This is a genomic window from Micromonospora sp. NPDC049175 (assembly GCF_043197345.1).
GTDB lineage: Bacteria > Actinomycetota > Actinomycetes > Mycobacteriales > Micromonosporaceae > Micromonospora.
The window spans coordinates 57164-112993 of the sequence record NZ_JBICSY010000010.1; the positions used below are offsets into that span (position 1 = coordinate 57164).

54 protein-coding genes, 1 tRNA gene and 2 pseudogenes (1 of these 57 running past the window's edge) are annotated in these 55830 nt (G+C 72.1%); 22 read left to right on the forward strand and 35 right to left on the reverse strand.

The features are described 5' to 3' along the window. Positions 1 to 51: 51 nt before the first annotated feature. From ACGFH8_RS30045 to ACGFH8_RS30095, 11 genes are all read right to left on the reverse strand, one after another. Positions 52 to 1053, reverse strand: coding sequence for an amidohydrolase family protein (locus tag ACGFH8_RS30045; RefSeq protein ID WP_393373713.1), 1002 nt, complete (start codon positions 1051 to 1053; stop codon positions 52 to 54). Further along, on the reverse strand, positions 1053 to 1577 hold the full coding sequence (locus ACGFH8_RS30050) for a 3-hydroxyanthranilate 3,4-dioxygenase (protein ID WP_393373716.1): 525 nt from the start codon (positions 1575 to 1577) through the stop codon (positions 1053 to 1055). The genes ACGFH8_RS30045 and ACGFH8_RS30050 overlap by 1 nt, the downstream gene beginning before the upstream one ends. Next, positions 1574 to 2005: a RidA family protein gene (locus ACGFH8_RS30055; RefSeq protein WP_393373718.1), complete on the reverse strand. Its 432-nt coding sequence runs from the start codon at positions 2003 to 2005 to the stop codon at positions 1574 to 1576. Before ACGFH8_RS30055 ends, ACGFH8_RS30050 begins: the two co-directional genes overlap by 4 nt. A 151-nt stretch (positions 2006 to 2156) precedes the next feature. Beyond that, the gene (locus ACGFH8_RS30060; protein ID WP_393373721.1) at positions 2157 to 2930 is read right to left on the reverse strand and encodes a 2-keto-4-pentenoate hydratase; all 774 of its coding nucleotides are present in this window, start codon (positions 2928 to 2930) and stop codon (positions 2157 to 2159) included. Continuing rightward, positions 2927 to 3988, reverse strand: a complete 1062-nt coding sequence (gene dmpG, locus ACGFH8_RS30065) for a 4-hydroxy-2-oxovalerate aldolase (protein WP_393373723.1) — start codon at positions 3986 to 3988, stop codon at positions 2927 to 2929. Before dmpG ends, ACGFH8_RS30060 begins: the two co-directional genes overlap by 4 nt. Next, positions 3985 to 4920 (reverse strand): acetaldehyde dehydrogenase (acetylating), encoded by a 936-nt coding sequence (locus tag ACGFH8_RS30070; RefSeq protein ID WP_393373726.1) that lies wholly within the window; start codon positions 4918 to 4920, stop codon positions 3985 to 3987. The genes dmpG and ACGFH8_RS30070 overlap by 4 nt, the downstream gene beginning before the upstream one ends. Next, positions 4917 to 5714, reverse strand: a complete 798-nt coding sequence (locus ACGFH8_RS30075) for a 2-keto-4-pentenoate hydratase (RefSeq protein WP_393373729.1) — start codon at positions 5712 to 5714, stop codon at positions 4917 to 4919. The genes ACGFH8_RS30070 and ACGFH8_RS30075 overlap by 4 nt, the downstream gene beginning before the upstream one ends. A gap of 20 nt (positions 5715 to 5734) precedes the next feature. Further along, positions 5735 to 7216, reverse strand: a complete 1482-nt coding sequence (locus ACGFH8_RS30080) for a 2-hydroxymuconic semialdehyde dehydrogenase (protein WP_393374010.1) — start codon at positions 7214 to 7216, stop codon at positions 5735 to 5737. A 23-nt stretch (positions 7217 to 7239) separates the two neighbouring features. Beyond that, entirely contained in the window at positions 7240 to 8568 is a 1329-nt protein-coding gene (locus ACGFH8_RS30085; RefSeq protein ID WP_393373731.1) for an FAD-dependent oxidoreductase, read from the reverse strand. Next, on the reverse strand, positions 8565 to 9839 hold the full coding sequence (gene kynU / locus ACGFH8_RS30090; protein WP_393373733.1) for a kynureninase: 1275 nt from the start codon (positions 9837 to 9839) through the stop codon (positions 8565 to 8567). Before kynU ends, ACGFH8_RS30085 begins: the two co-directional genes overlap by 4 nt. Positions 9840 to 9853: 14 nt before the next feature. Next, a complete protein-coding gene (locus ACGFH8_RS30095) occupies positions 9854 to 10756 on the reverse strand; it encodes a tryptophan 2,3-dioxygenase (RefSeq protein ID WP_393374013.1) in 903 nt (300 codons plus the stop codon). Between the two features lie 148 nt (positions 10757 to 10904). Here ACGFH8_RS30095 and ACGFH8_RS30100 point away from each other — a divergent pair, with 148 nt between their 5' ends. The 3 genes from ACGFH8_RS30100 to ACGFH8_RS30110 all read left to right on the forward strand — a co-directional run bounded on the left by ACGFH8_RS30100 (position 10905) and on the right by ACGFH8_RS30110 (position 12862). Next, entirely contained in the window at positions 10905 to 11357 is a 453-nt protein-coding gene (locus ACGFH8_RS30100; RefSeq protein WP_393373736.1) for an Lrp/AsnC family transcriptional regulator, read from the forward strand. A 134-nt stretch (positions 11358 to 11491) separates the two neighbouring features. Beyond that, positions 11492 to 12016 carry a hypothetical protein gene (locus ACGFH8_RS30105; protein ID WP_393373738.1) on the forward strand — a complete coding sequence of 175 codons (525 nt, stop codon included), beginning with the start codon at positions 11492 to 11494 and terminating at the stop codon, positions 12014 to 12016. Between the two features lie 75 nt (positions 12017 to 12091). Beyond that, positions 12092 to 12862, forward strand: coding sequence for a class F sortase (locus ACGFH8_RS30110; RefSeq protein ID WP_393374015.1), 771 nt, complete (start codon positions 12092 to 12094; stop codon positions 12860 to 12862). A 24-nt stretch (positions 12863 to 12886) separates the two neighbouring features. On the opposite strand, the gene ACGFH8_RS30115 is transcribed toward ACGFH8_RS30110, so the two are convergent. Together ACGFH8_RS30115 and ACGFH8_RS30120 are read right to left on the reverse strand one after the other, a co-directional pair. Beyond that, the gene (locus ACGFH8_RS30115; protein ID WP_393373741.1) at positions 12887 to 13297 is read right to left on the reverse strand and encodes a type II toxin-antitoxin system VapC family toxin; all 411 of its coding nucleotides are present in this window, start codon (positions 13295 to 13297) and stop codon (positions 12887 to 12889) included. Further along, a complete protein-coding gene (locus ACGFH8_RS30120; protein WP_393373743.1) occupies positions 13294 to 13572 on the reverse strand; it encodes a type II toxin-antitoxin system Phd/YefM family antitoxin in 279 nt (92 codons plus the stop codon). The genes ACGFH8_RS30115 and ACGFH8_RS30120 overlap by 4 nt, the downstream gene beginning before the upstream one ends. Before the next feature lie 64 nt (positions 13573 to 13636). On the opposite strand from ACGFH8_RS30120, the pseudogene ACGFH8_RS30125 reads away from it, so the two are divergent. Further along, positions 13637 to 13720, forward strand: a pseudogene (locus ACGFH8_RS30125) (class F sortase); the annotation flags it as partial. A gap of 8 nt (positions 13721 to 13728) precedes the next feature. Here the strand turns inward: ACGFH8_RS30125 and ACGFH8_RS30130 are convergent. After that, positions 13729 to 14436: pseudogene (locus tag ACGFH8_RS30130) on the reverse strand (TioE family transcriptional regulator); the annotation flags it as partial. Between the two features lie 55 nt (positions 14437 to 14491). On the opposite strand from ACGFH8_RS30130, the gene ACGFH8_RS30135 reads away from it, so the two are divergent. Further along, complete coding sequence (locus ACGFH8_RS30135; RefSeq protein WP_393373746.1) at positions 14492 to 16081, forward strand: DUF6194 family protein; 1590 nt, start codon at positions 14492 to 14494, stop codon at positions 16079 to 16081. A 30-nt stretch (positions 16082 to 16111) separates the two neighbouring features. On the opposite strand, the gene ACGFH8_RS30140 is transcribed toward ACGFH8_RS30135, so the two are convergent. From ACGFH8_RS30140 to ACGFH8_RS30150, 3 genes are all read right to left on the reverse strand, one after another. Continuing rightward, positions 16112 to 16690 (reverse strand): nitroreductase family protein, encoded by a 579-nt coding sequence (locus ACGFH8_RS30140; protein WP_393373749.1) that lies wholly within the window; start codon positions 16688 to 16690, stop codon positions 16112 to 16114. A gap of 130 nt (positions 16691 to 16820) precedes the next feature. Continuing rightward, the gene (locus ACGFH8_RS30145; protein ID WP_030333470.1) at positions 16821 to 17357 is read right to left on the reverse strand and encodes an HNH endonuclease; all 537 of its coding nucleotides are present in this window, start codon (positions 17355 to 17357) and stop codon (positions 16821 to 16823) included. Between the two features lie 255 nt (positions 17358 to 17612). Continuing rightward, a complete protein-coding gene (locus tag ACGFH8_RS30150) occupies positions 17613 to 18059 on the reverse strand; it encodes an ArsI/CadI family heavy metal resistance metalloenzyme (protein WP_393373752.1) in 447 nt (148 codons plus the stop codon). Positions 18060 to 18217: 158 nt separating this feature from the next. On the opposite strand from ACGFH8_RS30150, the gene ACGFH8_RS30155 reads away from it, so the two are divergent. From ACGFH8_RS30155 to ACGFH8_RS30180, 6 genes are all read left to right on the forward strand, one after another. After that, positions 18218 to 18589 (forward strand): ArsR/SmtB family transcription factor, encoded by a 372-nt coding sequence (locus ACGFH8_RS30155; RefSeq protein WP_393373755.1) that lies wholly within the window; start codon positions 18218 to 18220, stop codon positions 18587 to 18589. Beyond that, the gene (locus ACGFH8_RS30160; RefSeq protein ID WP_393373757.1) at positions 18586 to 19320 is read left to right on the forward strand and encodes an aquaporin; all 735 of its coding nucleotides are present in this window, start codon (positions 18586 to 18588) and stop codon (positions 19318 to 19320) included. Before ACGFH8_RS30155 ends, ACGFH8_RS30160 begins: the two co-directional genes overlap by 4 nt. Beyond that, entirely contained in the window at positions 19317 to 19724 is a 408-nt protein-coding gene (locus ACGFH8_RS30165) for an arsenate reductase ArsC (RefSeq protein ID WP_393373758.1), read from the forward strand. The genes ACGFH8_RS30160 and ACGFH8_RS30165 overlap by 4 nt, the downstream gene beginning before the upstream one ends. Before the next feature lie 86 nt (positions 19725 to 19810). Continuing rightward, on the forward strand, positions 19811 to 20833 hold the full coding sequence (locus ACGFH8_RS30170) for a mechanosensitive ion channel family protein (RefSeq protein WP_393374018.1): 1023 nt from the start codon (positions 19811 to 19813) through the stop codon (positions 20831 to 20833). A gap of 234 nt (positions 20834 to 21067) precedes the next feature. After that, complete coding sequence (locus ACGFH8_RS30175; RefSeq protein ID WP_393373760.1) at positions 21068 to 22453, forward strand: MFS transporter; 1386 nt, start codon at positions 21068 to 21070, stop codon at positions 22451 to 22453. Between the two features lie 114 nt (positions 22454 to 22567). Beyond that, entirely contained in the window at positions 22568 to 22996 is a 429-nt protein-coding gene (locus ACGFH8_RS30180) for a globin (RefSeq protein WP_393373762.1), read from the forward strand. Between the two features lie 19 nt (positions 22997 to 23015). Here the strand turns inward: ACGFH8_RS30180 and ACGFH8_RS30185 are convergent, their stop codons facing one another. The 4 genes from ACGFH8_RS30185 to ettA all read right to left on the reverse strand — a co-directional run bounded on the left by ACGFH8_RS30185 (position 23016) and on the right by ettA (position 26598). Beyond that, positions 23016 to 23600, reverse strand: a complete 585-nt coding sequence (locus ACGFH8_RS30185; RefSeq protein ID WP_393373764.1) for a YbjN domain-containing protein — start codon at positions 23598 to 23600, stop codon at positions 23016 to 23018. A 131-nt stretch (positions 23601 to 23731) separates the two neighbouring features. Further along, positions 23732 to 24466: a hypothetical protein gene (locus ACGFH8_RS30190; RefSeq protein ID WP_393373766.1), complete on the reverse strand. Its 735-nt coding sequence runs from the start codon at positions 24464 to 24466 to the stop codon at positions 23732 to 23734. Then, positions 24463 to 24909: an acyl-CoA thioesterase gene (locus tag ACGFH8_RS30195; protein WP_393373769.1), complete on the reverse strand. Its 447-nt coding sequence runs from the start codon at positions 24907 to 24909 to the stop codon at positions 24463 to 24465. Before ACGFH8_RS30195 ends, ACGFH8_RS30190 begins: the two co-directional genes overlap by 4 nt. Positions 24910 to 24921: 12 nt before the next feature. Continuing rightward, entirely contained in the window at positions 24922 to 26598 is a 1677-nt protein-coding gene (gene ettA / locus ACGFH8_RS30200) for an energy-dependent translational throttle protein EttA (protein WP_393373771.1), read from the reverse strand. A gap of 210 nt (positions 26599 to 26808) precedes the next feature. On the opposite strand from ettA, the gene ACGFH8_RS30205 reads away from it, so the two are divergent. The 4 genes from ACGFH8_RS30205 to otsB all read left to right on the forward strand — a co-directional run bounded on the left by ACGFH8_RS30205 (position 26809) and on the right by otsB (position 31633). Continuing rightward, a complete protein-coding gene (locus tag ACGFH8_RS30205) occupies positions 26809 to 27093 on the forward strand; it encodes a hypothetical protein (protein WP_393373773.1) in 285 nt (94 codons plus the stop codon). Beyond that, positions 27090 to 27482 (forward strand): hypothetical protein, encoded by a 393-nt coding sequence (locus tag ACGFH8_RS30210; RefSeq protein WP_393242248.1) that lies wholly within the window; start codon positions 27090 to 27092, stop codon positions 27480 to 27482. Before ACGFH8_RS30205 ends, ACGFH8_RS30210 begins: the two co-directional genes overlap by 4 nt. 144 nt (positions 27483 to 27626) lie before the next feature. Next, positions 27627 to 29027 (forward strand): trehalose-6-phosphate synthase, encoded by a 1401-nt coding sequence (locus ACGFH8_RS30215; RefSeq protein WP_030488230.1) that lies wholly within the window; start codon positions 27627 to 27629, stop codon positions 29025 to 29027. Positions 29028 to 29053: 26 nt separating this feature from the next. Further along, the gene (otsB, locus tag ACGFH8_RS30220) at positions 29054 to 31633 is read left to right on the forward strand and encodes a trehalose-phosphatase (RefSeq protein WP_393373776.1); all 2580 of its coding nucleotides are present in this window, start codon (positions 29054 to 29056) and stop codon (positions 31631 to 31633) included. 78 nt (positions 31634 to 31711) lie between these two features. On the opposite strand, the gene ACGFH8_RS30225 is transcribed toward otsB, so the two are convergent. From ACGFH8_RS30225 to cobC, 4 genes are all read right to left on the reverse strand, one after another. Next, on the reverse strand, positions 31712 to 32998 hold the full coding sequence (locus ACGFH8_RS30225; protein WP_393373779.1) for a hypothetical protein: 1287 nt from the start codon (positions 32996 to 32998) through the stop codon (positions 31712 to 31714). Positions 32999 to 33125: 127 nt separating this feature from the next. Further along, positions 33126 to 34661 carry a uroporphyrinogen-III C-methyltransferase gene (cobA, locus tag ACGFH8_RS30230; RefSeq protein WP_393373781.1) on the reverse strand — a complete coding sequence of 512 codons (1536 nt, stop codon included), beginning with the start codon at positions 34659 to 34661 and terminating at the stop codon, positions 33126 to 33128. A 40-nt stretch (positions 34662 to 34701) separates the two neighbouring features. Further along, positions 34702 to 35838 carry a nicotinate-nucleotide--dimethylbenzimidazole phosphoribosyltransferase gene (locus ACGFH8_RS30235; protein WP_393374020.1) on the reverse strand — a complete coding sequence of 379 codons (1137 nt, stop codon included), beginning with the start codon at positions 35836 to 35838 and terminating at the stop codon, positions 34702 to 34704. After that, the gene (cobC, locus tag ACGFH8_RS30240; RefSeq protein ID WP_393373783.1) at positions 35838 to 36923 is read right to left on the reverse strand and encodes an Rv2231c family pyridoxal phosphate-dependent protein CobC; all 1086 of its coding nucleotides are present in this window, start codon (positions 36921 to 36923) and stop codon (positions 35838 to 35840) included. Before cobC ends, ACGFH8_RS30235 begins: the two co-directional genes overlap by 1 nt. 121 nt (positions 36924 to 37044) lie before the next feature. Between cobC and ACGFH8_RS30245 the strand changes: the two genes are divergently transcribed. Next, a complete protein-coding gene (locus tag ACGFH8_RS30245; protein ID WP_393373786.1) occupies positions 37045 to 39174 on the forward strand; it encodes a transglycosylase domain-containing protein in 2130 nt (709 codons plus the stop codon). 30 nt (positions 39175 to 39204) lie between these two features. Here the strand turns inward: ACGFH8_RS30245 and ACGFH8_RS30250 are convergent, their stop codons facing one another. Continuing rightward, entirely contained in the window at positions 39205 to 40608 is a 1404-nt protein-coding gene (locus tag ACGFH8_RS30250; RefSeq protein WP_393373788.1) for a cobyrinate a,c-diamide synthase, read from the reverse strand. Positions 40609 to 40779: 171 nt separating this feature from the next. Here ACGFH8_RS30250 and ACGFH8_RS30255 point away from each other — a divergent pair, with 171 nt between their 5' ends. Then, positions 40780 to 41601 carry an SURF1 family protein gene (locus tag ACGFH8_RS30255; RefSeq protein ID WP_393373790.1) on the forward strand — a complete coding sequence of 274 codons (822 nt, stop codon included), beginning with the start codon at positions 40780 to 40782 and terminating at the stop codon, positions 41599 to 41601. A gap of 102 nt (positions 41602 to 41703) precedes the next feature. Beyond that, complete coding sequence (locus ACGFH8_RS30260) at positions 41704 to 42465, forward strand: hypothetical protein (RefSeq protein WP_393373793.1); 762 nt, start codon at positions 41704 to 41706, stop codon at positions 42463 to 42465. 18 nt (positions 42466 to 42483) lie between these two features. On the opposite strand, the gene ACGFH8_RS30265 is transcribed toward ACGFH8_RS30260, so the two are convergent. From ACGFH8_RS30265 to ACGFH8_RS30285, 5 genes are all read right to left on the reverse strand, one after another. Continuing rightward, complete coding sequence (locus ACGFH8_RS30265) at positions 42484 to 44076, reverse strand: ATP-dependent DNA ligase (protein ID WP_393374023.1); 1593 nt, start codon at positions 44074 to 44076, stop codon at positions 42484 to 42486. A gap of 149 nt (positions 44077 to 44225) precedes the next feature. Then, entirely contained in the window at positions 44226 to 44432 is a 207-nt protein-coding gene (locus ACGFH8_RS30270) for a hypothetical protein (RefSeq protein ID WP_030333429.1), read from the reverse strand. Positions 44433 to 44555: 123 nt separating this feature from the next. Further along, the gene (locus ACGFH8_RS30275; RefSeq protein WP_393373796.1) at positions 44556 to 45917 is read right to left on the reverse strand and encodes a dipeptidase; all 1362 of its coding nucleotides are present in this window, start codon (positions 45915 to 45917) and stop codon (positions 44556 to 44558) included. A 21-nt stretch (positions 45918 to 45938) separates the two neighbouring features. Then, positions 45939 to 47072: a M48 family metallopeptidase gene (locus ACGFH8_RS30280; protein WP_393373799.1), complete on the reverse strand. Its 1134-nt coding sequence runs from the start codon at positions 47070 to 47072 to the stop codon at positions 45939 to 45941. 84 nt (positions 47073 to 47156) lie between these two features. After that, on the reverse strand, positions 47157 to 47780 hold the full coding sequence (locus ACGFH8_RS30285; protein ID WP_393374027.1) for a uridine kinase: 624 nt from the start codon (positions 47778 to 47780) through the stop codon (positions 47157 to 47159). 628 nt (positions 47781 to 48408) lie between these two features. On the opposite strand from ACGFH8_RS30285, the gene ACGFH8_RS30290 reads away from it, so the two are divergent. Continuing rightward, the gene (locus ACGFH8_RS30290; protein WP_393374029.1) at positions 48409 to 48810 is read left to right on the forward strand and encodes a rhodanese-like domain-containing protein; all 402 of its coding nucleotides are present in this window, start codon (positions 48409 to 48411) and stop codon (positions 48808 to 48810) included. A gap of 352 nt (positions 48811 to 49162) precedes the next feature. Here ACGFH8_RS30290 and ACGFH8_RS30295 read toward each other — a convergent pair whose 3' ends face one another. The 3 genes from ACGFH8_RS30295 to ACGFH8_RS30305 form a co-directional block, all read right to left on the reverse strand. Then, positions 49163 to 50704 carry a cobyric acid synthase gene (locus ACGFH8_RS30295; protein WP_393373802.1) on the reverse strand — a complete coding sequence of 514 codons (1542 nt, stop codon included), beginning with the start codon at positions 50702 to 50704 and terminating at the stop codon, positions 49163 to 49165. Further along, complete coding sequence (locus tag ACGFH8_RS30300; RefSeq protein ID WP_393374032.1) at positions 50701 to 51801, reverse strand: cobalamin biosynthesis protein; 1101 nt, start codon at positions 51799 to 51801, stop codon at positions 50701 to 50703. Before ACGFH8_RS30300 ends, ACGFH8_RS30295 begins: the two co-directional genes overlap by 4 nt. Before the next feature lie 274 nt (positions 51802 to 52075). Then, entirely contained in the window at positions 52076 to 52882 is an 807-nt protein-coding gene (locus ACGFH8_RS30305) for a single-stranded DNA-binding protein (RefSeq protein WP_393373804.1), read from the reverse strand. A 304-nt stretch (positions 52883 to 53186) separates the two neighbouring features. Here ACGFH8_RS30305 and ACGFH8_RS30310 point away from each other — a divergent pair, with 304 nt between their 5' ends. Both ACGFH8_RS30310 and ACGFH8_RS30315 read left to right on the forward strand, forming a co-directional pair. Further along, entirely contained in the window at positions 53187 to 53609 is a 423-nt protein-coding gene (locus tag ACGFH8_RS30310; protein WP_393373806.1) for an HPF/RaiA family ribosome-associated protein, read from the forward strand. 178 nt (positions 53610 to 53787) lie between these two features. Beyond that, positions 53788 to 54879 (forward strand): alpha/beta hydrolase, encoded by a 1092-nt coding sequence (locus ACGFH8_RS30315; RefSeq protein ID WP_393373808.1) that lies wholly within the window; start codon positions 53788 to 53790, stop codon positions 54877 to 54879. A 61-nt stretch (positions 54880 to 54940) separates the two neighbouring features. On the opposite strand, the gene ACGFH8_RS30320 is transcribed toward ACGFH8_RS30315, so the two are convergent. Next, the gene (locus ACGFH8_RS30320; protein WP_393373810.1) at positions 54941 to 55636 is read right to left on the reverse strand and encodes a hypothetical protein; all 696 of its coding nucleotides are present in this window, start codon (positions 55634 to 55636) and stop codon (positions 54941 to 54943) included. Positions 55637 to 55796: 160 nt separating this feature from the next. Here ACGFH8_RS30320 and ACGFH8_RS30325 point away from each other — a divergent pair. Beyond that, positions 55797 to 55830: transfer RNA gene (locus ACGFH8_RS30325), tRNA-Arg, on the forward strand (it continues 42 nt past the right edge of the window).

Genomic DNA, 55830 nt, shown 5'->3' on the forward strand with positions numbered 1-55830 from the left:
GCTGACGGAAACTTTCCAAGATCTGCTCAGGTCGAGGGTGCGGCGCGGTGCTCAGCCGCGCAGGAAGCGCAACGCGTTGCGGGAGAGCAGCTTGTCGCGCTGGTCGTCGGTGAGGAAGTCGGCGTCGCGGACCACCGCGCCGGCCGGGCGTTCGCCCAACGGGTACGGGTAGTCGCTGCCGACCAGCACCCGGTCCTCCCCCATCGTGTCGACGAGCAGCCGCAGCGCGGGCGGGGCGAAGACCACCGAGTCGACGCTGAACCTGTCGACGTAGCTGCTCGGCGGGGCCGCGGACGCGCCACGGACCAGGTCGCCCCGGCGGTGCCAGGCGTTGTCGGCGCGGCCGAGCCAGAACGGGAAGCTGCCGCCGCCGTGCGCGAAGCAGATCCGCAACGAGTCGGGCACCCGGTCGAAGACACCGCCCAGGATCATCGCCAGCACCGACAGGTGCGTCTCGGCGGGCATCCCGGTGAGCCACCGGGCCATCCAGCGGTCCAGGCGGGGACCGCCCGGCATGTCCCACGGGTGGACGAACACGGGTGCGCCCACCTCGGCGCAGTGTTGCAGGAAGGTGACCACGCCCGCGTCGTCCAGGTCCCGGTCGCCGACATGGTTGCCGATCTCCACGCCCACGTGCCCGGCGGCCAGGCTGCGATCCAGCTCGGCGCACGCGGCGTCCGGGTCCTGGAGGGGCACCTGGCAGAACGGCACCAGTCGGCCGCCACCGGCCGCGGTGACCTCCAGGGTCAGATCGTTGAAGATCCGGGCGACCTTCACCGCCTGGTCGGCCGGCCGGTCGTAGCTGAAGAAGACAGGCGTCGGCGAGACCACCTGCACGTCCACGCCGTCGTCGTCCATGTCGGCCAGCCGGCGCGCCCCGTCCCAGCACTCGGCGCCGACCGGGCGGAACTCCGTCTCCCCCACCATGATCATGGCGGCGCGCTCGGAGTCGACGCGCAACCAGGGCCAACCGGACCCACCACACGCCGCGCCGAGGTCCGGCCACCCCTTCGGTACGACGTGCGTGTGCACGTCGACCACGCCTGCGGGCATCAGCCCTTACCCGGGTGCAGGGTGCCGCAGTTGGCGCAGGTACGGGCGGCCTCGTCGGCGTAGAACGCCTGGAACACCGGCGGCAGGTCGGCCGCGATGTCGCGGACCTGCAACTCCACCTCGTACACCTGGTGGCCGCACCCGGGGCAGTACCACTGGAAGGTCTCCAGGGTGCCCTCCTCGCGGACCCGCTCCACGACCATGCCGATCGAGCCGGCCTCCGGCCGCTGCGGCGAGTGCGGGGTGTTGCGCGGCAGCATCCACATCTGACCCTCGCGCACGTGCACCGTACGCGGCCCCTCCGGGGTCATCAGGTTGATGTGCATGTTGCCCTTGACCTGGTAGAAGAACTCCTCGTACGGGTCCACGTGGAAATCGGTGCGCTGGTTGGGCCCGCCCACCACCATCACGATGAAGTCGTCCCCGCCGGGGAACATCTCCTTGTTGCCCACGGGCGGCTTCAACAGGTGCTGGTTGTCCGCGATCCAGCCCGGAAAGCTGAACGGCTCGGCGATCTCACTCACGACTGACCTCCAGAGGGAAGAAGGGCCACGGCCTGGATTTCGATGAGCAGGTGCGGGTGCGGCAACTGGTGCACGGCCACCGTGGTGCGGGTCGGCCCGGACGCGTCGAAGAACTCCGCCCACACCTCGTTGTAGCCACCGAAGTCGTTCATGTTGACCAGGTACGACGTGACCTGGACGAGGTCGCCGAGGTCCGCACCGACCGACCGCAGCAGATCGCCGATGTTCTCGATCACCGCCCGCGTCTGCACCCGGATGTCGAGGTTCGTGGTGCCGAGTTCGTCCACCGACACACCGGCGAAGCTGTTGTCCGGCCGCCGCGACGACGTACCGGAGACGAAGACGAACCCACCCGCGACCTTGACGTGCGGAAAAGCCCCCCGCGGAACGGCCTTGCCCGGCACAACCCGAGCACCAGAGGCACTCATGACCCACCCCCACCCGGCACCGACGCGACCACCGCGACCAGGTCAGGGGTTCCGGGCAGCCCGACCGGCGCAGGGATCAAGCCTGACCGCCCGGAGCCGGTCGGGCTGCCCGGAACCCCCACGGCCGCGCCCACGAAAGCCCGCACGCCGATCACGAAGAGACCCGAAGCGACGCCGTGCCCAGCTTCTCCACGACCGCACGGACATGGGCGCCCGGACGCAGCGGCACGGCGGCGGTGGCGGCGCCGGCCAGGAACACCCAGCCGGACTCCAGCCGCACCCCGTGCCGACCCGCCAACCGGATGCCCTCGTCGAGGGCCCGACGCGGATCGCCGAGGATCGCCGCCGTCGAACCGACCTGCGCCACCCGACCGTCGACCTCCAACAGCACGCCCAGGTTGTCCAGGCCGTCGGGCACCGGCGACCACGGCCCGATCACGAACGCGGCGGCCGAGGTGTTGTCGGCGATCACGTCCGGCAGCGAGAAGCGGAAGTCCGCGTACCGGGAGTCGATCAGCTCGATGGCCGGCGCGACGGCGCGGACGGCAGTGGCGAAGTCGCCGACCGGCTCGCCCGGCTCGGGCAGCCGGTCCAGGAGGAACGCCACCTCCGGCTCCACCCGGGGGTGGATGTACGCGGACGGGTCCACGGCACCGCCGTCGGGCACCCGCATCGCGTTGGTGAGTCGCCCCCAGATCACCTCGTCCACGCCGACCTGGGCCATCTTCGCCCTGCTGGTCAGCCCCATCTTCAGCCCGACCAGCCGCTCACCGGCGTCGAGCCGGCGCTGCAGCAACGCGGCCTGCACGGCGTACGCGGTATCCACGTCGAGGCCGGTCTCGGCGGCGAGCTGCGGGATCGCGGTGGCCGTGGCCGCCGCCACGCCGAGCTTCTCGGCGATCCCCGCGATGTCTGGTCCGATCATGAGGGCTCCTTGCCGGCCAGGTCGAGTGCGACGTCCACGATCATGTCCTCCTGGCCGCCGACCATCCGGCGTCGGCCCAGCTCGACCAGGATCGAGCGGACGTCCACGCCGTACTTCGCCGACGCCCGCTCGGCGTGCCGCAGGAAGCTGGAGTAGACCCCCGCGTACCCCAGGGAGAGCGTTTCCCGGTCCACCTGGACCGGCCGGTCCTGCAACGGGCGGACGATGTCGTCGGCGGCGTCCATCAGCGCGAACACGTCGCAGCCGTGCTTCCAGCCGTGCAGCTCGGCGACCGCCACGAAGACCTCCAGGGGCGCGTTGCCGGCACCCGCGCCCATGCCGGCCAGGGAGGCGTCGACGCGGACGGTCCGGCCGTGGGGCGCGTCCGGTCCGACCGGCGCGGACCCGGTGACCCGGCCGTGTTCGACGGCGAGCACGCTGTTCGCCACCCCGAGCGACAGGTTGTGGTGCGCGTGGATGCCGATCTGTGTCTCCGGGGCGAGGACCTGCCGGTACGCGTCGACCCGCTGCGCCACGTCGGACATCAGCAGCCGACCGCCGGAGTCGGTGACGTAGACGCAGTGCGCCCCGTACGACTCCATGAGCTTGGCCTGCCCGGCGAGCCCGGCCGGATCGAACATGTGCGACATCATCAGGAACCCGGCCACGTCCATGCCGTTCTCCCGGGCCCAGGAGATGTGCTGGGCGGAGATGTCCGCCTCGGTGCAGTGGGTGGCGATGCGCACGCTCGTCACCCCGAGCGCCTTCGCCGCCTTCAGGTCGGCGATGGTGCCGATGCCGGGCAGCAGCAGGGTGGTGAGCTTCGCCGTGGTCAGCACCTCGGCGGCCGCGGAGATCCACTCGGCGTCGCTGGCGGCCCCGTGGCCGTAGTTGACGCTGGAACCGGCCAGCCCGTCGCCGTGCGCCACCTCGATGGCGGCCACGCCTGCGGCGTCCAGCGCGGCGGCGATGGTGCGGACCTGATCGACCGTGTACTGGTGGGCGATGGCGTGCATGCCGTCGCGCAGCGTCACGTCCTGGATGTAGAGATCGGTCACGGCGCGGCCACCTCCGAAGCACGCAGGGCCACCAGCCGCTCCGCGGTACGCAGCGCGGCCGAGGTCATGATGTCCAGGTTCCCGGCGTACGCGGGCAGGTAGTGCCCGGCGCCGGAGACCTCCAGGAAGACCGACACCTGCAACGCGGTGAGCCGCCGACCGAACGTCGGCAGGTACGCCTCGACCCGGTCGAACTGCACGTCCTGCTTGAGCCGGTAGCCCGGGACGTACTCCTGCACCGTCGCCACCATGTCCGCCACGGACGCGGCGATGGCGTCGGTGTCGGCGTCGGCGTCCGGGCAGAGGCAGTAGACGGTGTCGCGCATCAGCAGCGGCGGGTCGGCCGGGTTCAGCACGATGATCGCCTTGCCCCGTTCGGCACCACCGACCACCTCGATGGCCCGTGCCGTGGTCTCGGTGAACTCGTCGATGTTGGCCCGGGTGCCCGGACCCGCCGACCTCGACGCGATCGAGGCGACGATCTCCCCGTACGCCACCGGGGTGACCCGGCGGACGGCGGCGACGATCGGCACGGTGGCCTGCCCGCCGCAGGTCACCATGTTGACGTTCGATTCGTGCAGGTGCTCGTCGAGGTTGACCGGCGGCACCACGTACGGGCCGAGCGCGGCCGGGGTCAGGTCGACAACCGTACGGCCGTGTGCGCGCAGCACCTCGTCGTGGTGCCGGTGCGCCCCGGCCGAGGTGGCGTCGAAGACCAGCTCGACGTCGGCGAACTCGGGCATCGCCACGAGCCCGTCCACGCCCTCGGCGGTGGTGGCCACGCCGAGCCGGCGGGCGCGGGCCAGACCGTCGGAGGCCGGGTCGATGCCGGCCATCGCCACCATGCGCAGGCTGTCACTGAGCCGGAGAACTTTGATCATCAGATCGGTGCCGATGTTCCCGGAACCGAGCACCGCCACGTCAGTGGTCACTGGTTACCCCCCTTGCTGAAGGATGTCCGCACCGAGCCGAGCCCGGAGATCCGGGCCTCGTACGCGGCTCCCGGGGTGACCGGCACCATCGGGCCGAGCGCCCCGGAGAGCACCACGTCCCCGGCACGCAGCGGGTCACCGGCACGGGCGAGGGTGCCGGCCAGCCAGTGCAGGGCGTGCAGCGGGTTGCCCAGGCAGGCCGCGCCCGCGCCCACCGAGACGGGCTCGCCGGCGTGCTCCAGCACCATCCCGCACAGCCGCAGGTCGACGTCGGCCAGTCGGCGGGGCGTGGTGCCGAGCACGAAGAGCCCACTCGAGGCGTTGTCCGCGACGGTGTCCACGATGGAGATGTCCCAGCCGGCGATCCGCGAGTCGACGATCTCGATGGCCGGCAGCAGGTGGTCGACCGCGCGGATCAGGTCGACGGTGGTGAGCTGCGGGTCCGGGAGATCCTTGTCGAGCACGAACGCGATCTCCGCCTCGACCCGGGGTTGGAGCAGCCGGCCGATGGGCACCTCGACCCCGTCGCCGACAGCCATCGCGTCGGTGAGCATGCCGAAGTCCGGCTGGTACACCCCGAAGGTCTCCTGCACCGCCCGGGAGGTCAGCCCGATCTTCGCGCCGACCCGGCGTTCGCCGCGGCCCTGCCAGGCCCGCGCCTGGAGTTGCTGCACCCGGTACGCGGACTCGACGTCGCCCTCCGGCAGCAGTCGTCCACGCAGCGGCGGGCACGGCGTGCCGGTGCTGCGGGCGTCGGCCAGCTCCCGGTTGGCGGCCTCGATGTCAGCTTCCATGCCCACTCCCTCGCCACGGCTCACGACAGGTCCACGCAGACGTTCGTCAACTCGGAGTAGAAGTTCAACGAGTGCACGCCACCCTCCCGGCCGATGCCGGACGCCTTCACCCCGCCGAACGGGGTACGCAGGTCACGCAGGAACCAGGTGTTGACCCAGACGATGCCCGCGTCGAGCCGGGCGCCGGCCCGGTGCGCGACCCCCACGTCCCGGGTCCAGACGGTGGCGGCGAGGCCGTACTCGGTGCCGTTCGCCAGGGCGTACGCCTCGTCCTCGGTGTCGAACGGCGCGACGTGCACCACCGGGCCGAAGATCTCCTCCCGGTTGGTGCGGGCGTCCGACCCGAGCCCGGTGAGCACTGTCGGTTGCACGTACGACCCGCCGTCACGGGCGTCGCCGAAGGTGGGCGTACCGCCACCGGTGAGCACCTCGGCGCCCTCGGAGCGGGCCAGCTCGTACGCGCCGAGGACCTTCGCCCGGTGCTGGTGGGAGATCAGCGGCATGGTGGCGGTGGCCTCGTCGGTCGGCCAGCCGTACGCCAGCTCACCGGCCCGCTTCGCCAACCGGGCGGTGAACTCCTCGAAGACCGGGCGCTGCACGTAGAGGCGTTCGGTGCAGAGGCACACCTGCCCGCCGTTGGTGAAGCTGGACCGCACCGAGCCGGCCACCGCGGCGTCCAGGTCGGCGTCGGCGAAGACCAGGCCGGCGTTCTTGCCGCCCAGCTCGAAGCTGACCGCCTTCACCCCGTCGGAGGCGGCCCGCATGATCGCGCCGCCGGTGGCCGACTCGCCGGTGAAGGTGATCGCGTCCACGCCCGGGTGGCGGGTGAGGTGCTCGCCGGCCGAGTCGGGCCCGAACCCGTGCACCAGGTTGAACACCCCGGCCGGTACGCCCGCGGCGGCCATCACCTCGGCGAGCACCGTCGCCGAGGCCGGTGTCTCCTCGCTGGGCTTGACCACGACGGCGTTGCCGCAGGCCAGTGCCGGGGCGACCTTCCAGGTGAGCAGCAGCAGCGGCAGGTTCCACGGCACGATGACCGCGACCACGCCGACCGGTTTGCGCAGCGCGTAGTTGAGCGCCCGGCCGCCGGTCGGGGTGACGGTGGTGAACGACTCGGTGGGCGCGGTCGCCACGATCTCCGCGAACGCCCGGAAGTTCGCCGCACCGCGCGGGATGTCCAGGGTGCGGGCCTGGGCGATGGACTTGCCGGTGTCGGCGACCTCGGCGGTGACCAGATCGTCGAAGCGGCGCTCCAACTCGTCGGCGACCCGGCGCAGCACCTCGGCGCGTTCGCGCTCGCCCATCCGGCCCCACGGTCCGCGCAGCGCCGCCCGCGCGGCGGCCACCGCGTCATCCACGGTGGACTCGGACGCCTCGAGCACCTCGAAGACCTGCTCCCCGGTCACCGGGCTGGCCTTGGCGAACGTCGGACCACCGTCGACGAACTCGCCGCCGACGAAGTTGCGCAGCCGCTGCGGCCCGGCCGGCGCGTGACCGGCCATCAGCCGGGGATCCCAGTTGGCGGTCATCCGCGCCTCCCTCGACCGAGTGTCGCGCCGACCAGCAGCAGGGCGGCCCCGCCGACGACCGCGCCGAGCACCCGGTGCTGCCGGCGCACCCGGCGGCGCACCTCGGCGTACGGGGTGGTGGAGAAGGACACCAGCTCGTACTGCGAAACGTACCGGCCGGGCAGTGCGCGTTCCAGGGCGTGCTCGATCCTGCGGCGGAGCTGGAAGACCGGAGAGGCGACCTTGTCCCGCATCTCCACGAAGTTGGTGAGCGCCATCGCGGCGATGGCCTCGGCGTTCTCCTGGCGGCGTCGCTGGTACAGAGGCAGCGCCGCCAACCAGTCGTCGGCGCACTCGTCCAGGCAGCGGTCCAACTCGACCACGTCCTCGAACGCGCAGTTGGCGCCCTGACCGTAGAACGGCACGATCGCGTGCGCCGCGTCGCCGAGCAGCCCGACCTTGCCGAAGACCTGCCAGGGGGCGCAGCGGACCGTGCCGAGCACACCCACCGGGTTGTGCCGGTAGTCGTCGACCAGGTTCGGCGCCAACGGGATGACGTCCGGGTAGTGCCTGGCGAAGTGGTCTTCGATCGCCGCCGGGCTGTCCAGTGCCGCGAAGCTGCCGGCGCCCTCGTTGGGCCAGAACAGCGTGCAGGTGAAGGAGCGGTCCGGGTTGGGCAGCGCGATCATCATCGAGGTGCCGCGCGGCCAGATGTGCAGCGCGTCCGGATCGAGCGCGAAGTCCCCGCCCAGCGGCGGGATCGTCAACTCCTTGTAGCCGTAGTCGAGGAAGTCCACGCTCTCGTGCAGCAACCCGTACGCGAGCAGTTGCCCGCGTACCGCGGAGCCGGCGCCGTCGGCGCCCAGCACGACCGACGCCTTGGCCGCGACGGTGCCCTGCGGGGTTTCGAAGTTCAGGGTTCCGTCGGTCGGGTCGAGCCCGACCAGCCGGTGGTCGAAGACGACCCGCACTCCGGGCAGTGCGGCGGCCTCGTCCAGCAGGGCGTTGTTCAGGGCACCCCGGCTGATCGAGTTGATCGCCCGGTCGCCGGCCGCGCTGTAGGACTGGAACTGCTGCTCGCCCTCGACCGGGTGGATCATCCGGCCGCGCATCGGCAGCGCGTCGGTCAGCACCTGCTCGGCCAGCCCGATCCGGCGCAGCGCGTCCAACCCGCGTTCGGAGAGCGCCAGGTTGATCGAGCGACCGCGCTCGGCCGTGCCGACCCGCGGGTCCGACCGGCGCTCGTAGAGGGCCACCAGGTAGCCACGCCGGGCCAGGAAGCAGGCCGCCAGGCAACCGGCCAGTCCAGCGCCGATGACTGCGATCTCGTCGCGCCGCGCGGTCATGAGGCCCCCACCGTCGCGGCGAGCGCCGCAGCGGCCCGCCAGCAGTCGAGGTACGTGGAGTACAGCGGCACCGGAGCGAACCGGACGACATCCGGCTCCCGGGCGTCGGCGATGACACCGTGTTCGTACCGCAGGCGTTTGGTCAGCTCGGCGGCGCTGCCGGCGCCGATGCGGACCGAGAGTTGGCAGCCCCGCCGGGCCGGGTCGCGCGGGGTGATCACGCGCAGCGGCCGGTCGGCGACGACCTCGTCGAGCAGCGTCTCCAGCCAGCCGGTGAGGCGCTGGCTGCGGGCGCGCAGCGCGCTCATCCCGACCGTGTCGAACAGCTCCAGCGAGGTACGCACCGGGCCCATCGCGAAGATCGGCGGATTGGAGATCTGCCAGGCCTCCACCGTCGCGGGCGGCCGGGACACCGGTGTCATCTCGAACCGGGTGGCCGCCGCGGTGCTCCACCAACCCTCGAAGCGGGGCAGGTCCGGATCGCCGAGGTGCCGCTCGTGCACGAAGACGCCCGCCAGCGCTCCCGGGCCCGAGTTCAGGTACTTGTAGGAGCACCACGCGGCGAAGTCGACGTCCCAGTCGTGCAGGGCCAACGGCACGTTGCCGACCGCGTGGGCCAGGTCCCAACCGACCACCGCCCCGGCCGCCCGGCCGGCAGCCGTGATCGCCGGGATGTCCACCAACTCGCCGGTCAGGTAGTTGACCCCGCCGAGCAGCACCAGCGCCACCCGGTCACCCTCGGCGGCCAGGTAGTCGGTCACGTCCTCGGTGCGCAGCGCGTCCTCGCCCTCGCGCGGGCGCAACCGGACCACCGTCTCGTCCGGGTCCAGGCCGTGGAACCGGGCCTGGCTGCGCACCGCGTAGCTGTCCGAGGGGAAGGCGGCGTCCTCGATGACGATGCGGGTGCGGACGCCGGCCGGGCGGTAGAAACTCACCATCAGCAGGTGCAGGTTGACCGTGAGCGAGTTCATCACCACGGTCTCCGCGGGCCGGCCGCCGACCAGTCGGGCGGCCGGCGCGGTCAACAACTCGTGGTACGGCAGCCAGGGCCGTTGCGCCTCCAGGTGCCCCTCGACGCCGAGCCGCCCCCACGCGTCCAGGTCGGCCAGGAGTTCGCCGCGGGTGGCCCGGGGTTGCAGGCCGAGCGAGTTGCCGGCCAGGTACGCCGACTCGCTGTGGTCGCCGCCATCGGCCGGCGGCACGTGGAACAGGTGCCGGTGGCCGGGGTCGGCCTCGTCGAGGCGGTGCGCCTCTTGTTCTGGGGTGTGCATGTCTCGCTCTCCGGTCACATCGCGGTACGGGCCGACCACAGCTCCGGGAAGACCACCCGGGACATGCTGCGCTGCAACCACGCCAGTCCGGCGGAGCCGCCGCTGCCGACCTTGGCGCCCATCGTCCGCTGCACCGCCTTGACGTGGTTCCAGCGCCAGTCGCCGAACTCCTCGGCGACAGCGCTCAACGCCTCGCCGAGCAGCCGCAGGTGGTTGTCCGAGCCGTGGTCGTCGTAGATCCGTACCCAGGCCGCCTCGACCGACGGCTGCGGGTCGTGTTCGACGGCCACGTCCCGGTCGAGCAGGTCGCCGGGGAGGTCGAAGCCGCGCCGGGCGAGCAGCGCGACCACGTCGTCCCAGAGGCTCGGGGTGGCCAGCGCGTCGCTCAGCGCGGCGTGCACCTCGGCCTGCCGGCGGAACGGACGGATCAGCGTCGGGTCGCGCAGCCCGAGCAGGAACTCCAACTGCCGGTACATCGCCGACTGGAAGCCGGAAGCCTCGCCGAGCAGGTTGCGGAACCTGTTGAAGTCGGCCGGGCTCATCCAGCGCAGGCCCTGCCAGGCGGCGTTGAGCCCCTCCAGGTGCAGCCTGGCCCGGCCCAGCGGGGCCAGCGCCTCCCAGACCTGGTCGGCGCGGATCAGCCGCTGCGTCTCCCGCAGCTCGTGGCAGGTCAGCCCGAAGTACAGCTCCATGATCTGACTGACCATCAGGAAGGACATCTCGCCCGGGTCGCTGCTGAGCGGGTGCTGCATCTTGTGCAGGGCGCTGGCCTGCACGTACGCGTCGTACGGCACCATGTCGGCGAACTCCAGGGTCGGCTCGCCACCGGTGCGCGCCGCCTGCGCGGCACGCTGCCCGGGGGTCACCGGCTGCACCGTGGCACGGCGGTTCGGCGCCCGCCGCTCCGTCTGATCCACCATCTCTTCTCCCTCCCCCGGACTAGCCGACGCCATGATCTCGCGGTCGGATCGGCCTGCGGAATGCCGAATCAACGGCTCTCACCGCCTTCTCCTGGCAAACCGAAGGCAACTAGGCGAAGTTGGTTCACGAAAGTAAGGTCTGAGCGTGGACGACATGGACTGGGCGCTGCTGCGCGAGTTGCAGGCCGACGCCCGGCTCTCCTTCAGCGAGTTGTCCCGGCGGGTGCACCTGTCCCCGCCGGCCGTCGCGGAGCGGGTTCGCCGGCTGGAGGAGGCCGGGGTCGTCACCGGCTACCACGCCCACGTCGACCTGACCCGAGCCGGCCGCACCGTGGTCGCGCTGATCCGGATGTCCTGCTACGGCGCGCGCTGCATCCTGCACGACCCGGCGGTGGCCGACTGGCCGGAGATCCTGGAGATCCACCGGATCACCGGCGACGCGTGCAGCATGCTCAAGGTGGCCGCTGGCTCGATCGGCGACTTCGAGGCGGTCATCGACCGGCTCGCCCCGTACGGCCAGCCGTCGAGCACGATGGTCCTCTCCTCCCCGCTCGACTGGCGACCGATCACTCCCCTCCCCTCCCCCCGCCGCGGCTGACCCGGGTTTGGCCCCGAGCCAGCGGGAAAGCAGCGGCGTGCCCAGGGGACGCCCTTTCTTCCGTCCGGAGTGCCGCGGCGCGGAGGCGGAATGAGGGCGGAGGTTCCGGCGGTCGTCGCCGGTTGGGGGGAATCATGCAGGGAATCCGCACGATCAACCGCGCGCTCTCGTCCGCACTGACGCTTGTTGCGCTGGTCGGGGCGTTTGTCCTGATGTCGGTCGCACCGGCGCGCGCCGGCGAGAACGTCTTCGTCGAGGTGATGCCGAACAGCGCCCAGGCCGGCAGCCGGGTCAGCATCAAGGCGGGCTGCGACAACGCCAACAACAACCGCCAGTCCACCGTGCACTCCGACGCGTTTCCGCACGTGATGCTCAAACCAGACAAGGGCTTCCTGACCGGGCAGGCAACAATCCCGAGGGACAAGCCGGCCGGTGACTACCCGGTCGAACTGCGCTGCGAGAACGGCCAGACGGCCTCGACCACGCTCACCGTGCTGAACATGGCCTCCCCCAGCAAGGGACCGGCGACCGGGGGCGGCGGGACGGCCGGCGGCCGTGGCACCGGCTCGTTGCTGGTGCTCGGCGGCGTGGCGCTTGTCGCCACCGCTGTCGCGCTCGGAATGGCCGGCGGCCGACGTCGGACCGGAGCCGGCTCCTGAGCCGGATGACTCATGACCCGCAGATCCGCGCGTGCGCGGCCGGACCGCCGCGCCCGCTTCCGAGCCGGCCGGCTGCTGCGCGCCTCCGGCCGGCTGGTGGCCCGCGCCTCCGGCCGGCTGGGTCGGGTCGCCGGGCAGGCCGGGTCGGCAAGTGTCGCCACCCCGGATCCGGTGGCCGCCCCGCTGTCGCCGCGCCCGGCCGGAGCGCGGTCGTTCCGACCCCGTTTCGGTACGGGACCGGGGCTGCCGGTGCTGGCCATCGCCGCCGTGATGGTGCTGATCGTCGCGATGCTCGGCGTGGAGCAGGTGACCGGGATGAGCCTGCTACCGGACCGGCTCAGCGCCGGGTTTCGACCGCCGCCGAAGAAGTTCCCGGTGCTGCCGGCCAGCCGCCCGACAAGCCTCGCCATCGAGAAGATCGACCTGCGGGCGCCCGTACACGACGTGGGCATCGCTCCGGACGGCACCATCGCCGTGCCGGACGCGGCGCGCGCCCAGGAGGCCGGCTGGTACGACCAGGGGCCGACCCCCGGCCAGTACGGCCCGGCGGTGATCGTCGGGCACGTCGACACCACGAGCGGGCCGGCGGTCTTCCACCAGCTCCGCGAACTGCGCGACGGCGACCAGATCGAGGTCACCCGCACCGACCGTAACGTGGCGGTCTTCGAGGTGAACTCGGTGGAGAAGTTCGACAAGGGCCGACTGCCGGTGGACGAGGTGTACGGCGACTTCAGCCACCCGAGCCTTCGACTGATCACCTGCGGCGGCCAGTGGGTCGGCGGCGAGACCGGCTACTCCGACAACGTGGTGGTGTTCGCGTCCCTGGTCAAGGCACGTTCAGGGTGAGGGCGGGCAGACCGGAACCGTGGGTTAGTTCTGGCCTGGGCTTGCCACGGGCAACCCAGCGGCCTTGGCGCAGTCGAGCAGCCGCCGGTCGTAACTGACGAATGCGATGAGCGCCGTTCCGGACTCGTTTGTCAGAACCTGGGCCGTGGCAAGGTGTATGGCGTCGAGACTGCGTAGCGCCGGCTCCGCGAAGGCCGCTGCGGTGGCGCGGACGGTGCCATCGATCTCCAACCGGAAGAGCCGTCCGACAGCCGCCGGCACTCCGATCAAGGCTTGCGGCGCTGACCGGCGCAACGCCCTGGGCACCTCAACCTCGACGAGAGCGGAGGAGACCAGCGGGACGTCGCCCTGCGCGTTGAGCCAGGAGACGAGGTCGGCGCTGCACGCCTCCTGCCGAACCAACTTCACGACGGCGGCGGAGTCGAGATAGATCACCAGCGCTCCTCGTCTCGCATCTCGGCGAGAGTGGCAGCCACGTCCACGTCCCCGGCACCGAGGTTTGGCGGAAGCGGGACCGGGCCGCTCCCGGTCGGCGCGACGGCCCGCCCCGCCACCACCAGCTTGGCCAGCACAGATCTGTCGTCATTGACCGGGACCAGTCGGGCGATCGGATGCCCGCGATCGGTGATCTCGACCGTCTCGCCGCCCCTCACCCGAGCCAGCACCTGACTCGTGTTCTGGTTCAGCTCCCGGACCCCGATACGCTCCATGAACCCAGTGTAGAACCAAATGTTCTACACTGCGCGAACCTGCACACCGGTATCGAAAAATGACGGCCGACGGGTCGGCGGCGAGACCGGCTACGCGGACAATGTGGTGGTCTTCGCCTCGCTGGTCAAGGCGCGCGGTGGTGGTTGAGCAGCGTCCAGGTAGTCGGCGAGCCGGGCGGCCCCTCTGAGCATCGCCCGGCCGCGTTCGGTGAGCCGTTCCCGCCACCGGCTCAGCGACGCGGCGAGCGGTTCGGTGCCGCCCGCCCCGCGTACCTGACGCAGCACGCCGGCGATGTGGTCGAGCCGGTACCCACCGCGGCGTAACAGGTGGGCCAGCTCGGCGTCGCGGACGTCGTCCGGGAGGTAGACCCGGTAGTGGGTCGCCGGGTCGCGTGCCGGCCGCAGCACCCCGGCCCGCTCCCACTTGCGCAACGTGGCGGGCCGGACACCGAGGCGGTGGGCCAGCACGCTGACGGACACGGCTGTCCGGGTCTGCGGTTGCGGCCGCATCGCGGTGAGTGTCGCCACCGCCGTCTCGACCGCGTCCAGGGTCTCCCGGTCGCGCTGGAGCAGGGCATGGGAGTCATCGACGATGCGCAACGCGGCGTCGATCTCACCACGGTTGACGGCCCGCATGATCTCGCCGCTGGCCGCGTAGCCGTGGCCCGCGATCAACGCGAGGTAGGCGCTCAACGCCCTGGCGTGCACCTCGGTGAACCGGCGGTAGCCGTTCGGTGTGCGCGGGGCCGGCGGCAGGACGCCGTCTCGTTCGTAGTTGCGCACGGCCTGCGCGGAGAGCCCGTGGGCACGTGCGAGGTCGACCGGGCGGCGTACCCCGGTGTTTGAGGGTTGTGTGGCTGTCACCCGTGCTCCGTCGCTGCTGAGTCTCAACCGCTGGTTCAACGATACGGTTTATGGAATGCCAGCTCTTCTCGACCTGCTCGCGGTATCCCCGGACCTGCTCGCGCTCGGCGAGCCGACGCACGCCGAGTCCGCCTTCCTCCAACTCCGCAACGACGCCTTCCTGTCGCTGGCGGAGCACGGCTACCTGTCGATCGCGGTGGAGAGCGACCGCGCGGCCGGGCTGATCGCCAACGAGTTCGTGCAGGGTGGCGCCGACGTGCCGCTCGACCGGGCGCTCGCCGAAGGGTTCAGCCACGGGTTCGGCGCCGCCCCGGCCAACCGCGACCTGCTGCTGCGGATGCGCGAATGGAACGCGGGACGCCCGCCCGCCGAACGCCTGACGTTCCACGGCTTCGACGCCCCGTTGGAGCTGGCCAACGCCCCGAGCCCGCGCCTTCACCTCACCCGGGTGTGTGACTTCCTCGGCCTCGACCGGTCCGCCGAGATCGACGACCTGGTCGGTGACGAGGCGCGGTGGACCGACACGGCCGCGATCTGGGAGCCGGGTCGGTCGGTGGGGCGCTCGGCCGACGCCCGCGCACTGCAGGTGCTCGCCGACGACCTCCTCACCGAGTTGTATCTGCGGGCGCCCTGGAAGCCCGACGGCTGGTCGGCGGCGCTCGTGCACGCGATGTCCGCGGTCGCGGTGCTGCGCTACCACGCCGCGGCCGCCGCCCCACTGGCCCCTGAGGAACGCTTCGGCCGCCTGGCCGCGGTCCGGGACGCGCTGATGGCCGAGAACCTGCTCGCGATCCGTTCCGCCGAGGCACACCGCGGACCCACGCTCGTCTTCGGACACAACACGCACCTCCAGCGCCAGCCGGGCACGATGACGACTGCCGACACGGACGTGTCGTGGGCCGGCGCCGGCGCGATCGTCGCGACGCTGCTGGGTGACCGGTACGCGGTGATCGTCGGCAGCCTGGGCGCGAGCCCGGCGCTCGGCATCGAGGCCCCCGCCGCGTCGACCTACGAGGGCAGGCTCCAGCAGGAGACCGACCTCCCCCGGTACGTGCCGGCGTCCGACATCGGGCCGGCCGAGCGGCGGACGCACGACTACCGGTACTTCCCGCTGGACCGGGCCATCATCGAGCACGCCGACGCGGTCCTGCACGTCCCGACCGGCGTCGACGCGGCCACGCTCGCCGACCGGATCGTCGCGCTGCCCGGAGTCGCGCAGGTCGTGGCGAGCGAGGAGAACGGGTCACCCGAGGCGGCCTGGGGCGACCGGTTCTTCTTCGTCGGCCCGGACCGCCGGCAGCCGTTCGCCACAATCGTCGAGCACGATGTGCCCGGCTTCGACGAGGCCGCGCAACTGGACCGTCCCGGCGTCTTCCGCCTCAACCTGGACCTGGGCCGAGACGAGTTCGAGCGACGCTTCGGCTTTCCGCCCAAGGCGTTCGAGGAGCACCGGGACGACTTCGACTTCGCCCGGCTGGACACCCTCATGCCGCACCCGGGCTACGCGCTGTACGGCTTCGGCAGCATCGTCATGCCCGGCCCGCAGCTACTGCCCGAGATCGACCGGCTGCTCGCGGTCGCGTACGGCCGAGCAGCCGACCGTCACCAGCGCGCGGACCGCCGGGCAGCCGACCAGCAGGACTGAGCCAACCACAAGCGCCGCAGTCGCGCCGTTCTACGCTCGACGCGGCTGGTCCGTCGTGTCGTGATCGGGCGGTTCGACTCCGGCGGTGCTGAGGTCGGTGATGCTGCGGCGGTGTCGCGGGACGGGATCGTCGTCATCGGCTGCCACGCCGATGGCGGTCATGGTGAGTATCTGCCAACCGGGTGCGACGCGCATGGTGTCGCGGAGGGCGTCGAGGTTGAAGGCGCGAAACTGCCGGCACGCCAGGCCCATGGAGTGGGCCTGCACGGTCATGTGCGCGACCGCCTGGCCGAGGTCGTAGTCGGCGAACTCGGAGTACTCCATCCCGCTGTCGTCGACTCCCCGCTGTGCGAGGTTCACGACCAGCGCGCTGGCCTGCGGGGCCCATCGGCGTGAACTCGCGGCGAGGTGGTCGACGAGCGCGGCGTGCCCCGCGTCACCACGTCGGCGGAGGTGGAACGCCCACGGTTGGGAGTTGCCGGCCGACGGTGCCCACCGGGCCGCCTCCAGCAGGACCGCCACCTCCCCGTCGGACAGTTGGTGGTCACTGTCGAAGCGCAGCGGGCTGAAGCGGCTCTGCAGCACCGGGGCGATCCTCGCGGCGGTCATGCCGGACCGCAGTCGTCACTGTCGTGTCGGCAGAGCGGCGTCATGAGCCCATCGTGCCCGACGGGTTGGGCGCCACGTCCGGCACCCGTGCTCTCGCCCGCAGCGCGATCGATGCCGCCGGCGGCGCTGGTCAGGCGGCGGCTTCCGGCTCCCGCAGATCCAGCCAGTCGGCCCAACGGGGGTCGGGGGCGCGGTGCCCGAGCACCCGCCAGGCGGTGCCCTTCGGAGCGGCGGGCAACGCGTGCAACCGCCACCCCATCTCCGCCGGCGTCTTGTCGCCCTTCGTGTGGTTGCACCGGGCACACGCGGCGACCACGTTCTCCCAGGCGTGTCGGCCACCCCGGCTGCGGGGGAAGACATGGTCGATGGTCTCGGCCGGGCCCCGACAGTAGGCGCACCGCCACCCGTCGCGGGCGAAGATCGCCCGCCGGGACAACCCCACGTGCGTCCGGTACGGCACGCGGACGAAGCGGGTCAGCCGGACCACGGAGGGCACCGGAAGCGCGTCGCGGGCGCTGTGCAGGATGCCGTCGCCGTCGGCGACGCAGACCGCCTTGGCGGAGAGAACGAGGATCGCGGCGCGACGCACCGACACGACACACAGCGGCTCGTAGGTGGCGTTGAGGACCAACGCGCCGGAGCCCACCGTGGGTCGTATGTCAGGCATCGCGATCACCCTCCCGGTTCAGCGGCTGCTGCGTACCGCCGTCGACCGCGGTCGGGCATGACCACCCACACGGTCGACGCCGGGCCGATCACCGACGTCCGTTGCGCCAATAGTCCCTGATCGGACCCCGGATTGCACGTACTAATCCCGCATGAGGTATGAGGATCATCCGCATCCGGGCGGATCGCCATCCCGACCTGGCCGTACCGCCGCCCCCCCGCCCTCCAGTTGGAGAGCGGGGAGGGCGTCCCGGCATCAGCAGCGGCAACCGGTGGCCGGTTCCGTCTCGGCGGCGGGTGTGCAACAGGCGCTTTCGGTGGCCTTCTCCAACTGGTCGGAGTCGGCCTTCACGGTGTAGACCTCCCAGGGCTCGTTACCAGGGCCGCGCACCCACACCTTGTCCTGGAGGGCGTAGCAGCACTCGGTGCCGTTCTCCTCCAGGGTGATCAGACCGGAGTCGGTGAGGCGCGTGGTGGCCGCGTTGACGTCATCGGTGCTGAACACCTCGACGCCCAGGTGGTCCATCACGGTGGGCTGGTCGGGCTCGCCTTCGAGCAGGACGAGCTTCAGCGGCGGGTTCTCGACGGCGAAGTTGGCGTAGCCGGGGCGGCGCTTGGCGGGCTCGACGCCGAACAGCGTGGAGTAGAAGACGACGGAGCCTTCGAGGTCGGACACACGCAGGGCGAGCTGAACGCGGGACATGACTCTCCTTACCGATCTGGAGGGTGTGGTGGCTGGTCGGAGCGGACCTCGGCGCGGCAGGCCGCCGTACAACGGCTTGCCCACCACGCCCTTGTCTTGATGCTTTTCGAAGCAGGACCAACGTTGCACCTTGTTTTGAAATCTGTCAACCTAGAGAAATGTCGAAACAAGCCCTGCCGGTGATGAGCCTGGACGCGGTGGCCTGCTGCGCGCCGATCGCGGTTCGCCCCATGGACACCGACCAGGCAGCAGTGGTCGCGCCACTGTTCAAGGCCCTGGGCGACCCGGTCCGGCTACGGCTGATGTCGATGATCGCTTCGGTGCCGGAGATGTGCGTCTGCGATCTGACCCCCGCGTTCGAGCTGTCCGGGCCGACCATCTCCCATCACCTGAAGGTCTTGCGGGAGGCTGGCCTGGTCGACTCCGAGCGGCGCGGCACGTGGGTCTGGTACCGGGTCCGCCCGGACGCGTTCCGGCAACTCCGCGCGCTTCTGGACCTCTCCGCCACCTCCGCGGAGGCCACCGCGTGAGCCTGCCGGCCCGTCGCGCGTCGGCGGAGTTCGTCGGTACGGCCTTGCTCGTCGCCGCCGTCGTCGGTTCCGGGATCGCCGCCGCCCGACTCTCGCCCACCGACGTTGGGCTCCAACTCCTGGAGAACGCGATCGCCACCGCCCTGGCGCTGGGCGCGTTGATCCTGACCTTCGGCCCGATATCGGGCGCGCACTTCAATCCGATCGTCTCCGTCGTCGACTGGTGGCTCGGCCGTCGCGCCGGCACCGGCCTGACCGCCGGTGATCTCGCCGCCTACGTCGCCGCCCAGGTCTGCGGCGCGATCACCGGAACCGTTCTGGCCAACCTGATGTTCGAACTACCAGCCGCCACGTGGTCCCGCACCGATCGCATCGGCGGAAACCTGTGGCTGGCCGAGATCATCGCCACCGCCGGCCTGATCGTCCTGATCTTCGCCCTCGCCCGCACCGGCCGCAGCAGTGCGGCTCCGGCCGCCGTGGGCGCCTACATCGGTGCCGCCTACTGGTTCACCTCGTCCACCTCATTCGCGAATCCCGCCGTCACCATCGGCCGCGCCTTCACCGACACCTTCGCCGGAATCGCCCCCACCTCGCTTCCCGGCTTCGTCGGCGCGCAGCTCGTCGGCGGCCTGGTCGCCATCGCCGCCATCGCCGCCTGGTACCCCGGTGCCGAGAACTCCGCCGACGCCGTGGTCGCCCCCCGACTCTCTCCGGAGACAGAAGCCCGATGACCGACAAGCCCAGCGTCCTGTTCGTCTGCGTCCACAACGCCGGCCGCTCCCAGATGGCCGCCGGCTGGCTCCGACACCTCGCCGGCGACGCCATCGAGGTCCGCTCCGCGGGCAGCGAACCCGCGGACCAGATCAACCCCGTCGCCGTCGAAGCCATGCGCGAAGTCGGCATCGACATCACCGAACAAATCCCAGCCCGGCTCACCTGGGACGCCGCCCGCGCCAGCGACGTCATCATCACCATGGGCTGCGGCGACGCCTGCCCCGTCTTCCCCGGCAAACGCTACGAAGACTGGAAGCTCACCGACCCCGCCGGCCAATCCCTCGACGTCGTCCGCCAGGTCCGCGACGACATCAGAACGAGGATCACCGAACTGCTCGCCAGCATCCAGCCGACGCGCTAGCGCGCTCGCCCCTCACCTGCCGGTGGGTCGGCGGTGGGCGCTCGGGCTCCTTGCGGTACGAAGACAGGGTGAGTGCCGCAAGCGTGATGCCCCTTGCCCTGTCCACCGGCGGGTCGGTGAACTGCCAGGGCAGTTCCTCCTGCGAATTCCTGTACGACTGGACCAGTTCGGCCTGGTTCGCCGAGGGCAGTTACTGGATCCTGCTCAAGCCGCTGCGGGTGCTGCTGATCCTGGCGCTGGCGATGGTGGCCCGCTGGGCGGTGCACCGCACGATCAACCGGTTGGTCCGCACCACGACCGACGGCGCGGTGCCGACGATGCTGCGACCACTGCGCGAGCGGGTGCCCAGCGCGGCGGTCGACCCGACCGAGTTCGTGCCCGAGCGGCGACGGCAGCGGGCCGAGGCGATCGGCTCGGTGCTGCGCAGTCTGACCACCGCGTTCGTCTTCGGCATCGCGCTGCTGATGATCCTGCGTGAGTTCAGCTTCGATCTGGCCCCGCTGCTGGCCAGCGCGGGGATCGCCGGCGTCGCGCTGGGCTTCGGCGCGCAGAGCCTGGTCAAGGACCTGATCGCCGGCCTGTTCATGCTGATCGAGGATCAGTACGGCGTGGGCGACAACGTCGACCTGGGCGAGGCGATGGGCGTGGTCGAGGCGGTCGGGCTTCGGGTGACCACTGTGCGCGACGGTCGCGGAGTGCTCTGGTACATCCGCAACGGCGAGATCATCCGGGTGGGCAACAAGAGCCAGGGCTGGGCGCTCGTGGTGGTGGACCTACCGATCGGCTTCAACAGCACCGAGGAGGCCACCGCCGTCCTGCGGACCGCGGCCGCCTCGGTCGCACTCGACCCGGAGTTGTCGCCGGAGATCGTCGAGGCGCCGGAGGTGCTGGGTGTCGAGCAGGTGACGGTGGACGGTGCGGTCATCCGCACGGTGGTGAAGACGACAGCGGACGGGCAGTTCGCGGTGGGCCGGGAGTTGCGTCGGCGGCTGGCGGAGGCGCTGGAGAACTCGGGGATCACCGCGCAGATCGCGGCGGCCCGCATCTTTCCCGGGCTTCCTCCCCGCCCGTTGCCGGACGGTGAAACGGGTCAGGGGGGTGCCACCTGACCCACCCGTCGTCGTCCTCGAATTCAGGGGTCGCGAGCCGCCCGGCCCCTCAGGTATCGTCCGTTCGTTCAGTCGGGGATGCGACGAATGAGCCGTTCGGCCTAGATAGTTGTCAGACGATCGGGCAGAATCCGGAGCACGCGTTCCCGCCAAAGCGTGATCACAACCTCGCTGATCCGTAGATCTGACGAGCGCATCCGGCCGGGCTGCCACGAGCGGCCAACCCGGAGGCCGATGGAGGCGACGGTGCCCGACGAGCGACCTTCCGCGGAAGGCCCCGCTACTTTTCGCGAAGTGTTCGCCCAGCACGAGTTCCGCGCCGTGTTCGTGGCGGGCGCCCTCTCCTGGGTCGGCGACTATGTCGCGAAGGCCGCCGTCACCGTGCTGGTCTATCAGCGGACCGATTCGGTCGGGCTCTCCGCGGCCGCCTTCGCGGTGAGTTTCCTGCCCTGGCTGCTCGGTGGTCCGGTGCTCGCCGCACTCGCGGAGCGATACCCGTACCGGCGGGTGATGGTGGCGTGTGACCTCATCCGGATGGGGTTGATGCTGCTCATCGCCATCCCGCAACTGCCGTACCAGGCGGTGCTGGTGCTGATCTTCGCCGCCACGCTCGCCAACCCGCCGAGCCAGGCGGCGAAGTCCGCGTTGATGCCGCAGATGCTCGCCGGGGACCGGCTGGTGCTCGGGCTGTCGCTGAACGGCAGCGCGGGGCAGGCGGCCCAGATCGTCGGATACGTGCTCGGCGCCGCCGCCGCCTCCTACGACCCGCGGGTCGCGCTGCTGTTCAACGCGGCCACGTTCGGCGCGTCGGCGCTGCTGGTCCGCCTCGGTGTGCGACACCGCTCGGCGGTGCCGAACCCGGCGCAGCGCAGCCACCTGCTGCAGGAGACCCGCCAGGGCTTCACCATCGTGTTCGGCACACCGGTGCTGCGGGCCATCGCGGTGCTGGTGTTCAGCGCGATGCTCTTCTCGATCATTCCCGAGGGGTTGGCCGTCGGCTGGGCCAACGAGGAGGGCCGCGGCGACATGAGCGCGACCACGGCCCAAGCAGTGATCATGGCGGCCAGCCCGGTCGGCTTCATCCTCGGCGGGTTGCTGGTGAGCCGCCTGTTCGGGCCGGCCCGCCGACTGAAGCTGATGCGACCGCTCGCGGTCCTCGCCCCACTGGCGCTGGTGCCGACGTTGTTCGATCCGCCCCCGCTGGCGGTTGCTCTGCTGGCCGCTATCTGCGGGTTCGCGGTCGCCGGCATGCTGCCGATGGCCAACGGGCTCTTCGTCCAGGCGCTCCCCAACGGCATCCGCGCCCGCGCCTTCGGGGTGATGGCGACCGGCGTCCAGGTGATCCAGGGCTTCGCGGTGCTGGCGACCGGTTTGATCGCCGATCGCTTCGACACCATCCCCCTCGTGGTGGGGCTGTGGAGCGCGGCCGGCGTGGTGCTGATGGTGGTGGCCGCGCTGCGCTGGCCTGATCGGCAGGCGTTCAGCGACGCGATCGCGGCAGCCACGGCGGCCAATGCCGAGCCGTCCGGCCACCCGGACGACGCCGCCGGCGGCGGCACGGCGGCAGGCCCTCCCGAGCCGCGTACCAGCGACGGCCACCGCCGGCACGCGGTCACCTGACCCGGCCCGCCCCTGCGGACCCGTGCGGGCCGGGCGTGGGGCATCGGCCCGGCGTGATCCGACGCACGGTGCGCGGGTCGGTCTCGCGCCCGGCGCACCTGGCAGGATGGAACGGTGAACCCCGCAGGCGAATCCGAGCGTCCCGGTGCTTCGACGACCCTCTTCGAAGCGGTCGGCGGCGAGCCCACCTTCCGCAGGCTTGTCGACGAGTTCTATGCCGGCGTCGCCACCGATCCCCTGCTGCGGCCCATGTACCCGGAGGGGGACCTGGGGCCGGCCGCGGATCGGATGACCCTGTTCCTGATGCAGTACTGGGGTGGACCGAACACCTACTCCGCCCAGCGTGGGCACCCGCGACTGCGGATGCGGCACGCGCCGTTCCGGATCGGCGCGGCCGAGCGGGACGCCTGGCTACGGAACATGCGCCGCGCCGTGGACCGGCTCGACCTCGAACCGGCGATCGCCGCCACGCTCTGGGACTACCTGGAGCGGGCCGCGTACTTCATGGTCAACGCCGAGGAGGACCCGGCCAACGGTGGCTGATCGTCGGGCCGGGGCAGCGTCAGAGCAGCGCGCCCTCGTCGTGCAGCCAGTCCACGAAGCTGGTGGCGACCGCCGCGCCGCAGTCGAGCATCTCGACGAGCAGCGCGTCGTGGGTGCCGGCACCGAGCGGCACCTGAAGCTCGGCGTAGATCGGCAACTGGCCGCGCTCCGTCGGGTCGCCGATGTAGGCCTTGCAGAACCGGCGGGTGTGGTTCCACTCGTTGACCACCCGGTAGGCCCGGTCGGCCCAGTCCGGCGGGACGGTGGCGTGCGGGCGTGCCCGCATGACCAGGATCTCGTCCTCCGGCCCTTCGAGGGTGACCAGCACGGCGTGCCGCTCCCACATGGCCAGCAGGTTGCCGTCGCCGTCGGCCAGGTACCGCACGTCGAGCAGGTCGAGTGCGTCGCACACGCGACGCAGACTCACCGGCTCGACGGTGGCCAGCATCTCGGGCAAAGCCGGTCGCTCGCTGGCCGGGCAGTCGTCCCCCGGCTGGCGAGGGTTGGGCGGTCCGACCCGGACCGCGCTCTCCACTGTGATCCCGCTTCGGGTTTCCGGATCGCCGCCGTCGGCGGGACCGGGGCGCCATGACCACCACGGCATCGCTCGCGCACCTCACTCCCCAGCGGATCCAGTCGCCTACGGTGCGTTGGATCCGAGCATGGACGGTACCCGGACAGCCGAGTTGAAGCACCCCCCCAACGACCGCCCCAGCCCAGAAGAATGAGCAGGGGTCATCCGTTCGGAGGAGTACCGAGGGGTGTTACCGCAAGATCCGTGGCCGTCTGCAACCATGCCGCTCCGTATGGTCCCGCCAGGCCAACCCAACGTCCGGCCACCCGGACCTGAACGGTCGCCTCGTCGTGGTCGGTGGACGGGCCGTCGGCGGCGCCGAGGAAGCCCATCCGGACCACCCCCTGCACCAGTCGCTGCGACACCTCGACCGGCGGGGCGGGCGGTCCGTCCGGCGTGACGAGCACCGCGACGTGGTCGAGCAGCGCGTCCCGCAGCGCCCGCTGACCCACCGCGCGGCCGGCCACGCCCTGCTCGCTGGCCGTACGCAGGGTGCCCGCCGCCGCGTCCGCGATCCGCCGCAGCTCGGCAACGGGCAGCGCCTCCACCGTCCGGCTGCGCGTCGGGGGCAGCGGCCACCGCCACTGCGCGTCCCGGCGGGCAGGCCGGGCCGTACCGCCGCGTTCCAGCTCGGCGAGCAGCTCCGCGGCGGCCACCGTGACGTCCTCGGCGCTGCCGTCGGCCGACTCACCGGCCACCGTCCGGACCACCAGCACCTGCCACGGCAGACGGGCCCAGAGGGCGATCCGACCGGGCACACCGGCCGGCCGCAACCGGACCGGCGCCGCCCGGTCCAGCCGGACCAGCCGGGCCAGGAAGGCACCCGCGTCGGCCACCCCGACCACACCGTGCGTCGGGGTCGACGCCGCTGCCTGTCCCGTGCCCGGCCGGGTCACGCCAGGCCGCCCTGCGGTGCGTAGGTGAGCAGGAAGTCCCGCTCCTCCTGCGTGATCCGGCGGGGCACCTGGCGGGTCAGGTCGAACGGCACCAGCACCGAGCGGGCCCGGCTGGCCAGCACCTCGCCGTCGTACAGCTCGTAGGCGACGGTGAACCGGGAGGCCCGGATCTCCTCCACCCACAGCTCGATGCGGACGGTGGGCGCGGCCTCCGCGGTGGCCCGACCCAACGCGTAGTCGACGGGGCGCAGGTAGTCGACCTCGTGCCGGCGGATCACCACCCCGTCGGCGAACGAGCCGACCCCCCACGCCCGGCCACCGGCGAACATCAACGCCACCCGCGCCTCCTCGTAGAGGGTGAGGAAGCGCGAGTTGTTGATGTGCCCGTACGCGTCCAGGTCGGACCAGCGCAGCGTGCAGTGGTAGACGAAGCGGTCAGACACCTTCTCGGCCGGTCAGTCGCGGGTCAGCTTGCGGTACGTCACCCGGTGCGGCCGGGCAGCCTCCGCGCCGAGGCGGTCGATCTTGTTCTTCTCGTACGCCTCGAAGTTGCCCTCGAACCAGAACCATTTGGTCGGGTCCTGGTCGTCGCCCTCCCAGGCCAGGATGTGCGTGGCGACCCGGTCCAGGAACATCCGGTCGTGCGAGATGACCACGGCGCAGCCGGGGAACTCCAGCAGCGCGTTCTCGAGGCTGGACAGCGTCTCCACGTCCAGGTCGTTCGTCGGCTCGTCGAGCAGGATGACGTTGCCGCCGATCTTCAGGGTCAGCGCCAGGTTGAGCCGGTTGCGCTCACCGCCGGAGAGCACCTTCGTCGGCTTCTGCTGGTCCGGTCCCTTGAAGCCGAACGCGGCGATGTACGCCCGCGACGGCATCTCGACCTTGCCCACCATCAGGTAGTCCAGCCCGTCTGAGACGACCTCCCAGACGGTCTTGTCACCGTTGAGGCCCTCGCGGTTCTGGTCGACGTAGGACAACGAGACCGTCTCGCCGACCCGGACCTGGCCGCCGGTCGGCTGCTCCAGCCCGACGATGGTCTTGAACAGCGTGGTCTTGCCGACGCCGTTGGGGCCGATGATGCCGACGATGCCGTTGCGCGGCAGTGAGAACGACAGGTTGTCGATCAACAGCCGGTCGCCGAAGCCCTTGCTGAGGTTGACCGCCTCGATCACCGTGCTGCCCAGTCGCGGGCCCGGCGGGATCTGGATCTCCTCGAAGTCGAGCTTGCGGGTCTTCTCCGCCTCGTTGGCCATCTCGTCGTACCGGTCCAGGCGGGCCTTGGACTTGGTCTGGCGGGCCTTGGCGTTGGAGCGGACCCACTCCAGCTCCTCGGTGAGGCGCTTCTTCATCTTGGCGTCGCGGCGACCCTCGACGGCCAGGCGAGCGGCCTTCTTCTCCAGGTAGGTGGAGTAGTTGCCCTCGTAGCCGATGGCCCGGCCACGGTCCAGCTCCAGGATCCAGCCGGCCACGTTGTCGAGGAAGTACCGGTCGTGGGTGATCGCCATGACGGTGCCGGCGTACTTGGCCAGGTGCTGCTCCAGCCACGAGACGCTCTCCGCGTCCAGGTGGTTTGTGGGCTCGTCGAGCAGCAGCAGGTCGGGCGCCTCCAGCAGCAGCTTGCAGAGCGCGACCCGGCGACGCTCACCACCGGAGAGCTGGGTCACGTCGGCGTCCGGCGGGGGGCAGCGCAGGGCGTCCATGGCCAGTTCGAGCTTGGAGTCGACGTCCCAGGCGTCGAGGTGGTCCAGCTCCTCCTGGAGCTTGCCCATCTCCTCCATCAGCTCGTCGGAGTAGTCGGTCGCCATCTGCTCGGCGATCTTGTTGAACCGCTCCAGCTTGGCCTTGGTCTCGGCAACCGCCTCCTCGACGTTGCCGAGCACGGTCTTGGCGTCGTTGAGCGGGGGCTCCTGGGCGAGCATGCCGACGGTGTAGCCGGGCATGAGCCGGGCCTCGCCGTTGCTCGGCTTGTCCAGTCCTGCCATGATCTTGAGGAGGCTGGACTTACCGGCGCCGTTCGGACCGAGCACACCGATCTTGGCTCCCGGCAGGAAGCTCAACGTCACGTTGTCGAGCACGACCTTGTCGCCGTGCGCCTTGCGGGCCTTTTCCAGGACGTAGATGTACTGGGCCACGGTGCGGGCTACCTCCGTCGGTTGCTGTCGCTGATCGGCGGCGCGGGCGCGGGCTGCGAGGACCGCCCGCCGCCGCCGGCCGGTAGCCGGCCGCGCGCACGCCATCGTCAATCCTGACAGGTACGCCGCGCTTCGCCCACATCACCCCGCCCCAGGAGTACGCGGGCGCGCCTCCTTGCCAGAGCCGGTAAGGCAAATTACGGTTTTGGTATGACCAAGAAGATCACCATCAGCCTGCCCGACGATCTTGCGGAGAGACTGGCCGACGAGCCGAACGCTTCCGCCTACGTCGCCGAGTCTCTGCGACGGAGGGTGGCCGGGGAGAAGACGCGGGAGATCCTCCGGCGGGCCGGTTTCGAGATCACCGACGAGGGCGTAGCGCGGGTACACGCCGAGATGGAGCAGTTGCGGGCGAGCATCACCCCCGAACTACGCGAACAGGCGGCCCAGCTCCAGGCAGAGGTCTTGGCGGCACGTGCGAGGGCCACCCGGTGACGGGCTACGGCTTGGCATTGGACGCGACAGCCCTGCTAGCCTATTCGTCGTCCGAACGGGATGTCGGTCACCGCATCGCGGAAGCCGCCGACTATGGCGTGCACGTGCTGGTGCCGGCGCTCTGCCTCGTCCGTGCACACCAGGAAGCCACTCCCGGCCAGTGGGAAATGCTCGAAGTGCTCGCCGCGTTGCCGCACATCCGCGTAACCCCGGTCGAGCCGAACATGTGCTCGTTTCTCGGCGGATGGTCACGCCGAATGGCCGGGCACACGGACCTGGCCCAGCTGGCGATGGACGCCGCCGCCCACCCCCTCGTGCCGATCATGACGGATCGGCGGGAGTTGCTCGGCGAGGTGCTGCCCAAGGAATGGCCGATCATCGACCTCTGAGCGACGGGCTGTCGACAAGATCACCCTGGGGATTTCAGCGCGTACGGGGCGGGTAGGAGACTCCGGCACGAGGCACAAGACGCCGCAGCTACGCTCAGTACGCTCATTCGCGGTGGACCCGTCAGTACCCGGAGGTGGCCGATCGTGACCGTCCGTAGCTCCTTTGTCGTAGTGGCGAACCGTCTGCCGGTCGACGAGGTGAGCACTCCCGAGGGCCGACAGTGGCGACGCAGCCCTGGCGGGCTGGTCACCGCGCTGCACCCCGTGCTCGCCGAACACCAGGGCACCTGGGTCGGCTGGGCCGGCGGCACCGGCGCCGCCCCCGAGCCGTTCGACCTGGAGGGGATCCGGCTGCACCCGGTCCCGCTGAGCGCCGAGGAGCTGGAGCGCTACTACGAGGGCCAGTCCAACGCGACGATCTGGCCGCTCTACCACGACGCGGTCGAGACACCTGCCTACAAGCGCCGCTGGCGGGAGGCGTACCGCCTGGTCAACGCCCGGTTCGCGGAGGCCGCCGCGGACGTGGCGGCCGAGGGCGCGACGGTCTGGGTGCAGGACTACCAGCTGCAGTTGGTCCCGGCGATGCTCCGTGAGCTGCGCCCGGACCTGCGGATCGGGTTCTTCCTGCACATCCCGTTCCCGCCGATCGAGCTGTTCATGCAGATGCCGTTCCGCACCGAGATCCTGCGCGGCCTGCTCGGCGCGGACCTGGTCGGCTTCCAGCAGAGGTTGGCCGCACAGAACTTCGTCCGGCTGGCGCGGCACCTGCTCGGGCTGCGCTACGAGGGGCAGATGATCCAGGTCGACGGTCGGCAGGTGAAGGCGGGCGCCTTCCCCATCTCGATCGACACCCAGGAGATGGAGCGGATGGCCGCCGACCCGGCGATCCAGGCTCGGGCCAAGCAGATCCGCGCCGAGTTGGGCGATCCGAAGACGATAATCCTGGGCGTGGACCGGCTGGATTACACCAAGGGCATCGAGTTGCGGCTCAAGGCCTTCCGCGAGTTGCTTGCTGACGGAAAGTTGACAGTTCCCGACGCGGTTATGGTGCAGGTGGCCACGCCCAGCCGCGAGCGGGTCGAGCACTACCAGGCACTACGGGTCAAGGTCGAACGCGAGGTTGGCCGGATTAATGGCGAATTCGGCAGGGTCGGCGTGCCGGCAGTGCATTACCTGCATCAGTCGTACAGTCGCAGTGAACTCGCCGCGATGTACGTCGCCGCCGACGTGATGATGGTGACACCGCTACGCGACGGCATGAACCTGGTGGCCAAGGAGTACGTGGCGTCGCGCGCCGACCAGGGTGGCGCGCTCGTACTCAGTGAGTTTGCTGGCGCCGCAACGGAGCTGCGTCAGGCATTCCTGTGTAACCCGCACGACCCGGACGCGGTCAAGGACGCCCTGCTCCGGGCAGTGCACGTGGAGAAAACCGAGGCACGCCGCCGGATGCGGACAATGCAACGTCACCTGCGTACCCACGACGTGGGCCACTGGGCCAAGTCTTTCCTCTCCGAGCTCGGAGTTCCCGAGGCGGAGGCCGAGTGAACACGACCGTCAACGATGGAGCCGCCATGGCCACCGGGGTGATGGACCCCGAGCTGCGCTCCGCCATCGGCCGGATCGCCCGGGTCCCCCAACTCCTGGTCGCCTGCGACTACGACGGCACACTCGCGCCGATCGTGGAGGACCCGAGCACGGCCGTCCCACTGCCCGAGTCGGTTGCCGCGGTCCGCGCGCTCGCCGCGCTGCCGCAGACAACCGTGGCGGTCGTCTCCGGCCGGGCGCTGCGCGACCTGGCCGCACTGTCCCGGCTGCCCAGCGAGGTGCACCTCGTCGGCAGCCACGGCTCCGAGTTCGACATCGGCTTCGTCGAGCGGCTCTCCCCCGAGCTGGTCGCGGTGCGCCAGCAGGTACGCAACGCGCTGCGCGAGATCGCCGCCGCGCACCCGGGCATCCGCCTGGAACGCAAGCCGGCAAGCGTGGCCGTGCACACCCGCGGGGTCGACCCGGAGGTCGCCGCCGCCGCCATCGAGGCCGTCCGCAACGGCCCGGCCAGCTTCGACGGCGTCACCGTGACCCAGGGCAAGGAGGTCATCGAGCTCTCCGTCGTGGCCACCCACAAGGGCACCGCACTCGACCAACTGCGGACCCAGCTCGCCTCCAGCGCGGTGCTGTTCATCGGCGACGACGTCACCGACGAGAACGCGTTCGGCCACCTGCACGGTCCCGACCTCGGCATCAAGATCGGCCCCGGGGACACCCAGGCCAGCTACCGGGTGGGCGACCCGCTGGAGGCCGCCCGCGCGCTGGCGCTGCTGCTGGAGACCCGACGGCACTGGCTGTTCGGCGAGCGGGCGGTGCCGATCGAGCGGCACTCCATGCTGGCCAACGGTCGTACCGTCGCTCTGCTCACCCCCGAAGCCAAGGTGAGCTGGCTCTGTCACCCCAAGCCGGACTCGGCGGCGATCTTCGCCGACCTGGTCGGTGGCAGCCCGGCCGGTCACTTCAGCGTCGCCCCGGAACGCGGGGGCATCCCGCTGGGCCAGCGCTACCGTTCCGGCACGATGACAGTGGAGACCCGGTGGTCCGGGCTCACCGTCACCGACTGGCTGGACAAGCCGGCCCGGGAGACCACTCCGGACGACAGCCCCGCCGTCATCACCGGCGACTCGACCCTGATCCGGGTGCTCACCGGCAGCGGCAAGGCCCGGGTGGAGTTCGCGCCGAGGCCCGAGTTCGGTCAGGTCGCCGTGCAGTTGCAGCCGATCGGCGACGGTCTGCTGGTGCTCGGCTCCAACGAGCCGGTCGCGCTCTACGCCCCCGGCGTGGAGTGGGAGGTCGGCAACGACGGCGGGTACGAGACCGCCAAGGCGATCGTCGACCTCTCCGCCGCCGGCGGGCAGGTCGTACTGGAGTTGCGCTTCGGCACGCACAGCCTGGAGCACCACCGGGTGCCGATCCACGAGCGGCAGGCCGCCGCCGAGCAGCCGTGGAAGGACTGGGTGGCCTCGCTGCGGCTGCCGTCCACCGCCCGTGACCTGGTCGCGCGCAGCGCCCTCACCCTGCGCGGGCTCTGTCACGAGGCCACCGGCTCGATCCTGGCCGCGGCGACCACCTCGCTCCCCGAGGAGTTGGGCGGCGTCCGCAACTGGGACTACCGCTACTGCTGGCTGCGCGACGCCGCGCTGACCGCCCGCGCACTCGTCGACCTGGGCTCCGTCGAGGAGGCCGAGGCGCTGCTGCGCTGGGTGGACGGCTGCATCGAGCGCACCGGCGGCCACCCGGAGCGACTGCACCCGCTCTACACGATCGACGGGTACGAGTTGGGCGCCGAGGCGGTCATCGACACGCTGCCCGGCTACGCCGGCTCCCGGCCGGTCCGGGTCGGCAACCTCGCCAACCACCAGCTCCAGCTCGACGTCTTCGGCCCGATCGCCGACCTGATCGCGGCCGTCGCCGACGCTCGCGGCTCGGTCCGCGAGGACGAGTGGCGGGTCCTGGAAAACATGGTCGAGGCGGTCCGCCGCCGTTGGCACGAGCCGGACCACGGCATCTGGGAGGCGCGGCTGCCACCACGGCACCACGTCTTCTCCAAGGTGATGTGCTGGATGACCGTCGACCGGGCGCTGCACGTGATGCGCGAGCACGGCGGCGAGGACCGGCCGGAGTGGAAGGACCTGCGCGACCGGATCGGCGCCAACGTCCTGGAGCAGGGTTGGCACTCCGACGTCGAGGCGTACAGCGTCGCGTACGGGGACGAGGACATGGACGCCTCGTCGCTCTGGATCGGGCTCTCCGGCCTGCTCCCGGGTGACGACCCGCGCTTCCTGTCCACCGTCCTGCGCATCGAGGCGGACCTGCGCAGCGGCCCGGTCGTCTACCGCTACCACTGGGACGACGGCCTGCCCGGCCGTGAGGGCGGCTTCCACATCTGCACGGCGTGGCTGATCGAGGCGTACCTGCGCACCGGCCGCCGCACCGACGCCGAGGAGCTGTTCGCACAGATGGTGCTCACCGCCGGTCCGACCGGGCTGCTCCCCGAGCAGTACGACCCGCTCGCCGAGCGCGGGCTGGGCAACCACCCGCAGGCGTACAGCCACCTCGGGCTGATCCGCTGTGCCCTGCTGCTGGACAACATGCTCAAGCAGTAGTTCGACCGCACGTGTGACGGGGCCGGAGCGCAGGCGCGCTCCGGCCCCGTCGTACGCCGCCGCGCCGACAGACGTCGGTCAGCCCGGGTACGGCAGGCTCGGTTGCCACCCGTACAGGCGGGCGTCGAGGTCGGTGGGCACCGTCCAGTGCGCGTACGGCAGCACCGCGCTGCTGCCGGTGTAGGTCAGGCACAGCAGTGGGGCGTCGCCGGTGTGGTCGAGCGCGAGCTTCGGTTTACGGGCCGCGCCGACGCCGCCAAGGCCGAAGAGGACAACCGGATCCCGAACCGGCAGCCCCAGTGCCTGCCGGCCGTCACGCCATCCCCGGTACGCCGCGTCCAGCCGCCAGGGCGCGAGGTCGGCGAGACCGCGGTACAGGTTCGCCACCCAGGTCGGGGTGAGTTCGGCGTCGGAGAGCCGGTACGGCACCCCGGTCAGCAACGCGTCGAGCTCCGGTTCTGTCTCCACCCCGGCGTTTGTCAGCGCCTCGGGCAACGCGCCACGGCGGACGGCCGTGACCGCGGGGGCGGCCTGCTCGACCCGATCGACCTGCCAGCGAAGCCCCGCCGGGGTGTCCGCCTGTCGGCGGTCCCACAGCCAGCGGGCGGTGTCCCAGCGGTGCCGCTGGTTGGCCGGGATCAGCTCGTCGACGCCGATGACCAACTCGCCGCCCTCGACCCGTGCGGTGAGCCACCGGCCCCGCAGGTGCGGCCGCTGCTCGCCGTAACCGGCAAGTGCGACGACCGCGGACCGCAGGTAGGCGCCCGTGTTGCCGCGCGGAAAGTGCCAGCACAACGCGGACCTGTCGACGGCGTCGACGTCGGCGGCGGCCTCGTCCGACACCGCGCCGATCCGGACCAGCGGCGATGCCGCGCTGGCCTGCCGATTGTCGAACTGCCGACGGTCCCGGCGCTGTCGCACCTCGGCCCGCTCGACCGGAGGGCTGACCGAGTACGCCGCCTTCTTCCCGGCCCACCGCAGCACCTCCGCCCCGGCCGCCCGGGGGTCACCGAAGAGCCGGAACGCCAGCAGCTCGTCCTCGTCGGACCCGTCGTCCTCGGTCACCTGCAGCTCGTACACCAGGTTGCCGGGCGCGTCCAGGTCGTAGCCGGTGTGTGGGTCACGGCCGAACTCGTTGCCGACGAGCGAGTCGCCCGGCTGTTGGGGATAGCCGCGGACCACCGTGACCAGGACGGCCCAGGAGCCGTCCGGGTCCGCACACCGCAGGGTCCGGACCGGAGCGTCACGCCATCGTGAGGGGAGATCCTCGAAGGTGGTGGTCAGGCCGGGGCCTGCGCACCGCAGCGCGACAGGTGTGAGCAGTTCCGTCCGCCACGTCTCGTGAGGATCCTTCACGGTGAGCATGGGCGACATTGTGTCGACAGCCACCGACAACCCGGTAACCGTGCCGGATCCCCGCCGCAACTGGCAATCTTGGACACAGCCCGCCGCCTAACGGAAAGTGTCCAAGATCTACCGTCCGGGTCGCCGATCAGCCGTCGAGGGCGCCCACCACGTCACCGAGTACGACCACCGCGGGCGGGCGCAGGTCGGCGGCGAGCGCGTCGGCGGCCACCGCGCCGAGCGTGGATCGCAGCACCCGCTGGGCACCCGTCGTGGCTTCCTGCACCACGGCGGCCGGCGTCTGCGGCGACCGACCGTGGGCGACGAGGGTGGCCGTGATGGCGGCGAGGTTCTTCAGCCCCATCAGGATCACCAGGGTGCCGCGCAGGCCCGCCATCGCCTCCCAACGCACCAGCGACGCCGGTGAGTCGGGTGCCACATGCCCGGAGACCACTGTGAACTCGTGCGCCACCCCCCGATGGGTGACCGGAATCCCGGCCGCGGAGGGAGCGGCGATCGAGCTGGTCACCCCGGGCACCACGGTCACCGACACGCCGGCCTGCGCGCACGCCAGCAGCTCCTCGCCGCCCCGGCCGAAGACGTACGGGTCGCCGCCCTTGAGCCGCACCACGAAGGCGCCGGCCAGCGCACGGTCGACCAGGATCTGGTTGATCTCCTCCTGGGCCCGGGACGGTCCGTAGGGGATCTTCGAGGCGTCCACCAGCTCGACGTCCGGGCGCAGCTCGTCGAGGAGCAGGCCGGGCACCAGCCGGTCGGCGACCACCACGTCGGCCTCGGTGAGCAGCCGCCACCCCTTGACGGTGATCAGCTCCGGATCACCCGGCCCCGCCCCGACCAGCGCCACCCGCCCCACCGGCCGCCCGGCCACACCAGCCGAGCCGCTCACGCCAGCCGAGCCGTCTAAGCTGGCCGCGCCCGCCACGCCACCCGAGCCCGCCACGCCACCCGAGCCCGCCACGCCAGACGAGCCGCTCACGCCGGTCGCGCCAGCCGAGCCGTCCACGCCCGCCGAGCCCGCCGCGCCACCCAAGCCGCTCACGCCGGCCGCGCCAGCCGAGCCGTCCACGCCGGCCGAGCCCGCCGCGCCACCCAAGCCGCTCACGCCGGTCACGCCGGCCGCGCCGGCCGCGCCGGTCACGCCGGCCGCGCCGGCCGCGCCGGTCGCGCCGGTCGAAGCGGCGGGCCGGCTCTGTCCTCTGTCCGGTGCCAGGCGGAGGGCGAGCAGGTCGCGGATCGCGTCCCGGACGGTCATCGCCCGCCGGGGGTCACCGCCGCCGAGCACCGCCACGGTGACCGGGCCGTGCCGGGTTACCGCCGGGGTCCAGGCGGTGGCGGCGGTCCGGTCGTCGGCCCGGACGCAGAAGATCCGCCGCTCGGCGGCGACGGCGCTCACCGAAGCGGCCGCCATCGGGTCGTCGACCGCCACCTGGACCAGCCACGCGCCGTCCAGGTCCTCGGGTAGGAACCGGCGTGGCACCCAGTGCAGCCGACCCGCGTCGACCCGGGCGCGCAGCGCCGGGGTCAGCTCCGGGGCCACCAGCAGGACGTCCGCGCCGGCGTCCAGCAGCGCGGGCACCCGTCGGGTGGCGACCGCGCCACCACCCACCACGACCACCCGCCGCCCGTCGAGCCGCAAACCAAGGGGGTACGGATTGGAGGTCACGCCGCACCACCGAAGCGGACCGCTCGCTCGCTGCGCCTCGTCACTTCTCGGCCACCCCGGCGGAGTCGAAGGTGGCCACCTCGTGCAGCACCCGCACCGCGCAGCTGACCACTGGCAACGCCAACAGTGCGCCGGTGCCCTCGCCGAGGCGCAGCCCCAGGTCGATGAGCGGGTCGAGGCCGAGGTGCCGCAGTCCCGCGGTCGCACCCGGCTCGGCCGAACGGTGCCCGGCGACCATGGCGCAGACCGCGTCCGGGGCGAACGCGGCGGCGGCCAGCGCGGCCGAGACCGCGATCACGCCGTCCAGCAGCACCGGCGTACGGCGGGCGGCGGCCCCCAGGATCAGCCCGGCCAGCGCGGCGTGCTCCAGGCCACCGACGGCGGCCAGCACACCCAGCGGGTCGGCCGGGTCGGGCGCGTGCCGGATCAGCGCGGCGCGCACCACGGCAACCTTGTGCGCGTAGGTCGGGTCGTCGATGCCGGTGCCCCGACCGGTGGAGTCGAGCGGGTCGGCGCCGGTGAACGCGGCGATCAGCGCGGCGGCCGGGGTGGTGTTGCCGATGCCCATGTCACCGGTGAGCAGGATGCCGGCTCCCGCGTCGATCAGCTCGTCGGCGATCCGGATGCCGGTCTGCACCGCCGCCAGCGCCTCGTCCCGCGTGAGTGCGGCGGTCACCGTGAAATCGCGCGTGCCCCGGCGGACCGACGCGGCAACCAGCCGCGGCACCGCCAGGTCGAGCACGGCCGGGCCGGACCCACCCGGGCCGGACCCACCCGGGCCGGACCCAGCCGGATCGAGCACGGCCGGGTCGGTGGCGGGCAGCGGGGTGGCCACCCCGACGTCGACAACGGTGACCGACGCGCCGACCTGTCGGGCGAACGCGTTGACCACCGCGCCGCCGGCCAGGAAGTTGCCGATCATCTGCCCGGTGACCTCCTGCGGCCAGGGGCTGACCCCCTGGGCGTGCACCCCGTGGTCGCCCGCGAAGATCGCGACCGCGGCCGGCTCGGGCAGCGGTGGTGGGCAGGCCCCGGCGAGGCCGGCGAGGCGTACCGACAGCTCCTCCAACGCGCCCAGCGAGCCCGCCGGCTTGGTCAGCCGGCCGTGCAGCTCACGGGCGGCGGCCATGGCCGCTTCGTCCGCTGGTCGGATCGCCCCGATCGTGGTCTCCAGCATCATGCCTCCATGATCTCGCGCAGCGCCTCGATGAACGCGTCGGTCGTGTTTCGGTCGCGTACCGCCACCCGCAGCCAGTCCGGGCCGAGGCCGGGGAAGGTGTCGCCCCGGCGGACCGCCCAGCCGCGCTCGCGCAGGGCGGCCCGGATCGCTGTCGAGCCCGGCACGTGCAGCAGGACGAACGCGCTGGCCGGGCGGCCGACGACGCGTACACCGGGCAGGTCGGCGAGGCGGGTGACCAGGTGGTCGCGGTCGGCGGCGAGATCGGCGGCGATCGCGCGCTCGGCCTGGACCGCGACGGTGGTGGCGCAGGCCGACGCGGCGGCCAGCGCGGGTGTCGAGACGGCCCAGAGCGGCTGGACGGCGGCCAGCCGGGCCAGCAGCTCCGGAGCCCCGAGCAGGTAGCCGATCCGGAGGCCGGCCAGGCCCCACGTCTTGGTGAGGCTGCGCAGGACGAGCAGACCGGGCAGGTCGCGCCGCTCGGCAAGCGACTCCGGTTCGCCGGGGTGCCCGGTGGCGATCGTGGTGTCGGCGAACGCCTCGTCGACCACGAGCACCCGGCCGGGGCGGGCCAGCGCGGCCACCGTCCGCGCGGGGTGCAGCACCGACGTCGGGTTCGTGGGATTGCCGATCATCACGAGGTCGGCGTCGGCGGGCACCCGGGACGGGTCGAGCCGGAAGTCGTCGGCGGGGTCCAGCAGCACCCGCTCGACCGGATGCCCGGCGGCCCGCAGCGCCGCCTCCGGCTCGGTGAACTGGGGGTGCACCACCACCGGCCGGCGTACCCCGCGAAGCGCCTGGGCGATCAGCACGAAGCCCTCGGCGGCGCCTGCGGTGAGCAGCACCTCGTTCGGGTGACGGCCGTGTCGGGCCGCGACGGCCGCCCGGGCCGGCGCCGGGTCCGGGTAGCGGGCCAGATCGGTCAGGGTCGCGGCGATCGGGTCGGCCAACCAGGCGGGGGCCGGCGCCTGCCGGACGTTGACGGCGAGGTCGATCAGCCCGTCGCCGACCTCCGCGTCGCCGTGGTGCGCGAGGTCCGGTTCGACCCCGGCGGTGGCGACCATTCCGCTCGGCTGATCAGACATGCCCGCGATCCTGCCGGGAAGGCGGCCGGTGGGACAGCCGATCGCGGCGTAAGCCGCGTCACCACTTGCCGGTTTAAGAGTTCTTCTCAGGTACGAATCGGAAATGTCATAACTTGGCAATGTGAGTAACCGACCCCTTGCTGCCGCTGGTCGACTCGTCCCTCTTCTTCGCGCCGGACTGATCGCCGGAATCGTGATCGCCGCCGCCGCGTACCCACTCGTCGCCCTCACCGGGCTCGGCGCGAAGGCCACCGCGCACGCCGTGGAGCAGAAGACCCGAGTGCTGACCACCGCCCTGCCCGCCGAGACCTCCTACGTCTACGCCCCGGACGGCAAGACCGTGCTGACCATGTTCTACGAGGAGTACCGGCAGTACACCAAGCTGTCGGACATGTCGCCGAACATCCAGCAGGCGATCATCGCCGCCGAGGACTCGCGCTTCTACCAGCACCACGGCGTCGACCCGAAGGGCGTGGCCCGCGCCTTCGTGTCCAACGCCCGCTCCGGCGGCTCCCAGGGCGCGTCGACCCTGACCATGCAGTACGTCCGGATGGCCCTGCGGGACAGCTCGACCACGCCCAAGGAGGTCCAGGAAGCCACCCAGCAGACCAGCCTGCGCAAGGTCAAGGAGATGCGGATGGCGCTGGACCTGGAGAAGGAGCTGAGCAAGGAGCAGATCCTGGAGCGCTACCTCAACTCGGCGTACTTCGGACACCGGGCGTACGGCATCTACGCGGCCAGCGAGATCTTCTTCTCCAAGACCCCGAAGGACCTCACCCCGGTCGAGGCCGCCACCCTCGCCGGGCTGGTCAAGTCCCCGTCGGAGTACGACCCGGCCGACTCCGACCAGAAGGAGGCCACCGGGCGGCGGGACTACGTGCTGGACCGGATGAGCCAGCTCGGTTACCTCTCCCCCGACTCGGCCGCCGCCGCCAAGGCCGAGCCGATCCGGCTGAAACTGACCACCCCGCCGCACGACTGCGCCGCGGTGGCGGAGAAGTACAACAGCTGGGGCTTCGCCTGCGACTACCTGAAGAACTGGTGGAGCGCGCAGCCCGCCTTCGGGGCGAACCCGCTGGAACGCATGGACAAGCTGCGCCGGGGCGGCTACCGGATCGTGCTCAGCCTCGACCCGAAGATCCAGGCGGCGGCGGAGAAGAACGTCGGCAGCAAGGAGGCCACCGGCAGCCCGTTCGCCAACGGGATCGTGGTCTCCGAGCCGGGCACCGGCCGGGTGAAGGCGATGGCGGTGAACCGGACGTACTCGCTGGACCTCGACGAGAACCCGCAGAGCTCCAACCCCGAGGCCGGGCCGAAGGTGAAGGCCAACTACCCGAACACGGTCGCGCCGCTGCTCGGCGGCGGTGACCTGGCGGGCTACCAGGCCGGGTCCACGTTCAAGATGTTCCCGATGCTCGCCGCGCTGGACTCGGGGATGACGCTCTCCACCTCGTTCAACGCCCCCTACCGCTACAAGTCGGCCGTCTACGACGGGTGGGCGCCCTCGAACGCCAGCGGCGCCATGACCGGCCAGCAGACCATGTGGTCCGGCTTCGGCAAGTCGGTGAACACGTACTTCGTGTGGCTGGAGGAGAAGGTCGGCGCGGACCGGGCGGTCCGGTTGGCCGAGCAACTCGGGCTGCGGTGGCGCACCGACGTCGACCGGGAACAGGCGTCCCCGACAAAGGTGAAGAAGTGGGGCGCGTTCACCCTGGGCGTCTCCGACGCCACCCCGTTGGAGATGGCGAACGCCTACGCCGCCGTCGCCGCCGACGGCCGCTACTGCGATGCGATCCCGGTTCAGTCGATCATGAATCGGGACGGCACGCCCGCCACGTACACCACCCCGGGAGGCATCCAACGCGAGGTGGCCAAGCCACGCTGCCGACAGGTGGTCAGCGCGGACGCCGCTCGGGCGGCCACCGATGCCGCCCGCTGCCCGACCGGAGACACCCCGGCGCGCGGTAGCTGCGGCGGCTGGTCCACCGCCGACAGCGTCCGGGGCACGGTCGGACGCCCGGTGGCCGGCAAGACCGGTACCACCGACAGCACCCGGTCCGCCTGGTTCGTCGGCTACACCCCGGAGCTGGCCGCGGCGAGCTTCATCTCCGACCCGGACAACCCGTTCAACGCCGTGGGTGACGGGCAGTCCCAGATCCCGATCAAGGCGGTCGCGGAGACCCTCCGCGACGGCCTGAAGGGCACACCGACCCGCCAGTTCACCCCACCGTCGGACGCGATCGTCGGCTGACGCGGCGGTGGCGCACCGCCAGCCGAGGGATCAGGCCGGCACCCCGCCGGACTCCACCGGCACCACCTCGGTCGTCGGGTCGGTCGCCGCCGCGGCGACCAACCGGGCGGCCGTGGCCGGATGACCGGCCCAGTGCAGGGTGAGCTGCGAGGCGTGCACACTGCGCCAGACGAAGCCCTCCGGGGTGCCGCCCTCCCAGCTCCACGCCGGGCGCTGACCAGCGCGGGGGGTCAGCACCGCACGGTGCGCCTTGTGGCCGACGAGCACCGTGCCGTGGGCGGCGACGACGCTGTCGGTCTGGGCGGTCGCCTCCCGGTAGCCGGCCACCAGGCCGTCCCGACTGACACCTACCGCGTCGAGGACCCCGCACATCGGCAGCCCGTCCAGCTCGCGGGCCAGCCAGAGCAACCCGGTGCCCTCGGCGATCACCGGACGCCCGGTCCGCGCCAACTCGGCCACCGCGATGCAGAGCCGCCGGTTGGCCGACAACTGCTCGGCGTACGCCTCGGGCAGCGCGCCCCCGACGACAAGCGCGCGGGTGCCGACCGGCAGCGCCTCGTCGCGCAGCGGATCGACGGTGACGACCTCGGCGCCGGCGGCCCGCAGCAGCTCGGCGGTCTCCGGGTGGCTGAAGCTGCCACCCGGGCCACCGGCGAGTGCCACGAGCGGGCGGTTCGCCGGGGCGGTGAACCCGCCGAGGACCTCCTCGGCGGACCAGGCCGGGGCCGTCAGCGGCGGGGCCGAGCGGGCCAGCCCGAGAAGCCGTTCCAGATCGACGGTGGCGGCGACGGCCTCGCCCAGCCGGCGAACCGCTCGGACGGCGTCGGCCGACCCGTCGACCACCGGTGCCACGCCGTGCCGCCGCGACGGCAGCACCGCCGGCAGGTCGTGCCGACGCAGCGCACCGTAGACCGGCACACCCACGTCGTCCAACGCCTCGCGCAGCATGCCCTCGTGCCGCGAGGAGGCCACCCGGTTGAGGATCACCCCGCCGAGCCACAACTGCTCGTCGTACGAGCGAAAACCGTGCACCAGGGCCGCCACCGACTGACCCATCGCGGCCACGTCGACAACGAGCACCACCGGGCTGCGCAGCGCGGCCGCCGCGGCGGCGGTGGACTCCTGCTCGGGGCGGCCACCGACCGAGTCGTACAGCCCCATGCTGCCCTGCACCACGGCGAGCCCGGCGCCGGCCGCGCCGTGCGCCACCAGCGGGGCGAGCCGATCGGTGCCGACCAGCCGGGGATCGATCACCCGACCGGGCCGGCCGGCGGCCAGGCCGAGGTACGCGGCGTCGACGTGGTCCGGCCCGAGCTTGAACCCGGCGACGTCGACCCCACGCTCCGCCAGGGCGGCGAGCAGCCCGATCGCCAGCGCGTTCTTACCGTGCCCGGAGGACGGCGCGCTGAGCACCAGGCGCGGCACGACGGTCATTATCGACTCCTCGCGAGCGGCGGCGGGTACGCGACGGGGACGACCGGGGCCGATCCGTCGGCGTGACGATACCCGTCCGGCTGTCGAGGCGAGCACCGCCAACCGGGGCCGGCGGCGCGGTCCCGGCCCGGTCCAGGTCAGTGGTGCCGGTCATACGGGTAGCCTCGTGCTGTGTACCGGTTCCTGCTGAGCCCACGCTGGCTGGGCGCTCTCGCGCTGACCCTGGTCGCCGCCGCCGTGATGGTGTTCCTCGGCGACTGGCAGCTGGACCGCTACCGGGGGCGTACCGAGGTCAACGAGCGGATCGACGCGGGCCAGCGGATGGCCCCGACGCCACTTGCCGACGCCCTGCGCGCCCCGACCGGCGGCGCGGGGACGGTCGGACCCGCGCCGGCCGAGGACAAGGTCTGGACCCGGATCACCGTCACCGGCCGGTACGACCCGACGAACACCGTGCTGGTCCGTGGCCGGACGGTGGACAGCCGGGTCGGCTTCGAGGTGCTCACCCCGCTGGTGCTCACCGACGGCACCGCGCTGCTCGTGGATCGGGGTTGGATCCCGCCGGCGCCGGGTGGGGCGACCGCCCAGCCGTCGGTGCCCGCCGTGCCGACCGGCGACGTGACGGTGGTCGGTCGGGTGCACGAGACCGAGAGCGGCGCCGGCGCGGTGGCGCGACGCGACGGGCGACTGGAGATCCGCCGGATCGGTGTCTCGCGTCTCGCCGGCGAGCTGCCGTACCCCGTCTACGGCGCCTACCTGCTGCTCGACGAGCAGACCCCGGCGGCCGACCCGGTGTTCAAGGCGGTGCCCGTCGGGCACGCCAACAACTGGCAGAACTTCGGCTACGTCGTGCAGTGGTGGCTCTTCGCGGTGATGGCCCTGTTCGGCTACGGCTGGGTGGCCCGCCGGGAGGCCCGCCGCGCCGCCGGGATCGGCGTCACCGCGGCCCCGTTGGACCGGGCCGCCGAGCCGACGCCGAGCGCGTCGGCCTGACCGAGGCCCGGGTCCGCGTCCCACACGGACACGCGGGGGCATGCGGCACGACGGGGCAGCCGGTAGCCTGCGCGACGTGACGATCCCGCGTTGGAGGTCTCGGTGAGTTCGGATCCCACGGCCCCGGAGCCGGTGACCCAGCCGCAACCGGCGATCGATCCGTGGAGCGCCACCTCGTCCACCGGGGCGCTGCCGACGACCCCGCCCACGACACCCTTCCCGAGCGTGCCGCCAGAGGCCACACCGCCTCCGGCACCGCCGTTCCCCGCGCCTCCGGCACCGCCGTTCCCGGCGCAAGCGGCACCGCCGTTCCCGGCGCCACCGGCACCGCCGTTCCCGGCGCAAGCGGCACCGCCGTTCTCGGCACCGCCGGCACCGCCGTTCTCGACGCCGCCGTTCTCCGGCCCGCCCGCGCCGCACTCGACGCCGCCCGGCGGGGCGTGGCCGGTGTCCGGACCGTACCCACCGGCACTTGTGTCGGCGCACCCGGCGCCGCTCGGCCACGCCGGGCCGGAGGTGGTCGCGGTGCAGATCGCCGAAATCTCGGTGTGCCCGCCGATCATCCGCACGCCCACCGGGGTGCTGCCGTTGGCAGGCGCCACCTGGCACGTGGCCGACTACTGGCAGCGCGAGGAGAAGGTGGCCACCTGGGCGCTTGTCTGCGCGATCGTCGGTTTCTTCTGCCTGGCCTTCTTCAGCCTGCTCTTCCTGCTGGTCAAGGAGACCCGCCACCACGGCACCGTGCAGGTCACGGTCACCAACGGCCATCAGCAGTACGTGGCCCGGATCCCGGTCAGCGACCAGAGCCAGGTGCAGCACGTCAACAACCAGGTCAACTACGCCCGGTCGTTGTCCGGCAGGTGATCGGGGCTGGCGCGGCCGTCAGCCGGTGACCCGGCCGGCGTGGATGGCGCGGACGGCGTCGATGGTGTCCGCCTCGGCGGCGGACTTGTCGTCGCGGTATCGCACCACCCGGGCGAACCGCAGCGCCATCCCGCCGGGATAGCGCGAGCTGGTCTGCACCCCGTCGAAGGCGATCTCCACCACCTGCTCGGGGCGGACCCGCACCACCCAGTCGCCGCGCTCCACGGCGAGGTCGAGGAAACGCTCGGTCTGCCAGCGCAGCAGCTCGTCGGTGAGCCCCTTGAACGTCTTGCCGAGCATGACGAAGCCGCCCGTGTGCGGGTCACGCGCGCCCAGATGCAGGTTCGACAGCCAGCCCTTGCGCCGGCCACTGCCCCACTCGACGGCGAGCACCACCAGGTCGAGGGTGTGTCGTGGCTTGACCTTGACCCAGGCGGCACCGCGCCGACCGGCGTCGTAGGGGGCGTCCGGCGCCTTGACCACGACGCCCTCCTGCCCGGCGTCGAGCGCGGCGGCGAACGCGGCGGCGGCCTGCTCGGGGCCGTCGACCTCCATCCGCCCGACCAGCAGTGACGAATCCACCGCACCGGCGAGGGCGGCCCACCGCTCCCGGCCGGGCCTGTCGATCAGATCGTCACCGTCGAGGTGCAGCAGGTCGAAGAAGTACGGAGTCAGCACCGTCGCGCCCGTGCTGGCGGCCGCCGCGAGCACCGCCGGGGCGACAGGTGTGCGCCCGGTGGTGCTCGGGGTGGTGCGTCGGGCGGCCCGGCTCGACGTCTGCTGGAACGGCAGTGGTCGCCCCGTCTCGTCGAGGCCGATCGCCTCGCCGTCGAGCACCAACTCCCGCCCCGGCAGGGCCCGGACCGCGGCGACCACCTCCGGCACCCGGCTGGTGATCTCGTCGAGGCTGCGGGTGAAGACGGCGATGTCCGTGCCGGAGCGGTGCACCTGGATGCGGATGCCGTCGAGCTTGACGTCGACCACCGCCGGCGTGCCCGTCGCGGCGAGCGCCTCGTCGACCGAGGGTGCGCTCTGCGCGAGCATCGGCGCCAACGGTCGGCCCACCCGCAGGCCGAACCCGGCCAGCTCGGCCGCTCCTCCGGCCAGCGCGGCCACCGCCACGGCGCGCAGGTCACCGGCGAGCAACAGCGCCCGGCGGACCGCCGCCACCGGCACGTCGGCGGCCCGCGCCACCGCGTCGGCGAGAAGCCCCGCCTGCGCGCCCTGCCGCAGCTCGCCGCTGAACAGGCCGGTGAGCAGGCGCTGCTCGTCGGCCGTCGCCGCCGCGTAGAGGGCACCGAGCAGCGCCCGACGCCGGGTCTGCGAACCCGTGCCGTGCACCGCGGCGATCTGCGCGATGGCCGCGTCGACGGCGGCCACGGTCAGCGTCGGCTCGACCGCCGGTGGCGGCAGGTCACGAAGGCTGGCATAGCCCACCCCGGTCTGCCGTTGACGCAGCTCACCCGCGAGGTAGCCGGCGCCGGGCTCGACCTCGGCCGGGTCGAGTCGGCGCAACGCGTCAGCGAGCAGCTCCACCTTGGCCCGCCGGCCGCTGGTGGCGCCCACGGCCGCGGACGTCGCTGCCAGGTCGAGGAACCGCACGCCGCCCATCCTGCCAGTCACCTCCGACACCGCCCGGGCATTGCCGTGCCCGGGCGGTGTCGGCAGGGTGCCGCCCACGAACGTGGGCGACGGATCCAGGGCGTGTGTCAAAGCCCCTGGCCGGCCTGCGGCGGCTCGACCGAGGACTTTGACACGCCCTAGGCGGAGACGGGCTCCTCGATGCGCAACCCCCGCGCACGGACCTCGCCGGCGACCCGGGAGAGCACCGAGTCGAGGGCGACCAGAGCGGCGGAGAGCTCACCGAGCTGTTCGTTGAGCGTGTCCTCGGACCACGCGGAGACGTCGACATCTCCCAGTGCGCTGACAGCGGCCCCCAACCGGGCCATCACCTCGTTCGTACTCATGTACGAAAGGCTATAACAGACGGCCGTGCGACACGCCGTAAAGCCCCAGATCAGACCCACGTTGCCGATCCGATACGCAACGTCCCACCGAGTGCCCCGACCGGGAGCCAGGCGGCGCGAACCCTAGGCGCCGGCCGCCACCGCCACCTTGCCCAGCAGCAGCGCCTCGGCCAGACAGACCTTCGCGAACTCCCCCAGGTGCAGGCTCTCGTTCGGGCCGTGCGCGCGGGCGTGCGGGTCCTCCACGCCGGTCACCAGGATCGCCGCCTTCGGGAACATCTCCTGGAAGGTGGCGATGAACGGGATCGAGCCGCCGACGCCGATGTCCACCGGCTCGGTGCCATCCCAGGCGGCCCGGAAGGCCGAACGCGCGGCGTCGAACACCGGCCCGGACGCGTCGATCACGCACGGGTTGCCGTCGTGCTCGAAACTGACTGTCACCTGGGCGCCCCACGGCGCGTGCTGCTCCAGGTGCGCGCGCACCGCCGCGTACGCCCGCTTGGGGTCCTCGCCCGGCGCGAGCCGGATGCTGAGCTTCGCCTTCGCGGCCGGGACCAGGGCGTTCGGGGCCTCGCCGGTGGGCGGGGCGTCGATGCCGAGCACCGCCAGCGCCGGCTTGGTCCAGAGTCGGTCGGTGATCCGGCCGGTGCCGATGAACTGCACGCCCTCGGCCAACCCGGCCTCGGCCCGGAACCGATCCTCCGGGTAGTCGACGGTGGCGTCCTCCCGGCCGACCAGCCCGGCCACCGCCACGTCACCGGCGTCGTCGTGCAGGGTCGCCAGCAACCGGGCCAGCGCGGTGAGCGCGTCCGGCGCCACGCCACCGAACATGCCGCTGTGCACCGCGTGGTCCAGCGTGCGTACCTCGACGAAGCAGTTGACGAGGCCGCGCAGCGAGGTGGTCAACGCCGGTACGCCGATGTCCCAGTTGCCGGAGTCGGCGATCACGATGACGTCCGAGGCGATCTTGTCCCGGTGCTCGGCGAGCAGCCGCTCCAGCGAGTCGGAGCCGAACTCCTCCTCGCCCTCGACGAAGAGCACGACACCCACCGGCAGCGCGTCCCCGTACGCCCGCAGGGCCGCCACGTGCGCCATGATGCCGGCCTTGTCGTCGGCCGCACCCCGGGCGTAGAGCCGGCCGTCCCGTTCCACCGGCTCGAACGGGTCGGACTCCCACAGCGACAGGTCGCCGACCGGCTGCACGTCGTGGTGGGCGTAGAGCATGACGGTCGGCGCGCCGGGCGGGGCGGCGCGACGGCCGATCACTGCCGGCTGACCGCCGGAACGCACGATGTCGACATCCAGGCCGCAGCCGCGCAGCAGTTCGGCGACCGCCTCGGCGGAGCGTTCCACGTGCGAGTGGTCGAAGCCCTCGAAGGCGATGCCGGGGATGCGGACGAGACGTTCCAGGTCGGCGCGTACGCCGGGCATCTCCCGCTCGACGGCGGCCCGCACCTCGGACTCGGACAGGATCGGAGAGGTCATGACCGGAATCGTATGCCGGCCTTACCGGGGCGTGCCGGCGGAGCCCGTACCAGCATCGCGGTCCGCCGGGGCGGCGCCCGGGGCGGCCCGGCCGGCGCGCTGCGCGCGGCCCGCCGCCTCGGTGGCGGCATCCACCCAGGAGCGGGCCCGACCGGCGGTGCCGCCGACCCACTCGCCGACGTCGTTCGCGCCGTCGCCGAACCGGCGCAGCAACCCGACAAGCGGGTCGGTGGAGCGGCTGAACTCCTCCCGGTACGAGTCGGCAGCCGCCTTGATCTCCTCGGAGACGCTTGTCGAGCCGTCGTCGTCACGGCGCGGATAGTCCCCGGCCAGCACCCGCCCGTACGCCCCGGAGTCGACCCACTGGCGCAGTTGCGCCGCCCGTGCCACCGGCGCGGGATGGGTGCTCCACGCCGTCATCCGGATCTTGTGCAGGCTGTCGCGCAGGTCGCCGCCCCCGGCGTACTCGGCGGCCTGCTCCAGGAACGCGGTCGTGTCGATCTGGGACAGGTCACCGCCGCCGGCGAGCTTCATCAGCAGCCGCAGCGCGGCGGCCGGGTCCTGCCCGGCGAGCAGACCGGCCCGATCGGCGGACAACTCCGCCTTGCGCCACCACTCCAGCATCGCCGCGATGATCGCCCGCAGCGCGATCGCGCCCACCGGCAACCAGCTCAGGTTCGTCGCCCACCGGGTGAGGATCATGAGCATGGTCTTGTAGACCGCGTGGCCGCTGCCCACGTGCCCCAACTCGTGGCCGAGCAGGCAGCGCAGCTCGTCCTCGTCGAGCTGCTGCACGCACGCGGAGTTCAGCACGATGAACGGCCGTTCCAGGCCAACCGCCTCGGCGCCCAACCAGGGCGACTGGGTCACGTACAGCTCCGGCAGCTCGGCCACGTCGAGCACCGCCGCCGCCTCGGTGTAGCGCTGCCACACGGCCGGATACTGCCGATGGTCGACCCGGATGCCGGAGGCCAGCACGGACAGCCGGAAGCCGCGCTCGTTCCACATGCCGAAGAACGACCGCACCACGTCGTCGAAACCGCGCAGCTCCCGCAACGCGACAAGGGCGCCCCGGTCGGCCGGGTGCTCCCAGGCCCGCGAGCTGATCCCGGTGAGCGTGATCCGGCGCCGCGCGGGCGGGTCCGTTGCCGACATGATGAGTCCCCCGTTCGCCGTCGCGCATCGTGCCGCGGCCTCCTCGCATCGTGCCGCAGCCGATGCCGGTCGTCCACTGCCCGCTCAGCGGATGCGCGTGTAGTACCGGTCCGCGTCGTACGGCAGCGTCGGCGCGCCGTCCACCAACAGGTCCGCGCGGGCGGCCGTACCGTCGGCGGCGAAGTGCGCCCGCTCCCCGGCGTGCCAGCGACGCAGCTCCGGCAGGATCTCCGACCCGTCCCGGGCGACCGCGCGGGCCAGCCGCAACGACGCGGGCGCGGTGACGAACACCGCCAGGGTCAACTCCGGCCGGACCACCGCGCGTGCGGCGCTCACCCCCTCCACCACCAGCACCGGCGCTGCCGGCACCGGCACCGGCCGGTCCAGGAAGCGCTGCCGCACCCAGCTGTAGCGCCGGTAGGCACCGGGTCTCCCCTCGCGCAGCGGGGCGAGCACCTGCCCGTCGAGCCGGGGCCAGAAGGTGACCTGATCGTCCCAACCGTCGAGCAGGTCGTCGGTGTGCACCACGGGCGGGCGGTCACCGCCGAGCCGCGCCGCCAGGGCATCCGCGAGGTGCGCGGCGAACCGGCTCTTGCCCGCGCCGCTCGGCCCGTCGACCGCGACGAGCCGGGTCCGCCCCAACCGCGCCGGGTCCGCGAGCACCCGACGAGCCAGTTCGGCGTACGCCTCGACGACCACCACGGCCAACCCGCCACCCCGACGGCCAACCAACTCCCCGTCGGCACTCCCGGCCCCGTCGGTGTTCCCGACCCCGCCGCCCTCGTCGGCACTCCCGGCCCCGTCGGTGTTCCCGACCCCGCCGCCCTCGTCGGTGTTCCCGGGCTCGTCGGTGTTCCCGGGCTTGTCGGTGTTCTCGGGCTTGTCGGTGTTCTCGGGCTTGTCGGTGTTCCCGGGCTCGTCGGTGTGCCTGGGATTGTCTGCGCCCTCTAGCTCGTCGGCCGGCGCGGCCTTGTCGGGCGGGAGTCCTGCGCTGTTCAGGGCTTCGCGGCCCGACACCGGACGGCCGGTGTCGGGACTCAACACAGCCTCGCCCGGTGCATGACCGAAGTATGCCGGCGCGACCGCAGTCCGGGATGATCGACTCCACATCATTGATGTCGCGGTATCTGGTTAGCGGGACACCCCGACATCCCTGAGGGCGAGTGGATCAGGTTGCAACCGTGCTCGACGTCGGCCGCGCTGACACGTCCGGCTGACCACCCTGGCCGGGTGCCGTCACGTCCGGGGGAATTGGGGCGGCGACGGGTGACGGGCGGCCCGTTCGCCGCCCGGGGCGCCACCAAATCGGCATGATCGGGTGGTGCTCCGAGACGTGATGAGCCCCGGTATCGACGCCCTACTCGAACAGGCCCGCGCCGGGCTGCACCGACTGACTCCGCAGCAGACCGTCGAGGCGGTCCGCGGCGGCGCGCTGCTTGTCGACACCCGCACCGACCTGCAACGCCGTGAACAGGGCGACCTGCCGGGGGCGGTCGTCATCGACCGGACCGTACTGGAATGGCGGCTCGATCCGGCCAGCGCCTGGCGGATCCCGGAAGCCACCGGATACGACCGGGAGATCGTGCTGGTGTGTCGGCAGGGCTACAGCTCCAGCCTCGCCGCTGCCAGCCTGCAGACCCTCGGTCTACGCCGGACGACCGACATGATCGGCGGTGTGGACGCCTGGCTCGCCGCCGGCCTCCCCACGACCGACAGGCCAGCCGACATCCGCCCCTGAATCCCGCCGCGCCCAACCCCAGGCCACGTTCAGCACCCAGCTGCCGGCGCTCACCCGCGTCGCGAGCCCTCCACCTCACCGGCCCGCCACATCACAGACCCGCCACGTCACAGACCCGCCACCTCACCGGCCCGCCACCTCGCTGCGTCGCGGGCTCGCACGCCGGGCCTAGTTCAAGATCATGCTCGATCCAGGATCCAGTCCCCTCCTTTCGCCCACGAGGCCACTACAACCAGGATCGTGCACGATCATGCGGAGGTGGTGACCCGTGACATCGTCCGGCGCACGACCACGCTTCGAACGCCCCGCGCGCGGCCCCGCCCCCGACACTCCGCAGGGGACGGTGAGCAGTTCAGGACGGCGGGGCGCCGGGTGGAATGAAGGGTAGGCCGACGGGTGGGCCGGCTTCGATGAGACGCCAGAGGGCAGCGGTGTCCAGGTGCTCCTCGACCAGGTCACCGAGCAGGTCGAGGGAACGTTCCCGGGCGGCGGCGAAGCTCGTCGTCGGGGCGACCCGGAACCCGGTGCGCCCGGCCAGGCGAGCCGCCTCGGTGAGGAACCAGCGGCGGAACCCGTCGGACTCGAACGCCCCGTGCCAGTGCGTGCCGTGCACCACACCGAGCACGGCTCCCTCACCGACACCGTCGTCGTCCGTCAGCAACGGGGCCAGGGTGGGGTCGGTGTGCGAGACGTACCCGTGGTGGATCTCGTAACCGCGCACCGCGACGTCGCCGTGGGCGGTGCCCACCGACTGCCGGACGGTCTTGCGGGGATCGAAGGTGATCTCGATGGGCAGCAGACCGAGCCCCGCTACGCTGCCCCGTCGGCTCTCCACCGTGTCGTGGATGGCGCGGCCGAGCATCTGGAAACCGCCGCAGAGGCCGAGCAGCGGCTTACCGGCCGCCACGTGGGTCATCACCGCGTCGGCGAGGCCGGTTTCGCGCAGCCAGGCCAGGTCGGCGACGGTGGACTTGGAGCCGGGCAGGACGACCAGGTCGGCGGCGGCCAACTCGGCCGGCTCGATGGTGAGACGTACGCGAACGCCCGGCTCGGTGGCCAGCGCCTCCACGTCGGTGGCGTTGCTGATCCGGGGTAGGCGGACGACCGCCACGTCCAACCACTCGCTGCCGTGCGGGGCCGCGGGGCGGCCGAGCACCCGGCCGTAGGCGAGGGAGTCCTCCGCGTCGAGCCACAGGTCAAGTGCCCAGGGCAGCACCCCGTACGTGGGCCGACCCGTGACGTGGCGCAGCATGTCCAGCCCCGGCTGGAGCAGCCCGCGGTCACCCCGGAACTTGTTGATCACGAAGCCGGCGATCAGCGCCTGGTCGGCCGGGTCGAGCAGGGCCACGGTGCCGAACATCGAGGCGAAGACACCGCCCCGGTCGATGTCGCCGACCACGATGGTGGGCAGGTTGGCGTGCCGGGCCAGCCCCATGTTGACGTAGTCCCCAGCCCGTAGGTTGATCTCCGCGGGGCTGCCGGCGCCCTCGCAGATCACCACGTCGTACGTGTCGCGCAGCTCGGCGAGTGCCGCGTACGCGGTCTCGGCGAGCCGGGGGCGCAGGTGTCGGAACGTGCCCGCGGTGATCGTGTCGACCGCCTCGCCGAGCAGGACCACCTGGCTGGCCAGATCGCTGCCCGGCTTGAGCAGGACCGGGTTGAACCGCAGGTCGGGTGCGAGGCCACAGGCGGCGGCCTGCATGGCCTGAGCCCGTCCGATCTCGCCGCCGCGCCCGTCCGGCCCGACGACCACCGCCGAGTTGTTCGACATGTTCTGTGCCTTGTACGGCGCCACCTTCACGCCCTGTCGGTGCAGCCAGCGGCAGATGCCTGCGGTGAGCACGCTCTTGCCGGCGTCGGAGGTCGTGCCGGCGACCAGCAGCCCGCCGCTCACCGCCCGCTCCCCCGCCCTGCAGTCAGGGCAGAGACCCCACGCCCCGCGGTCAGGGCAGAGACCCCCCGCCCCGCGGTCAGGGCAGACACCCCACGCCCCGCGATCAGGGCAGACAGCCCGCGTCGACTCGCGGCGCCGACCAGACGGCCGAAGGTCACCGGGTAGGCGGCGGCCAGCCCGACCGCGGCCAGCCCGACCGCGCCGGAGATCCGGGCGGCCCGCTTGAGGTGGCGCGCCTCCGGGCGGGGGCCGTCGCCGAGGAACGGCCGCACCTCGGAGCGCCCGAAGTAGACGTTGCGCCCGCCGAGGCGGACGCCGAGCGCGCCGGCCATCGCCGCCTCGCACTGCCCGGCGTTGGGGCTCGGGTGGTCGTTGCGGTCACGCCGCCATACCCGCCAGGCCCGTTGCCGATCCCCGTGGGCGACCGGCGCGACGGCGATGGTGAGCAACCCGGTCATCCTCGACGGCACCAGGTTGAGGAGATCGTCCAACCGCGCGGCCGGTGTGCCGAACCGGGCGTAGCGTGCCGACCGGTGCCCGACCATCGCGTCGAGGGTGTTTGCCGCCCGGTAGCCCAGCAGGCCGGGCAGGCCGGCGACCGCACCCCAGACCAGGGGGGCGACGACCGCGTCGGAGGTGTTCTCGGCGACCGACTCGACGGTGGCGCGGGCCAACTCCGACTCGCCCAACGTCGACGGGTCCCGCCCACAGAGGTGGCCGAGGCGTCGCCGGGCAGCGGGCAGGTCGCCGGCACGCAGCGTCCGACCCATGGCCGTGGCCTCGTGGCGCAGCGTACGACCACCCAGCACCGTCCACGTGCCTGCGGCCACCAGCACCGCCCGGGTCACCGGCCGGTGCCGGGTAGCCGCGGCGGCTACCGCCCCGAGCAGCACCGGCCCGCCCACGGCCAGCGCGGTGAACGCCGCGCCCGCCGTCCGGTCCGGGCGGTAGAGGCGGCGCTCCAGCGCACCCGCGGCCTGCCCGAAGCCGGCCACCGGGTGCCACCGACGTGGATCACCGAGCAGCCTGTCCAGCGCGTACCCGGCCAGCAGCCCCACCGCGTTCGCCACCGGCGCGGTCCGTCGCACGTACACCACCTCCAAGCCGGCCAGCCTAGACGAGCGTCCCGAAAACCAGCCTGACCCACCGTGCGCTCGGGCGGCCAGCACCTCGTAGCGGGCCGCGGCCGACGCGGCTCCGCCGACCCCACAGCTGTTGTCACGCGGGGTGACGGCGCTGGCCGCGCCGCCACCCCGCCCCCGTCGTGCCAGGCCACGTGGGCCCGTCCTGCCGCAGCATGACGATCAGCACCGGAACCTCGTGTCGCCCTGCTCGTGATCGCCGAACTGCCGCACTCGTCGAAACGACCGGTCAGGCCGGCTGCGGGATCCGGCCTCGGCCACGCCGCCCCCGGCCGGCCGGCACCGGCTCAGGCTGCCCCTCGTCCGGCACCGGCCCCAACTCGTCGTCCGGGTCGCGGTCGCTGCCGTTGTCATCCGCCTCGATCGGGAGCCCCACCTCGGCGTCGAGACCGGTCGGGCCGGTGCCCTGCCCGATCTGCCCGCTGGTCGGGGGAACCCGGTCGGACGACGACAGCGCGTCGGACGAGTCGATCGGAGGAACATCGGCGTCCAGCGGGTCGTCGGCGAACGGGCTGGACCGCAGCGCGGCGTAGTCGGGCAGCTCGAAGTCGTCGTCCAGCGGTCGGTCGTCCGGCAGCACGGGCTCGTGGCCGGGCGGCACCGGCTCGGTGGGTTCGCCGTGCACCCGACTCTCGGCCTCGGCGTCCTCCGTGGTGCTGGTGGTCATGCTCGGCCGGTTGCGCAGGAACCGGGCTCGACCCCGGGACAGGTCGTGGCCGACGGCAACCGCCTCCAACTCGTAGAGGGTGCGGTGGTTACCCGCGTCGTCGGTCCAGTCGCGGGTGTAGAGCCGGCCGCAGACCACCACCGGATCGCCGACCATCACGGAGGCCGCCACGCCTTCGGCGAGCTTGCGCCAGCAGTTGACGCGTACGCGGAGCGAATTGCCGTCGACCCACCGGCCGCTGTCGCGGTCGAGTCGGCGGGCGGTGGAGGCGACCTTGAAGTTGGCCACGAGCGTGTTGCTCTGGCTGGTGCGTCGCCATTCGGGAGCAGTCAGCACATTGCCGACAACTGTTACGTAGGTGTCGAACATCGTCCCTCCAGGGGGATCGGGGCCTGCCAGCGCGAGTCGACTCGACATCGAGCCTCGGTGCTGCGGGCGAGCATCGCCAGCGCCCCGCTCGAACCTGTGGACAACGAACCCACCTGTGGACAACGCCCTGATCACGCCCTGATGTGGTACGGCCGACCCGCCCAGTCGGGCGTCGGCGGTTTCCGAGACCAACCACAGTGGGTAAGCACTTGATCAACGCACCACCGACAGCTCCACGTCGACGAGAGGTCAGCGCCATGATGATCACCAGAATCGGCTCCGCGATCGTTTCCGAGGCGCGGCGATGAGCGCCGCGGCGAACCCGGCCACCGTCGCCGAGTGCCTGCGGGTGGGCGCGGGGTTCTCGCAGGGCGACCGCAACTGGATCGCCGAGCAATTCACCACGCTCGACGCCCGGCTGGCCAGCTTCCACGCTGACGCCACCGAGCTGGAGGTGTCGGTGAAGGACCGGGAAGCGCGGGGCCAGAAGGTCACCCTGGAGTGCTGGATCGCTGGCCGACAGAAGATCGTCACCACCTCCACGGAGGAGGATCTGCACGCCGCGCTCAACGACGTCCGCGACGATCTGCGCCGCCGGCTCAACGACGCCAAGACCCGTCAGGAGCCCCGGCACAACAAGCACCTGCGCGACATCCCCCAGCCCCAGGGCGGGCTGGACCTCACCGACGAGCAGGACCCCGAGCGCGCCGACGCGGAGACCGCCTGACCCCACCCCACCCCACCCCACCCCACCCCGCCCCGCCCCGCGATCTTGCACTTTCGCATCCCGAAAAGCGGCCTTTCACGTGTTATGTCGCCGCAGTAAGTGCAAGATCGCGAGGGCGGGGCGCGGTGGGCGGGACGAGGGCTACCGTTGGGTAGGTTGGCGGCGTAGCGTCGCGGTCGTGGAACCGGACGTGTTGGGACCGCCGTACGAGCGGCAGACGATCGACCTGGGCACCGACGACGAGGGACCTGTCGTCGCGACCCTGGTCCGGCGGCGGGCCGAGCGCCCCACCGGGCGGGCCGTCCTCTACGTCCACGGGTTCGTCGACTACTTCTTCCAGACCCACCTGGCCGACTTCTTCGCCGAGCGCGGCTGGGATTTCTACGCGCTCGACCTGCGCAAGTACGGTCGCAGCCTGCTCCCGGGCCAGACCCCGAACTTCTGCCGCGACATCAGCGACTACTTCCCCGAGCTGGACGCCGCCGCCGAGATCATCCGTGCCGACGACGGGCACGACACCCTGCTGGCGATGGGCCACTCCACCGGCGGCCTGATCATCTCGCTCTGGGCGGACGCCCGCCGCGACACCGGCACCGTCGACGGCCTGGTGCTCAACAGCCCCTTCTTCGACCTGAACGCTCCCTGGGCGGTGCGCCGACCCCTCGCGGCCGCCGTCTCCCGACTGGGCCGCAGGGCGCCGCACCGCATCCTGCCCCTCGGGCTGGGCACCGTGTACGGCGAGAGCCTCCACTCCGACCACCGCGGCGAGTGGACCTATGACCTGGCGTGGAAGCCGCTGGCCGGGTTCCCGGTCCGGGCCGGCTGGCTGAACGCGATCCGCACCGGCCAGCGCCGGCTGCGCGCCGGTCTGGACATCCAGGTGCCGGTGCTGCTGGCCTGCTCGACCCGCTCCTTCCGAGGCACCCGGTGGCACGACAACGCGACCCTGGCCGACGCGGTGCTGGACGTCGAGCACATGGTCCGGTACGCGCCCCGCCTCGGCCGCCACGTCACCCTGGCCCGCTTCGACGGCGGGATGCACGACCTGACCCTCTCCGGGCCGGCCGTCCGCAAGAAGGTCTTCGACGAGGTCGGCCGCTGGGCCGAGGCATTCCTCGCCGCCGGCCCCACCGCCCCACCGCCCCGGCCGCCCCGGCCGCCCCGACCGCCCCGACCGCCCCAGCCGTCCCCCACCCTCCCGACCCCGTTGATCATGGGGTTATTGCCACTCCCATCGGCGTGTCGGAGCAATAACCTCATGATCAACTAGCCGGGCGCCGGCGCCCGGCGGTTGCGGAGCGAAGGGCGGCGGCAGCGGCGGCACTTGGGGATTAGACGTCGCCCGGCGTCGCGGGGAGGACCGCACGGATGCGGTCGAAGGTCGCCACCGGGTGCTCGCCGACGCCGGGCAGCACCAGACCCAGGCAGTACGGCGACAACTCCCCCGTGGCGTCGGGCTGGACGACGAAGACCGGCGCGCCGACGTACCCCTTCGGCAGTTCGGTGGTGATCCGCGCGGCGTCCCCGTCGCGGACCACCCGCTCGATCGCGACCTCCAGCGGGCGCGACCCGTCTTCGCGTACCCCATGGGCCAGCACGAAAGCGGAACCGGCGTCGGCGGTGAGGCGGGCGACCACCTCGGGCCCGGCGGCGATCCCCGCGGGCACCGGCTGGACCCGCCACCGCCAGCCGCCGTCCCCGGCGTAGCGGTGCAGGCCGGCGGTCGGCAGTACCGCGACCCCGTCGCCCGGAAAACGGGACCAGCCGGGCACGATCTCGACCGCGGGGACGGCGGCCGGGGCGACCCCGGCCGGCTCGGTGATACTCGCCCGCAAACCCAGCTCGCCACCCGGCGCGCCGACCAGGTCGGCCGCCGTCAGCAGCGACTCCCCCACCGGGTCCTCGCCGCCCCGGAAGAAGAACGCGGTGCCGACATCATCGCCCGACCGGTACGGGAGGATGGCCCGACCGGCGATCTGACACAGCTCGTAGGCGACGTCGTTCTCGACGTCGGGATCCAGCAGCACCAGCCAAAGGTACGGTCCGAGGCCAGGTCCGACCGCGGGAACCCGGATGCCCGCCGCGCGGTCGACGTGAGACCCTGCTCGGCAACGTGGACGCGGGCACCCTTTTCGCCGCCGGGCAGCAGGGCGGCGGTACCCTCTGGGCGCGACATCCACGCCACACGCGCCCGTAGCTCAGCGGATAGAGCAGGGGACTT

Coding starts and splice junctions, on each gene's coding strand:
- ACGFH8_RS30045 (WP_393373713.1), bottom strand. CDS start 1,053: ATGCCCGCAGGCGTGGTCGACGTGCACACGCACGTCGTACCGAAGGGG.
- ACGFH8_RS30055 (WP_393373718.1), bottom strand. CDS start 2,005: ATGAGTGCCTCTGGTGCTCGGGTTGTGCCGGGCAAGGCCGTTCCGCGG.
- ACGFH8_RS30060 (WP_393373721.1), bottom strand. CDS start 2,930: ATGATCGGACCAGACATCGCGGGGATCGCCGAGAAGCTCGGCGTGGCG.
- ACGFH8_RS30075 (WP_393373729.1), bottom strand. CDS start 5,714: ATGGAAGCTGACATCGAGGCCGCCAACCGGGAGCTGGCCGACGCCCGC.
- ACGFH8_RS30080 (WP_393374010.1), bottom strand. CDS start 7,216: ATGGCCGGTCACGCGCCGGCCGGGCCGCAGCGGCTGCGCAACTTCGTC.
- ACGFH8_RS30085 (WP_393373731.1), bottom strand. CDS start 8,568: ATGACCGCGCGGCGCGACGAGATCGCAGTCATCGGCGCTGGACTGGCC.
- kynU (WP_393373733.1), bottom strand. CDS start 9,839: ATGCACACCCCAGAACAAGAGGCGCACCGCCTCGACGAGGCCGACCCC.
- ACGFH8_RS30105 (WP_393373738.1), top strand. CDS start 11,492: ATGCAGGGAATCCGCACGATCAACCGCGCGCTCTCGTCCGCACTGACG.
- ACGFH8_RS30120 (WP_393373743.1), bottom strand. CDS start 13,572: ATGGAGCGTATCGGGGTCCGGGAGCTGAACCAGAACACGAGTCAGGTG.
- ACGFH8_RS30135 (WP_393373746.1), top strand. CDS start 14,492: ATGCCAGCTCTTCTCGACCTGCTCGCGGTATCCCCGGACCTGCTCGCG.
- ACGFH8_RS30140 (WP_393373749.1), bottom strand. CDS start 16,690: ATGACCGCCGCGAGGATCGCCCCGGTGCTGCAGAGCCGCTTCAGCCCG.
- ACGFH8_RS30145 (WP_030333470.1), bottom strand. CDS start 17,357: ATGCCTGACATACGACCCACGGTGGGCTCCGGCGCGTTGGTCCTCAAC.
- ACGFH8_RS30150 (WP_393373752.1), bottom strand. CDS start 18,059: ATGTCCCGCGTTCAGCTCGCCCTGCGTGTGTCCGACCTCGAAGGCTCC.
- ACGFH8_RS30155 (WP_393373755.1), top strand. CDS start 18,218: ATGTCGAAACAAGCCCTGCCGGTGATGAGCCTGGACGCGGTGGCCTGC.
- ACGFH8_RS30165 (WP_393373758.1), top strand. CDS start 19,317: ATGACCGACAAGCCCAGCGTCCTGTTCGTCTGCGTCCACAACGCCGGC.
- ACGFH8_RS30170 (WP_393374018.1), top strand. CDS start 19,811: ATGCCCCTTGCCCTGTCCACCGGCGGGTCGGTGAACTGCCAGGGCAGT.
- ACGFH8_RS30175 (WP_393373760.1), top strand. CDS start 21,068: ATGGAGGCGACGGTGCCCGACGAGCGACCTTCCGCGGAAGGCCCCGCT.
- ACGFH8_RS30185 (WP_393373764.1), bottom strand. CDS start 23,600: ATGCCGTGGTGGTCATGGCGCCCCGGTCCCGCCGACGGCGGCGATCCG.
- ACGFH8_RS30205 (WP_393373773.1), top strand. CDS start 26,809: ATGACCAAGAAGATCACCATCAGCCTGCCCGACGATCTTGCGGAGAGA.
- otsB (WP_393373776.1), top strand. CDS start 29,054: ATGGCCACCGGGGTGATGGACCCCGAGCTGCGCTCCGCCATCGGCCGG.
- ACGFH8_RS30225 (WP_393373779.1), bottom strand. CDS start 32,998: ATGCTCACCGTGAAGGATCCTCACGAGACGTGGCGGACGGAACTGCTC.
- ACGFH8_RS30235 (WP_393374020.1), bottom strand. CDS start 35,838: ATGCTGGAGACCACGATCGGGGCGATCCGACCAGCGGACGAAGCGGCC.
- cobC (WP_393373783.1), bottom strand. CDS start 36,923: ATGTCTGATCAGCCGAGCGGAATGGTCGCCACCGCCGGGGTCGAACCG.
- ACGFH8_RS30250 (WP_393373788.1), bottom strand. CDS start 40,608: ATGACCGTCGTGCCGCGCCTGGTGCTCAGCGCGCCGTCCTCCGGGCAC.
- ACGFH8_RS30265 (WP_393374023.1), bottom strand. CDS start 44,076: ATGGGCGGCGTGCGGTTCCTCGACCTGGCAGCGACGTCCGCGGCCGTG.
- ACGFH8_RS30270 (WP_030333429.1), bottom strand. CDS start 44,432: ATGAGTACGAACGAGGTGATGGCCCGGTTGGGGGCCGCTGTCAGCGCA.
- ACGFH8_RS30275 (WP_393373796.1), bottom strand. CDS start 45,917: ATGACCTCTCCGATCCTGTCCGAGTCCGAGGTGCGGGCCGCCGTCGAG.
- ACGFH8_RS30280 (WP_393373799.1), bottom strand. CDS start 47,072: ATGTCGGCAACGGACCCGCCCGCGCGGCGCCGGATCACGCTCACCGGG.
- ACGFH8_RS30290 (WP_393374029.1), top strand. CDS start 48,409: ATGAGCCCCGGTATCGACGCCCTACTCGAACAGGCCCGCGCCGGGCTG.
- ACGFH8_RS30305 (WP_393373804.1), bottom strand. CDS start 52,882: ATGTTCGACACCTACGTAACAGTTGTCGGCAATGTGCTGACTGCTCCC.
- ACGFH8_RS30310 (WP_393373806.1), top strand. CDS start 53,187: ATGAGCGCCGCGGCGAACCCGGCCACCGTCGCCGAGTGCCTGCGGGTG.